Here is a 56,192-nt window from a genome sequence, read left to right as displayed (position 1 = left end):
CGCCGCCGGCGCTGTAGAGCAGGCCGCCGACGACGACGAGGACGAGGACGGCGACGCCGCCGGCCCGCATGAAGTCGGGCAGGAAGAAGACGGCGGCCCAGCCCATCGCGATGTAACAGGGTGTGTACAGCCAGCGCGGGGCGCCGACCCAGAAGACCCGGAACGCTATGCCGGCGCCGGCCGCGATCCAGACCGCCCACATGAGCGGCCGCCCGGTGGAATCGGGGAGGAGCAGCAGCGTCAGCGGGGTATAGGTGCCCGCGATGATCAGAAAGATGTTGGCGTGGTCGAGGCGCCGCAGGACGGCTTCGCCGCGGGGGCCCCAGTTCCCCCGGTGGTACAGCGCGCTGATGCCGAAGAGCAGGCAGGCGGTGAGGACGTAGATGCCACAGGCGATGCGGGCCCGGGGCGAGTCCGCGAGGGCGACGAGGATCACGCCCGCGACGATCACGGCGGGAAACATCCCGGCGTGCAGCCATCCTCTGAGCCGAGGCTTCACGAACTGCTCTATCTCGGTCACCGACGGCATGCCTGAAGTCATGCCTCGCATGCTACCTACGCCCCCGTAGGTGCCGGAGAGGAGTGGCGATGCTCACGTGGGCGGCCCTCTGGACATATGGGCACTTGCATCGGATGATCAAATGAGTGCGGTCGGCACCGGATGAGCGCGAGCGTCTCCACACGAGAAGCATCCGGGTCGCAGCCCCCAAGGGGCCTACATCTAAAAACCCCTCATCAAGGAGCAATCGTGGCGCGCGACAACGCGGCTCCCACCACCGTCCCCACCAAGCACCAGGAACTCGTCTCCTGGGTGAACGAGATCGCAGCGATCACGCAGCCGGACAGCATCGTCTGGTGCGACGGATCCGAGGCCGAGTACGAGCGTCTCTGCGAGGAGCTCGTCGCCAAGGGCACGTTCAAGAAGCTGGACGAGATCAAGCGCCCGAACTCGTACTACGCCGCCTCCGACCCCTCCGACGTCGCGCGCGTCGAGGACCGGACCTTCATCTGCTCCGAGAAGGAGGAGGACGCGGGCCCGACCAACCACTGGAAGGCCCCCGCGGAGATGAAGAAGATCTTCGCCGGTGAGGACGGCATCTTCCGCGGCTCGATGAAGGGCCGCACGATGTACGTCGTGCCCTTCTGCATGGGCCCCGTCGGCTCGCCGCTCTCCGCCATCGGCGTCGAGATCACCGACTCCGCGTACGTCGCCGTCTCCATGCGCACCATGACCCGCATGGGACAGGCCGTCCTCGACCAGCTCGGAGAGGACGGCTTCTTCGTCAAGGCCGTCCACACGCTCGGCGCGCCGCTCGCCGAGGGCGAGGCCGACGTCCCGTGGCCCTGCAACACCACCAAGTACATCTCGCACTTCCCCGAGACCCGCGAGATCTGGTCGTACGGCTCCGGCTACGGCGGCAACGCCCTGCTCGGCAAGAAGTGCTACGCCCTGCGCATCGCGTCCGTCATGGCGCGCGACGAGGGCTGGCTCGCCGAGCACATGCTGATCCTCAAGCTCACCCCGCCGCAGGGCGAGTCGAAGTACGTCGCCGCCGCGTTCCCGTCCGCCTGTGGCAAGACCAACCTCGCCATGCTGGAGCCCACGATCTCCGGCTGGACCGTCGAGACCATCGGCGACGACATCGCCTGGATGCGCTTCGGCGAGGACGGCCGCCTCTACGCGATCAACCCCGAGGCCGGCTTCTTCGGCGTCGCGCCCGGCACCGGCGAGCACACCAACGCCAACGCCATGAAGACCCTGTGGGGCAACGCCGTCTTCACCAACGTCGCGCTGACCGACGACGGCGACGTCTGGTGGGAGGGCATGACCGAGGAGGCTCCCAAGCACCTCACGGACTGGAAGGGCAACGACTGGACCCCGGACTCCGAGACTCCGGCGGCCCACCCCAACGCCCGCTTCACCGTCCCCGCCTCGCAGTGCCCCATCATCGCGCCGGAGTGGGAGGACCCGAAGGGCGTGCCGATCTCGGCGATCCTCTTCGGCGGCCGCCGCGCCTCCGCCGTGCCGCTGGTGACGGAGTCCTTCGACTGGAACCACGGCGTCTTCCTCGGCGCGAACGTCGCCTCCGAGAAGACCGCCGCCGCCGAGGGCAAGGTCGGCGAGCTGCGCCGCGACCCGTTCGCCATGCTGCCGTTCTGCGGCTACAACATGGGCGACTACATGGCGCACTGGGTCAAGGTCGGCGCCGGAGCCGACCAGGCCAAGCTGCCGAAGATCTACTACGTGAACTGGTTCCGCAAGAACGACGCGGGCAAGTTCGTCTGGCCCGGCTTCGGCGAGAACAGCCGTGTCCTGAAGTGGATCGTGGAGCGCCTGGAGGGCAAGGCGGAGGGCGTCGAGACCCCGATCGGCATCCTGCCGACCGTCGAGTCCCTCGACACCGACGGCCTGGACCTGCCGGCCGAGGACCTGGAGTTCCTGCTCAAGGTCGACCGCGACGTCTGGCGCGAGGAGGCCGCCCTGGTCCCCGAGCACCTCAACACCTTCGGTGACCACACGCCGAAGGAGCTGTGGGACCAGTACCGCGCGCTGGTCGAGCGCCTGGGCTGATCCCGCCCCCGAAGACTCGTGGCGGGTCGCCCCGAACACCGCCCTGACCAGTGGGGTCACGAACGGCCCGCCACGACGCACACCGGCCCCCGAGCCCCCTCACGGCCTCGGGGGCCGGTGCCTTTTCCGTAAGAGGTCGGCGGCGGGACAGCGGTGGGTGGCGCCCGGTCCGCGGGCCTTCGCGGCGCGCGGACCGGGGCCGTCAGGGGGTGCCGACCAGCTCGGGAGAGGCCAGGGCCGCGGCGTGCGCGTCCATGCGCTCGGCGGCGAGGATCGCGGCGGCGGTGTCGGCACGGGAGGCGGCGACGACCAGGGCGCGGCCCGCGAGGGCGTGCGCGCGGCGGTGCAGGGACGGGGCGGGCGAGCCGCTCAGTCCGGCGTGGCGGGCCGGCGGCGCGCCACGCAGCCGTGCCACCTGCTCGGCGATGAGGTCGCCGGCGGCCGCGTCGCCCAGCTCGTCCGTGACGGCGAGCAGGGCGGAGAGGTGTCCGGCGAGCTGGATGTCCAGCTCCTCCTCGCGCGAGCGGTGCGGGTACGCGTCCGGAGCGTCGTCGGCCATCCGGTGGACCGACTTGGTGCGGATCGGTTCGTACATGGGGATGGCCTCCTGCAGTAGCTCTGCGGCCATCCTAGCTTAGATTTCGTCTAAAGTTGAGTGGCGTCAACGGGCCGGGAGGCCCCGCCGTCACGGCTGGCTGTAGCCGTCCAGGAACCGCCCGATCCGGGTCACCGCGTCCGCCAGGTCCTGGGCGTTCGGCAGCGTGACGATCCGGAAGTGGTCCGGCTCGTGCCAGTTGAAGCCCGTACCGTGCACCACCATGATCTTCTCGGCCCGCAGCAGGTCGAGGACCATCTGACGATCGTCCTTGATCTTGTAGACGTTCGGGTCGAGGCGCGGGAACAGATACAGGGCGCCCTTCGGCTTCACACAGGTCACCCCGGGGATCCGCGTCAGCAGCTCGTACGCCGTGTCCCGCTGTTCGAGCAGGCGGCCACCGGGCAGGACCAGATCCTCGATCGACTGCCGCCCCTGGAGCGCGGCCGCCACCGCGTGCTGCGCCGGCATGTTGGCGCACAGACGCATGTTCGCGAGGATCGTCAGCCCCTCGATGTACGAGGTGGCGTGGGCCTTCGGGCCGCAGACGGCCAGCCAGCCGGAGCGGAAGCCGGCCACCCGGTAGTTCTTGCTCATCCCGTTGAAGGTGAGGACGAGCAGATCGGGGGCGAGGGCGGCGGTCGGCGTGTGCGTGGTGCCGTCGTAGAGGATCTTGTCGTAGATCTCGTCCGAGCAGACGACCAGGTTGTGGCGCCGGGCGATCTCGGTGAGGGACCGGAGCATCTCGTCGTCGTAGACGGCGCCCGTCGGATTGTTCGGGTTGATGATCACGATCGCCTTGGTGCGGTCGGTGATCTTCCGCTCGATGTCGGCGAGGTCCGGCATCCAGTCCGCCTGCTCGTCGCAGCGGTAGTGCACGGCCGTGCCGCCCGCCAGCGAGACCGAGGCCGTCCACAGCGGATAGTCGGGCGCCGGGACGAGCACCTCGTCGCCGTCGTCGAGCAGCGCCTGCATCGACATCTGGATCAGCTCGGAGACGCCGTTGCCGAGGTAGATGTCCTCGACGGAGAGCGGAATGCCCTTGGTCTCGTAATGGCTCATCACCGCGCGGCGGGCCGACAGCAGCCCCTTCGCGTCGCCGTAGCCGTGCGCGTCGGCGAGGTTGCGCAGCACGTCCTCGAGGATCGCCGGCGGGCACTCGAAACCGAAGGCGGCCGGGTTGCCGGTGTTCAGCTTGAGGATGCGATGACCGGCAGCCTCAAGCCGCATCGCCTCTTCGAGCACCGGGCCTCGGATTTCGTAACAGACGTTGGCGAGCTTCGTGGACTGGATCACCTGCATGACGAGAGCTTACGGCGGGCCGCGACGGGACGCCTCGTGTTTTGGGACACGTCGGGCGCTACCCGGGCGGTACGGAGAGGGGCGGGCGTATGTCGCGAATGTGACCTGGCTCGCTCCAGGGGCGCCGCGATCCCTAGAATTCGCGGCCATGAGCCACCAGGACAACGGCGCCACCGGCGTCCCCGGCAACCCCGAGCGGCGGCGTCGGCACGCGTCGGCGCGCCGTGGGCCGGGCGTGCGGTGGAGTGTCGTCGGCGGGGGCGTCCTCGGCGTCGGACTCCTCGCGGCCGTGGTCGTCGCGGTCGTCGCGGTCGCCGGCGGAACGTTTCGGTCCGGGCAGGACGGCGGGTCGCGGTCCGGTGACGACCGGCGTCCGGGGATGCCCGCCCTGATCCAGGCGGACCCCTCGGAGAGCGGGGACTCCCAGGGGGCGGGCGGAGACGGGGCCGGGGACTCGGGCGGGGACTCGGGGGAGCCGCGGCCCGGCACGGCGACGGAATCCGCGGCCTCTTCCGGGACCGCGACTCCGAGCACCTCCGTTGCTCCGTCCGGGGACCACGGTGCCGGGGCCGGCTCGGGCGCCGGGACCGCCTCGCCCACCGCCGCGGCGGACGGCTCCGGCGACCGGCCGGGCAAGTCGGGGTCGGCCCCCGGCGCCTCGAAGCGCCCGAAGTAGGGGCGGCACCTCGTCTTTCGCACCGGTCACCGGGACCGGCCGCCGTCGCGCGGGTCAGGATAGGTTGACCCGTCATGTGGATTTTGAGTGCCTCCGGATGCCGGTGGCTGGGTGCGGCCGGATCGCTCGCCGTCGCCGTCGGCGGTCTCACGGCCGGAACGCTTCCGGTACGCGAGCCGTGGGGCCTCTGGGCCCCGCGCGGCCCGGCACTCACGGTCGCCGGCGCCGTCCTCGCGTACCTCGGGCTCACGCTGCTCGTGGCGGCCTGGTGGCGGTACGGGCGACTGCTCGCGGACGGCGTACGCGACCGGGTCCTCGTGACCCTCGCGTGCTGGACCGCGCCGCTGCTGCTCGCCCCGCCGCTCTACAGCGCCGACGTCTACAGCTACATCGCCCAGGGCGCGATGGTCCTCGAAGGCCATGACGTCTACGGGGCCGGCCCCTCCGTCCTCGGCCCCGACGACCTGGGCGCCGACGCCGCCGACAGCGTCGGCGGGCACTGGACCGACACCCCCGCGCCGTACGGTCCGGTCTTCCTCCTCCTCGCCCAGGCGGTGGTGAAGGCGACCGGCGGCGAGATCGTGTCGGCCGTGCTCGGGATGCGGCTGATCGCGCTCGGCGCGCTCGCGCTGATCGTGTGGGCGGTCAGGGGGCTGGGGGGTGACGGTGACCACAGCGGGGCGCTGTGGCTGGCGGCTCTGAACCCGCTCCTGCTGATCCACGTCGTCGGCGGCATGCACAACGACGGCCTGATGATCGGGCTGATGCTGAGCGGTGTGCTGCTCGCGGTGCGGGGGCGGTGGGTGCTCGGCTGCGTTCTCGTCGGGCTCGCGATGATGATCAAGTCGCCGGCGGCGGTGGCGCTGCTGTTCATCGGGGTGATGGTGGCCCGCCGGGACGGGGATGGGGACGGGGGCGGGGGCGTACGGGGCGTGGTGAAGGGGCTCGTCCTGCCCGGGCTCGTGGCGGGGGCCGTGGCGGTCGGCGCGACGCTCGTCGCCGGTACCGGGTTCGGCTGGCTCCGTACGCAGAGCGTCGCCGGGGCCATCCACACGGCGCTGTCGGTGACGAATGATGTGGGGCTCGGGCTGGGGTTGCTGTTCGGCGACGACCCGGAGCCGGTCAAGGGCGTGGTGCAGAAGCTGGGGCTGCTGGCGGCGGCGGTGCTCATCCTGGTGCTGGCGTGGCGGGCCTGGAAGGGGCGGATCGATCCGGTCCTGGGGCTTGGGCTCTCGCTGGTGGGGTTGGTGGCGCTCTCGCCGATGGTGCAGCCGTGGTACTTGCTGTGGGGGGCGGTGGTGGTGGGAGCTGTGGCCTGGAGGAGCGGGGCGGGGCTGGTGCTCGGGGTGGTGTCGGCGGCGCTCGTGTACGAGACGGCGCCGTCGGGGCGTACGCCGTGGTACGGGTTTGTGGTGGCGGGTGTGGTCCTGGTCCTGGGGCTTGTGTGGATGCGGCGGGGGGCGGCCGCGCCTCAGACGGTCGACGGCCCCGTGGTGACCGGGCCCCTGGAACGGACGCGCCCGTAAGGGCGCCGTCCCGTGTGCCCACCCGTCCCGCCCTGCGGGACGATTGCCAACGGGGGGTGGGGTGGGCGGGGGCGTGCCCACAACGGGGGTGGGGTGCGGTCAGCGGGGGCGGCGGAGGGTGCGGCCGGGGAGGGTGGGGGTGCGGGTGCCGTCTTCGATGACGAAGGTGCCGTTGATCAGGACGTGGGGGATGCCCGTCGGGAGCGTGCGGGGGGAGGCGTACGTCGAGCCCGCCGCGACCGTCGTCGGGTCGAAGAGGACCAGGTCCGCGCGGTAGCCCTCGCGGACCAGGCCCCGGTCCGGCAGGCGCAGGCGGGCCGCCGGGCGGGAGGTCAGGTGGGCCACGCACTCCTCCAGGGAGAGCACGCCCAGCTCACGCACGTACCGCCCCAGGTAGTGGGGGAACGTGCCGTACGCGCGCGGGTGCGGCTTGAGGCCCTGCAGGATGCCGTCCGAGCCGCCCGTGTGGACCCGGTGGCGCATGATCGCCCGGACGTTCTCCTCGTGGCCGACGTGCTGGAGGATCGTCGTGCCGAGACGGTCCTCCACGAGGAGCCGGCGGGCGGTGGCCCAGCCGTCGACGCGGCGGCCCACGAACCCCGCGAGCCCCGGGTCGCCCACCCCCGAGATCTCGATGGTCTCCCACTCGACCGGGACGCCGTGGCAGCCGTCCGAGCCGGTCTCCTCCAGGTGGTGGCGGATCCGCTCGGAGACCGCCTCGTCCTGGAGCCGGGCCAGGATCGCCTCCGGGCCGCCCTCGCTCGCCCAGCTCGGCAGCAGCGCGACCAGCGTCGTACAGCCGGGGGTGTACGGGTACGTGTCGAGGCTGATGTCCGCGCCCGCGTCGAGCGCCCGGTCGAGGAGGGCCAGGAGGTCCGGCGCCCTGCCCTTGTTCACGCCGAAGTTCATCGTCGCGTGGGCGAGGTGGAGGGCGCAGCCGGCGTCCCGGGCGAGGGCGACCATCTCCTCGTACGCCTGGAGCGCGCCGGCGCCGTACGAGCGGTGGTGCGGGCAGTAGTAGCCGCCGTACCGCGCCACCACCTCGCACAGCGCGGTGAGTTCGGCATCGGGGGCGTACATGCCGGGGGTGTAGGTGAGTCCGGAGGACATGCCGACCGCGCCCTGCTCCATGCCCTCGGCGACCAGCTGCCGCATGCGGTTCAGCTCGGCCTCGGTGGCGGGCCGGTCGTCCCAGCCGACGGCCAGCATGCGGACCGTGCCCTGGGGGATCAGGTACGCCGCGTTCACGGCGATGCCCCGGCCGCCGTGGGCCCGGTCGAGTCGGTCGAGGTACTCGCCGACCGTGCGCCAGTCGAAGTCGAAGTCGATGTCGGAGCCGTCGCCGTTCCAGCCGCTGATCGCCCGGCGGACCTCCGCGAGCGTGCGGTCGTCCACCGGCGCGTACGACAGCCCGTCCTGGCCCAGGACTTCGAGGGTCACTCCCTGCGCGGCCTTGGCGCTGTGGTCGGGGTCCCGCAGGAGCGCGAGGTCGCTGTGGGCGTGCATGTCGATGAAGCCGGGGGCCAGGACGAGCCCCTCGGCGTCCAGGACGCGCCGGGCGGTGGGGCGCCGGCAGCCGGCCGCCGCGCCCTCCTTGACGATCGCGGCGATCCGGCCGCCGTCGAGGGCGACGTCGGCGCGGTAGGAGTCCCCGCCGGAGCCGTCGACGACGTCCACGTCGCGGATGACGAGGTCCATGGTGGCCGGGCTCTCCTAGAAGAACGTACGGATGTAGTCGACGACCGTGCCGTCCGCCTCGACCAGCGGAATCAGCTGCCACTTGTCGAAGGACGTGCAGGGGTGGGAGAGGCCCATGCCGAGCCAGTCGCCGACCTCGATGTCCGCCTCGGGCCCGGTGCGGAGCCAGCCGTGCTGGTCGGACAGGCCGGTCACGGTGATGCCGGTGGCCGGGCGCTGCGCGCCGTCGCGGGCGGAGCGGACCACCTGCGCCTCGGGCAGGTCGAGGTCGTAGGCCGCGTCCCGCTTCCCCGCGTTGGTGAACGCCTGCTCGGGGGTCGGGCGGGAGACGACCTGCGCCCAGAGCCGGAAGGCGGGCTGGAGTGCGCCCTCCTCGGGGACCCGGTTGAAGGGGGTGAGGCGGCGGTAGTGGCCGTCGTCGTGCGAGACGTAGGCGCCCGAGCGCAGCAACTTCAGGACGGGCAGGGAGAGTTCGGGGATCTCGGCGAAGACCTCGGCGACCGTGTCGAACCAGGCGCTGCCGCCCGCGCTGATCACGATCTCGTCGATGTCGGGCGAGAAGCGGCCGGCCTTGTCGAGGTCGGCGGCGAGCGACACGAGCCGGTTCAGCCACTCCCGTACGCGCTCGGTGGTGGCCTGCGGGACCTCGCCCTCATAGCCGGCGACGCCGACCAGACGCAGGGTGGTGGTCGCGGCGACGGCGTCGGCGACGGCGGTGCAGTCGGCTTCCGTACGGGCTCCGGTACGGGCTCCCTCGCCGGCGCCGAGCTCCACGACGACGTCCACGGGGCGGGCCGCGCCGGCCTCGGTCAGGGCCGCGTCCATGAGTTCGACCCCGCGCACGGAGTCGACGTAGCAGATGAAGCGGAAGCCGGGGTCGGCGTCGAGCTCGGCCGCGAGCCAGTGGAGGGCGGGCGCGTCGACGAGTTCGTTCGCGAGGAAGATCCGGGCGATGCCGTGGGCGCGGTAGACCCGGGCCTGGTGCGGGACGGCGGCGGTGATGCCCCACGCGCCGTGCTCCAGCTGGCGGTCGAAGAGCTGGGGTGCCATGGAGGTCTTGCCGTGCGGGGCGAAGGCGAGGCCGTGGTGCTCGGCGTAGGCCTCCAGGACGCGGAGGTTGTGCTCGACGGACTCGGCGGAGAGGGCGAGGACGGGGGTGGTGAAGCCGCCCGTGAAGAGGTTCCGGCGCTGGGCGGCCAGCTCGCCGACGGTCAGGCCCTCGGCGTCCGGGGGCAGGCCCTTGAAGCGGTGGTCGACGCGCTCGTTCGCCAGTTCTGCCGGCATGGGGCCTCCTCTGTGGTGCACGTCTGTTGCGTTGCGGTATGTGCAACAGGCGTTGCGTGTATTGCTTGAAGCTGTCTAACATCCGGGCCAACGCCGGGTCAACGGACCCGATCGATCGCCCAGGAGCCCGAGAGTGCCAGGAAACCCGACCGTGGACGAGCCGTCCGTGGACGTCGTCTGCCTCGGGGAGTCCATGGTCACCTTTCTGCCCTCCCGGCCGGGCCGCCTCGCCGACGTCCCCTCCTTCGCCCGCACCATCGGTGGCGCCGAGTCCAATGTCGCCTGCGCGCTGGCGGCGGCCGGGCACCGTGCGAAGTGGGTCAGCCGGGTGGGGGAGGACGGCTTCGGCGACCACCTGGTGGAGGCGGTCGGGGCGTACGGGGTGGACGTCTCGGCGGTCGGGCGGGACGCCCTGCGGCCGACCGGGATCTACTTCCGTACCGCCACGGACCGGGCGACCGACGGGCACGAGGTCGTCTACCACCGGGCCGGGTCGGCGGCGTCGGCGATGTCGCCGGCGACGGTGGGGTACGAGGCCGTCCGCGGTGGCCGCTTCCTGCACCTGTCCGGGATCACGGCCGCCCTCTCGGACGACTGCCTCCGCCTGATGCGGGAACTGACCGCGCCCCGCGAGGGCCGCCCGACGGTGTCGTTCGACGTGAACTTCCGGCCGGGGCTGTGGCGCGATGCCGCGCACGGCGGTGGTGTGCTGCTGGAACTGGCGCGGGGCGCGGACCTCGTCTTCGTCGGTGCGGACGAGGCGGAAGCGGCGTGGGGGGTGGCGGGTCCCGAGGCGATCCGGGCCCTGCTGCCGGAGCCCACGACGCTGGTCGTGAAGCGGGGCGGCCGGGGTGCGGTGGTGTTCGAGCGGGAAACGTCAGGGGCCGGTGCCGGTGCGGGCGCCGACGCGGACGCCGTCGTCTTCGCCGCCGCGCCCCGTGTCGACGTCGTCGCCGCCGTCGGGGCCGGGGACGCCTTCGCCGCCGGGTTTCTCTCCGGGACGCTGCGCGGCCTGCCCGTACGGGAGCGGATCCGGCACGGGCACCTCATGGCCGCCGCCGCCCTCACCGTCGCCGGTGACCTGGGTGACCTGGGTGACCTGGGTGACCTGGGTGGCCTGGGCGACCTGGGCGACCTCGGGCACGGAGCCGCTTCGCGCGGCTCCTCATGGATCGCGCGCGCCGACCGGCTCGTCGCCCTCGACGACGAGGCCTGGGGGAGACTTCACCTCGGCCCCGGCTGGACGCGTACCGGGGCGGACCAGGAAGGACGTACGCCATGAGCCAGACCGTCGACCGCGCGCTGAGCATCCTGCCGCTGCTCGCGCAGGGCCCCGCCGACCTCGGGCAGGTCGCCGACCGGCTCGGGGTGCACAAGTCCACCGCCCTGCGCCTGCTGCGCACCCTGCACGAGCACGGCCTCGTCTACCGCCAGCAGGACCAGCGCTACCGCCTCGGCGCCCGCCTCTTCGCCCTCGCCCAGGAGGCCGTCGAGAGCCTCGACATCCGCGAGATCGCCCACCCCCACCTCGCCGCGCTCAACGAGCAGACCGGGCACACCGTGCACCTCGCGGTGTACGAGGAGGGCGAGGTCCTCTACATCGACAAGGTCGAGAGCCGCTACCCGGTCCGGATGTACTCGCGCATCGGCAGGCCCGTCGCGATCACCGTCGCCGCCGTCGCCAAGCTGCTCCTCGCCGACCTTCCCGAGCCCGAGCGGCGCGCCGTCGCCGCCAAGCTCGACTACCCCATGTACACGCCCCGTTCGACCCCGAACGCCGCCGCCTTCCTCGCGGAGCTGGCGACGGTACGCGAACAGGGCTGGGCCACCGACCTCGGTGGCCACGAGGAGTCCATCAACTGCGTCGGCGCCCCCGTCCGAGGCGCCGACGGCCGGGTCGTCGCCGCCATGTCGGTCTCGGCGCCCAACGTGGTCGTCACGGCCGAAGAACTCCTCACCCTGCTCCCGCTGGTGCGCCGTACCGCCGACGCCATCAGCCGTGACTACTCAGGCAAGGACCACCACGCATGACCGAGAAGATCGCCCTCACGCCCGCCACCCACACCGCGCCGCCCGCGAAGTTCTCGCACGGTGTCAGGAAGGGCAACATCCTCCAGGTCGCCGGCCAGGTCGGCTTCCTGCCCGCCGTGGCGGGCCAGGACCCCACCCCGGCCGGTCCGACCCTGCGCGAGCAGACCCTCCAGACCTTCGCCAACGTCAAGGCGATCCTGGAGGAGGGCGGCGCGAGCTGGGACGACGTGATGATGATGCGCGTGTACCTCACGGACGTCGACCACTTCGCCGAGATGAACGAGATCTACAACGCGTACTTCGAGGAGCAGGGCCTCAAGGCCCCGGCCGCGGCCCGTACGACGGTCTACGTCGGCCTCCCCAAGGGTCTCCTCATCGAGATCGACGCCCTCGCGGTCCTCGACTGAGCGTGCGCTTGAGCCTGGGCCCGAGCCTGGGCCTGAGCCCGAACCCGAGGGCTCACCCGCCGCAGCCGCCGCATCCTCCGCCGCCGCAGCCGCCCCCGGACGACGGCCGCTCGTGGGCCTTCCGGATCGCGCGGCGCAGGCCCTTGTCCCGTATCCCGTGTGTGCCGAACAGGGCCACGCCGACCGCCTCCGGATCGGCGTGGCCCTGTTCGTGCCCGCAGGCCGGGGCGTTCGCCCAGGAGGAGCCGTCCAGGTGGCGGTGGGTCTCCCGCAGCCGCGCCAGGGCCGCCGCGCCGGCCGGGGTGAGCCGGCCCTGCGGCGAGAACCGGTCGAAGGGCGCGAGGAAGAGGCCGGCCACCAGCAGCGCCAACGCGAGCAGCGAGGTGGCATTGAGCCAGGCCGCACCGCTCTCGCCGACGGCGGCGAACAGCCCGAGGGCGAGGGAGAACAGACAGACCGCGAGGTGCCACCGCCAGGCTCGGCGCCACGCCCGCAGCGGGGCGAGCGGCCGCGACAGACCCGCGTCCACCAGCTCCTGGTCCAGCACCTTCATACGACCGGACGTCACCAGCGCCTCGTGCAGCCGGTGCGTCTTCACCGCTCCCTGGGCCGTCTTCTCCCGTACGAGGAGGCGCAGGCGCTCGGAGCCGTAGGCCTCGCTCCCGCCCGCGCGGGCCTTCTTCCCGTCGAGGACGAGGAGACCGGCCTGGTGCATACCGACGAGCACCGTGTCCGCGACCCGTTCGGGGCCGCCGGCGAGCAGCGCCATGGCCAGGGGATCGGCCGGGCCGGGCGGGTCGGCCGTGTCCGCCGGTTCCGCCGGGTCCGCGGGGCCGACCGGCGCACGGCCCGCGGCACGCCTTCCCACCAGCCGGAACAGTGTCGCCCCGCCCGCCAGGAGCGGTACGAGCAAGGTCAGACCGCCGTCGTACACAGCACGTTCCTTCCCCCGTCGACCTCGTAGGTCCAGTAGATGTTCCGGTCGTCGCGGCTCTGCGAGCAGTAGCCGGCCGGATAGGACTTCTGGGCCTTGTAGTAACCGGTGATCTGGAGCACGGTGTTGAAGCCCTTGGGGACCTTGGTCGCGTCGCAGTTCCAGAGGTTCAGGGTCCGGGACGCGGTGATCGTGTCGCCGCTGCGTTTGGCCACGAAGCACTGGCCCTTGCGGAACTGCCGCTCCACGCAGAGCGTGGTGGCGAAGGTGTAGCGCGAGCCGGAGTGGTACCAGTAGCCGCGGCCGTTGCCGGAGGCGCAGTCCGCGAAGTCGACGCCCGCGGTCGCCGAGGTCACGCGCAGGTAGGCGTTGGCGGCGGAGCAGCTCACCGTCTGCGGGGTCCTCGTCGACCAGGATTCGTAGCCGTCGTCGAAGGCGGTGAGACAGTCGCCGCTCTCGACGGAGCGGAAGGCCAGGTCCACGGCGTCCGGCGTCGGAGTCGGCGCGGGGGTGTACCCGGTGTACCCGGAGGACCCGGAGTCGTACGACGAGGAGGAACCCCTGCCCGTCGAGCCGGAGTCCTCGGTGTTCGCCTGGTAGATGAAGAAGGCCACGACGGCGACCAGGATGATCCCGAACCATCCGCCGCCGCTCTTCCCCGACGGGGCCGGGGAGGGCGGCGCGGGTGTACGGGCTGGGGGCGTCGGAGGCGTACGGGAGGCGCGGGCGCGCCTGAGCCGCTCCTCGTGGGCGGCGAGCGCCGCGGCCATGGCGGCCTGCGCCTCCCGCGCCTGCCCGGCGCGGCGCGCCCGCTCCTCCGGGAGCACCCTCGTCGGTCCCGGTGGCGGGACCGCGCCCGTCCGCTGGTCGACGGTCGGCGCCTGGGAATCCCCCGCCCCGGCCCCCGTCCCCGCTCCTGTCTCCTGGAAGCGGCGCCCCTGACTCTCGTACGCCCCGATGAGCTCCGTCCAGCGCGGTGGCAGCCAGCGGTTGCCGCTGGGGGAGTTCGGCAGGCCGGCGAGCGAGGCGGTGAACTGCGCCAGGACATCGGCCGGTTTCGGCCGGCCGTCCGGCTCCGCCGCCAGGCACGGACGGATCAGCGGGATGAGTTCCTTCGGGAGCCCGTCGAGGTCCAGGTCGCCGCGCTGGACGCGGGAGAGCAGCCGCAGCGTGTCCCCGTCCACCCGATAGGGCGGCCGGCCCACGGCGAGGTGGAAGAGGGTCGCGCCGAGCGAGTAGACGTCGGCCGCGGTCGTCGACTCCTCGCCCCGCGCCTGCTCCGGCGAGGTGAACGCTATGGTCCCGAGGGTGAGCTGCGTCCGGGTGAAGTCGCTGGCGTGGGAGATGCCGAAGTCGATCAGGCGTGGCCCGTCCAGGGGCAGCAGGATGTTCTGCGGCTTCACGTCCCGGTGGACGATGCCCATCCGGTGCAGGGTGACCAGCGCCTCCGCCGTCCCGGCCGCCACCCACCGTACGGCCGAGGCCTGCAGCACGCCCTTCTCGCGGACCAGCTCCGCCAGCGAGGGCGCGGCGATGTACTCGATCGCCATCCACGGCCGGTCGGCGGTGGCGTCCGCGTCGAGCACCCGCGCCGTGTAGCCGCTGGTGACCCGCTGGGCGAGCGCGACCTCGCGCGCGAAGCGCCGGCGGTCCGTCTCCTCGACGACCCCCTCGGCGAGCAGAGTCTTCACGGCGACGAGCCGTCCGCCGCGCGTGCGGCCGAGATAGACCCGGCCCATGCCGCCCGAGCCGAGCCGGCCGAGCAGCCGGTAGCGACCCAGCTGTCGTGGATCGTCCCCGCGCAGTTCCTCTACGCGCGCCCCTGCCCCCGTCATGCCGTACCTCCCCCGTGGTACCGGTCCCCGTCCACAGTGACACGAGGGGGACGGCACGGCCACGGTTCTCCCTGTCCCGGACACGGCCGGGACAGGGAGTTCACGCGATCGATATCAACTCGTGCAGTACTGCGAGGCCTTGCCGATCGAGCGGTACATGCAGTCCGCGTTCTCCAGGAGCTGCAGGACGGCGTCCTTGTTGCGGCTCGTCTCGCGCTCGATCACCTCGTCGGGCGGGTAGAAGCCGCCGCCGGAGGACGAGGCCGGGTACATCTCGAAGGTGTAGCCGAAGATCTTCTGCGCGCCCCACAGATAGTCGTCGATCGACCCGTCCGTGATGTAGAGGTCGCTGGACTGCTCGGCGGTGTAGCCGTTGCTCGCGGCCATCTTCTGTCCGACGGCCGCGAAGGCGTCGCGGTCGTCCTGGGTCATGCCGGGCGCGGTGTTCGCGGTGGTGTAGCCGTACGGCCAGAGCACCAGCTCGCTGTACGTGTGGAAGTCGATGCCGGCCTTGATCTGCTGCTTGCCGCCCACCACGCGGGAGCGGACGAAGTCGGCGACGACCTTCACCTCGGGGGCGGACTCGGGGGCGGTGCCCCGGTAGGTCTCGGAGCTGGTGGAGCCGGAGGAGCCGCCGCAGCAGCCCCACTTGTAGTTCCAGTTGCGGTTCATGTCGGTGCCGACGTAGCTGGAGCCGGAGTTGGGCTGCCGGTTCTTGCGCCAGCTGCGGTAGGAGCCGGAGGCGATGTCGTACTCGCCGCCGTCGGGGTTGAGGTCCGGCACGATCCAGATCTCGCGGCTGTTCACCACGTTCGTGATCCGGGAGTCCGTCCCGTAGCCCGCGCCCAGCTCGCGGAGCAGGTAAAGCGCCATCTCGACGGTGAGGTGCTCGCGTGCGTGCTGGTGGTGGGTGAAGAGGACCTCGGGCTCGTTCTCGTCCGTGGCCACGTTGTCGCTGATCTTGATGGCGACGATGTCGCGGCCCTGGTACGTCTTGCCGATGACCCGCTTGTTCATGATGCCCGGGTACTGGGTGAGCCGCTGGTTGATCTCCGCGTTCATCTCGGCGTAGTTGTGGTAGCGCGAGTCGGCGGAGGGGAAGTCGAGCGGGGTGACGTCGAGGCCCTCGACGGTGCGGTCCGGGGGCCCGGGCAGAGCGGTGACCTTGTAGCCGAGGGCCTTGACCTTCCGCAGCTGGTCCGCGTTGGCGCTGATCACGACCGAGCGGGCGTCGACCTCGTCGATCGAGACCCCGGTGGCGGCGAGGGCGGTGCGGGCGGCCACCGTGGAGGGTCCGGCGACTTCGTACTGCCGGATCACCTCTTCGGCGGAGGCGGAGGTCGAGGTGGCGGGGGCGGTGGCGGCGGTCGGCGTCGGGTCGGCCCCGGCCGGGGTGGCGCTTGCGGCGAGTGGCGTCGCCACGGCGAGCGCGAGAAGGGCCGCGAGGGTGGCGGACCTTCTTCCGCGAATGCGAAGTCGCATGCTGTCTCCTGGGTGGGGAGTGTGGGGGTGTGCGACAGGACAGGTGCGGGTGTCCGGCCACATCGTCCGGCTATGGCATGCACCGGTCAAGGAGTCGTCTTCGGCCATACTGTGCGCGTGGGGACGCTGATCGGTAGGTACGAGGTCGAGCACAAGCTAGGCGAAGGCGGCATGGGCACCGTGTATTTGGCGCGCTCGCGCGGCGGGCGCGCGGTCGCGGTGAAGGTGGCACGGCCGGAACTCGCCTCGGATCCGGCCTTCCGCGCCCGTTTCAGGGCGGAGGTGGAGGCGGCCCGGAGGGTCGGCGGCTTCCACACCGCCCAGGTCGTGGACGCGGACCCGGAGGCCGAGGCGCCCTGGCTGGCGACCGCGTACATCCCCGGCCCCACCCTCGCCGGCCTGGTCGCGGCCGAAGGACCCCTGTCCGAACCGCGGCTGCGGGCACTCGGGGCCGCGCTCGCCGAGGCGCTGGAGGCCATCCACGCCTGCGGGCTCGTCCACCGCGACCTCAAGCCGGGCAACATCGTCATGGCGGCCGACGGCCCCCGGGTCCTCGACTTCGGGATCGCCCGCGCCCTGGAGTCGACCCGCCTGACGGCCACCGGGGCGGCCTTCGGCACCCCCGGCTACCTCGCCCCGGAGCAGGCCCTCGGCGAGGAGGTGACCGGCGCGGCCGACGTCTTCGCGCTCGGCGCCGTCCTCGTCGCGGCGGCCGGCGGGCGGCCCTTCGGAGACGGCACCCCAATGGGCCTGATGTACCGCACGGTCCACGAGACCCCGGACCTGGCCTCCGTACCGGCAGGGCTGCGCGGCCTGGTGGGGGCGTGCCTGGCGAAGGCCCCGGGGGAGCGCCCGACCCCTGGCGAGATCCTGGACACCCTGGCGGGCGCGCCGCCGCTGCGGGAGGGGGCGACGCCCACGCTCGTCGTACGGGACGCGGCGCCGGTGCCTGTGGGGGATGCCGGGCCGGCACCCGTACGGGACCAGGCACCGCCACCCGTACGGGACCAGGCACCGCCACCCGTACGAGACCAGGCGCCGCCACCCGTACGAGAGGTGCCGCCGGTGCCCGCCCTGCCCACCATGCCGGCGGAGCCGCCCCCGCCCGCGCCCGCGCTCGTCGCCGCCGACGGGGACTGCGGGGTGGTCGCCGACGCCGACGGGATCCGCTTCGAAGTCTTCGACGAGGAGGCCGAGTTCGCCTGGGCGGAGATCGGGTCCGTCGAGTACGAGTCCGCCCGCAGGGGCCGGCAGCTCCGTGTCGTCGTCACGCTGTACGACGGCTCGGCCTACGACTGCGAGGTCAACGGCCGCTCCGCCCTGGTGAAGGAGTGGATCGCCCAGCTCGAGCTCGTCCTCCGCCACTGCATGCCGCGCCAGCCACGCTAGCCGCGCCGGCCGCGCACGCGGGCGGCGCCGCCGGGGGGAAGACCGGCGGCGCCACCGTCTCCGTACCGTCTCCATACCGTCGCGTCGTTACGGCAGGTTGTGGACGTGCGGGCCGACGGCGTTGGACCAGGCGTTCCCGGCCGTCGCGTCCCAGTTGGTCGACCAGGTCATCGCGCCGCGCAGGTCCGGCCAGGTCCGGGCGGGCTTGAAGGTGCCGCAGCCGGTGCCACGGGTCAGGCAATCCAGCGCGTTCTTCACGATCGACGGGTCGACGTAGCCGCTGCCCGCGCCCCGGGTGGAGGCGGGCACGCCCAGACCGACCTGGGAGGCGTCGAGGCCGCCCTGGAGCTGGATGCAGGCGAGCGCGGTGAGGAAGTCCACCGAGCCCTGGCTGTAGACCTTGCCGTCACAGCCCAGCATCGAACCGCTGTTGTAGTACTGCATGTTGACCACCGTGAGGATGTCCTTCACGGCGAGCGCGGTCTTGAAGTACTCGGTGCCGGTGTTCTGCATGTCGATGGTCTGCGGGGCCATCGTCAACACCATCGAAGAGCCCGCCTTGGCGGAGAGCTGGCGCAGCGCCTTCGTCAGGTACGTCGAGTTGATGCCGTGCTCCAGGTCGATGTCGACCCCGTTGAAGCCGTACTCCTGCATCAGGGCGTACGCGCTGTTCGCGAAGGCGGTCGCGGAGGCGTCACTGTTGATGGTGACGTTCCCCTTCTCGCCGCCGACCGAGATGACGACCGACTTGCCTGCGGCCTTCTTGGCGGCGATGTCCGCCTTGAAGTCGGCGACGGAGGCGTAGCCGACGGCGGGGTCGAGGTTGAAGACGATCTGGCCGGGCGTGGCGGTGGAGTCGGCGAAGGAGACGGCGATGATGTCGTACTGCGCCTGTACGTCCCGCAGCTTCTGGACGGTCGCTCCGTTGTCGAAGTTCTGCCAGTAGCCGGTCAGCGCGTGCTTGGGCACGGCCGGCCCGGGCCCGGGGTTCGTCACCGTGCCGGTCCGCGCCGAGACGGTGGCGGACTTGGCCGACTCGCCCGCCGCGTTCGTCGCGGTGACCTGGAACTGGTACGTGGTGTCGGCGGCCAGGCCGGTCACGGTGGCGGAGGGGCCGCTCACCGAGAGGACCTTGGTGCCGCCCCGGTAGACGTTGTAGCCCGTGGCGCCCGAGACCGCGTTCCAGCTCAGGGCGACGGAGGACGAGGTGACGGTACCGGCGGCGAGACCGGCGGGGGCCGCCGGGACGACCGGGTCGGGGTCGGTGCCGCCGCCCCCGTCGGGGCCGAAGACGGAGACGTCGTCGACGTGGTAGGCGGCCTGTCCGTACCAGCCGTGGGTGTAGACGGTCACGGAGGTGGTGTTCGCGCCCGTGGTGAAGGTCGTCGTCAGCTGCTTCCACGAGGAGCTGTCCGGGGTCCAGGTGGAGACGTCCGTGGTCCCCGTGCCGCTCGCGCCGAGGTAGGCGTACCCGCCCTGGACCCAGGCGCTCAGCCTGTACGTCGAGTTCGGCTTCACGGTCACGAGCTGGGTGCACTTGGCGTGGTCCTGGCCGCCGGGGGTGGCCTTGAGGGCTCCGGCTCCGGTCCGTACCGGCGAGGAGACGGCCGTGCCGCTGCCGGCGGAACAGGTCCAGTGGGCGGTCCCGGACTCGAAGCCCGCGTTCTTGGCGACGTTGACGTCCGCGGCCTGCGCGGTGCCCGCGCCGCCGACGAGGACGAGTCCGGAGCCGACGGCGAGCGCGAGGGCGCCGCCGATCCATCTGCGGGAGCGTGTGGTGGTGCGGTCCACTTGCTGCCTCCGGTGGGGGAGTTGAGGGGGGTGTCGATCTGGTGGGGAGGAAGTCGGAACGGTGGCCACCGTTGGGGGAACAAGCTGGTCCAGACCAATCGGGTTGTCAAGTCCTCTGGCGGCAAAGGGGGTTGACGCATGGGTCCAGGGACCCATCACCGGACCTATCGCCGGACCCGGCACCGGGCCCAACATCAGGCCCATCGCGGACCCAAGGGGGCCCAAGGTGGACCCAAAGAAACCCCCTCCGCTTAACGGATTGTGTGTTCACCACCCCGTACCTCGTGGATAAAGTGCACTCACGCAGACGCAGTGACGCGGTGAACGCGGTGAGTGACGTGGACGGGGAGCCTGACGTGCCGACAGCGATCGCGGTCACCAGTGCTGACCTGGTGCTGCCGCCGACCGACCAACAGACGCCGAACGCCGTCGTCCTGCCCCCGCCCGGCACCCAGCCGCTCGCCTCCGCCGTCGCCGACCTCCAGCTCCTCCTCGACCGGTACGGCCACGTCATCGTGGTCTGCCCCACCTCCGTACCGACCGCGACCGAGCAGCGCCTGCACGCCGTACGGTCCCTCCTGGAGAGCGACCGGATCGCGCTGGTGAAGTCCGATCTGCCGCCCCTCGGCACCGCCGTGCTCGCCCGGCAGCTCCGCCAGCTGTCCATCTGCGACTTCAGCCCCGGAGTCGTCGCCTCCGCCGCCCGGCTGCTCGCCCACTACATCTACGCCGGGGCCGTCCTCGGCTCCGTGGCCAGGCTCGACCGCGTACCGGTCAGTCTGAAGTCACACCTCAAGGGCTGGATGCCGGGCGCCCAGTTCGCGGTGCTCGCCGGGCCCGTGCCGCAGCTCGTCAAGCTCGGACCGGGAGCCGAGCCGCCGGCCGGACCCGAGTTCGCCACCCAGCTCCTCCTCGCCAGGGGCCAGCTCCAGACCGACTGGCCGATCTCCACCCTCGCCCCCCGATGGCAGGTCCAGGGGGTGCAGGAGGCACCGCTGCCCGCCGACTCGCCGGGGTGGTGGGGCACCGGCCGCCTGGTGGAGTTCGCCGCCCACCTGCCCGACCTCGCGGTCCTGCACCACCTGGTCTCCTCCGTACGGCGCGAGACCTGCCACTGGTGCCGGATGGAACTCATCGGCGACCGCTGCGGCTTCTGCTCCGCCCCGCTCCCCACGTCCCCGCCCGGTCCCCGTCCGCCGAGTCACACGTATCCGATAGAGGTCGTACGGCAATGAACTCCCGCCAGCGTCGTGGCGTCATCCTCCTCCTGCTCTCCGTGCTGTGCGCGCTCGCCGCCTTCGCCGGCGTCCTCTCGGTGATCGGCGACGTGAACTCCAAGGTCGGGCCCGAGGTGACCGCGTACCGGGTGAAGAGCGACGTGAAGCCATACGAGCCGCTGAGCGACGGGCAGTTCGAGAAGGTGTCGATGCCCGAGCGCTGGCTCCCGGACACCGCCGTCACCGATCTCGCCCAGATCGAGGGGAAGATCGCCGTCACCCGCCTCCGCGCCGGATCCCTCCTCCAGGCCGACATGATCGTGAAACGGCCCGCGCTCCAGCCGGGACAGCAGGAGATCGCCATCATGATCGACGCCGCGACCGGAGTCGCCGGCAAGATCACCCCCGGCGCGACGGTCAACATCTACGCCACCTTCGCCGGCGAGAAGGGGGGCCCGCCCGCCCAGTCCAAGGTCATCGTCAGCAACGCCCGCGTCATCGACGTCGGCGAGCTGACCCCGATCAGCGCCGCCCGCTCCGCCGACCGGAACAGCCGCGCCACCGAGGCCGTCCCGATCACCTTCGCCCTCTCCACCCTCGACACCCAGCGCGTCGCCTACGCCGAGTCCTTCGCCGAGCACGTACGACTCGCCCTGGTCGCCCCCGGCGGCGAGCCCACGATCGCCCCCGGCGACCGCACCTACACGCTCGACAAGGACAAGTGAGGCCCGGTATGACCACCAGGATCCTGCCGGCCGTCGCGGACGCCGACGCGGCCCGGGCCGTCACCACGCTGCTCAGTCAGCTCCCCGACACCGAGCCCGCCACCCCCGTCCCCGACTCCACCCAGCTCGTCGACACCCTCGCCCGGCTCGCCGCGGACTCCCTCGACGAACTGCCCGAAGTCGTCCTGGTCCACGAACGGATCGGCCCCGTCCCCGCCCTCGAACTCATCCGCGAGGTCGCGCTCCGCTTCCCCGCCGTCGGGGTCGTCCTCATCACCGCCGACGCCAGCCCCGTCCTCTTCTCCGCCGCCATGGACTCCGGCGCGCGGGGTCTTGTCACCCTTCCCCTGGGGTACGAGGAACTGGCCAGCCGCGTTCAGGCCGCGGCGCAGTGGTCCGTGGGCGTCCGGCGCCACCTCGGCGCGGGCGCCGACGTCCTCACCGGCCCCGGCGGCACCGTCGTCACCGTCAGCGGCGCCAAGGGAGGCGTCGGCACCACGGTCACCGCCGTCCAGCTCGCCCTCGCCGCCCGCGCCTCGGGCCGTACCGTCGCCCTCGTCGACCTGGACCTCCAGGGCGGCGACATCGCCTCCTACCTCGACGTACAGTTCCGGCGCTCCGTCGCCGACCTCGCGGCCGTCGACGACATCTCGCCCCGCGTCCTCCAGGACGCCGTCTACACCCACGAGACGGGCATCGCCCTCCTCCTCGCGCCCGGCGAGGGCGAACGCGGCGAAGAGGTCGCCGACCGCTCCGCCCGCCAGATCGTCAGCGCGCTCCGCTCCCGCCACGACGTCGTGGTCGTCGACTGTGGCACGTACCTCCACGGCGCCAACGCGGCGGCCGTGGAGATGGCCGACGCGGCCGTCCTCGTCGTCACCCCCGACGTCGTCGCCGTGCGGGCCGCGAAGCGGGTCGTACGGATGTGGGACCGCCTCCAGGTCCGCAAGGCGGAGGAGACGATCTGCCTGGTCAATCGCTACACCCGCGCCACCGAGATCCAGCCCCCGCTCATCCAGAAGATCACCGGCACCCGGATGGCGGGCGTCGTCGTGCCCGCCCACTTCAAGGAGCTCCAGGGTGTGGTGGACGCGGGCCGCATGCACGAACTGGACGCCCGGTCGACGGTGAAGCAGGCGCTGTGGTCGTTCGCGGGGGAGCTGGGCCTGGTGGCGGCACCCGATGGGGGTTCCGCGCAGCCCGGCAAGCACCCCGGCAGGCAGCCCGGCAAGCAGTTGGCGCGGGTGGCGCGCGCCAACGACCGGGGCTCGCTGGGGCTGCGGCGCGGACGCGGGAAAGGACGCTGACCATGCGGGCGGCGGCGCCGGCGTCGTACCGGGACGACAGGGGTCAGGTCGCCATCGAGTTCCTCGGCATGGTGCCGCTCATCCTGCTCACGCTGGTGCTGCTGTGGCAGTGCGTCCTGGTCGGCTACACGTACACGCTCGCCGGGAACGCTGCGGACGAGGCGGCACGGGCGGGGGCGGTGGGCGACGACTGCCAGGAGGCGGGGATGCGGCACCTGGACGGGGCGTGGGCGGCGGGCGCGCAGGTGTCTTGCCCACCGTCCGGAGACATGGTCCAGGCGAAGGTGCGGCTGCAGGTGCCCGTGCTCTTCCCAGGGGCGATCAGCTTCCCCTTCACGGTGACCGGTGAGGCCGGCGCCGTACAGGAAGAGGGGGCGGGGCCGTGAACGTACGTCGCCGTGACGGAGGCCGGGACCGGGGACAGGTCGCCGTCGAGTACCTCGGGTTCCTGCCCATCCTGCTGCTCGTCGCGCTCGCGGGCATCCAGCTCGGACTCGCCGCGTACGCCGCCCAGCAGGCGGGGACGGGGGCGCGGGCGGCGGCCCGCGCCGCGACCCACGACACGGTCGAGATCGGCCCGGAAGCGGCGGGACGGTCGGCCATGAGCGGCTGGATCGCCGAGCGGAGCGAGGTCTCCGTCTCCGGCGGAGCGGCGGACGAGGCCACCGCCACCGTGGAAGTCACCATCCCGTCGGTCGTCCCCTTCTGGGACTTCGGCTCCGTGACGAAGACCGCGACGCTCCCCATGTCCGAGTCCGAGGAGGACGAATGAGCCTGCGGGCCCGTATCAGCGCCCCCGAGGAGAACGGCGGGGGAGGCAGGGAGGACGGCCATCTCGTCGCCTCCTTCCGCGCCAAGCTCCTGGAGGAGATCGACCTCACCGAGATGTCGGCCCTCGCCGCCGCCGAGCGGCGGGCCCGCCTCGAACGCGTCCTCGGGCACATCATCAGCCGCGAAGGCCCGGTCCTCTCCACCGTCGAACGCGCCCAGCTGATCCGCCGGGTCGTCGACGAGGCGCTCGGCCTCGGCGTCCTGGAACCCCTCCTCGAAGACGCCTCCATCACCGAGATCATGGTCAACGGACCGGACCAGATCTTCATCGAACGCGCCGGCCGCGTCGAACTGCTGCCGCTGCGCTTCGCCTCCCACGACCAGCTGATGCAGACCATCGAGCGGATCGTCTCCACCGTCAACCGGCGGGTCGACGAGTCCAATCCGATGGTCGACGCCCGCCTGCCCTCCGGCGAACGCGTCAACGTGATCATCCCGCCGCTCTCCCTGACCGGCGCGACCCTGACCATCCGCCGCTTCCCCCGCGCCTACACCCTCCAGGAGATGATCGGCCTCGGCTCGCTCGACGAGCAGATGCTGTTCCTGCTCGCCGGCCTCGTCCAGGCCAAGTTCAACGTGATCGTCTCCGGCGCGACCGGCACCGGCAAGACCACGCTCCTCAACGCCCTGTCCGGACTGATCCCCGAGGGCGAACGGGTCATCACCATCGAGGACTCGGCCGAACTCCAGCTCCAGCAGTCCCACGTCATCCGCCTGGAGAGCCGCCCCCCGAACATCGAGGGCCGCGGCCAGGTCACCATCCGCGACCTCGTCCGCAACTCCCTGCGCATGCGCCCCGACCGCATCATCGTCGGCGAGGTTCGGGGCGGCGAGACCCTCGACATGCTCCAGGCGATGTCCACCGGACACGACGGCTCGCTCGCCACCGTCCACGCCAACTCGGCCGAGGACGCGCTGATGCGGCTCCAGACCCTGGCGTCGATGTCCGAGGTGAAGGTCCCCTTCGAGGCGCTCAGGGACCAGATCAACAGCGCCGTCGACGTCCTCGTCCAGCTCACCCGGCACGCCGACGGCACCCGCAGGATCACCGAGATCGCCATCCTCGCGTCCAACGGCCGCGAACGCTTCACCCTCGCCACCGTCTGCCGCTTCCGCGCCCAGCCGCTCGCGGCCGACGGACGGGTGTACGGCGTGTACGAGTACCACCCGCTGCCGCGACGGGTCGCCGACCGGCTCTACATGGCGGGACAGCCGATCCCCCAGGCCTTCGGGGTGGCCGCGACCGACGAGCAGCTCGCCACCCGAGAAGCGAAGTAGGGGGACCCCCACATGAACGACCTCACCTGGCCGGTGGTCGGCGTCGCGCTGTTCGCCTGCGTCCTCGGCGTGGCCGGCGTCCACACGTACGCGAGCGGAGCCGCCCAGCGCGCCGCCCTGGTCGCCCGCCTCACCCAGACCGGCGAACCAGAGGCAACGGGCGGTCGCCGCAGACGCCGCTTCCGAGCCCTGGACCGCCGCCTCCGCCGTACCCGCTTCGGCAGAAAACTGGAGCTACGGATCTCCGCCACCGGCCTCGACCTGACCCCCGGCGAGTTCGTCGCCGCCATGGCCGTGACGGTGGCCGTCCTGTGGATCGCCGGCCAGGCCGCGCTCTCCCCGTTCTTCGGCCCGATCTGCGGCTTCCTCGGCGTGTGGGCGGCCCTCGGATTCCTCAGCTGGCAGCGACAGAAGCGCATCGAGAAGTTCATCAACCAGCTCCCCGAACTCTCCCGCATCCTCGCCAACGCCACCCAGGCCGGACTCGCCCTGCGGATGGCGCTCAGCATGGCCGCCGACGAACTCGAAGCGCCCGCGGGCGACGAACTCGAACGCGTCGCCCAGCAACTCGCCGTCGGCACCTCCATCGACGACGCCCTCGGCGAACTCGCCGAACGCCTCCCCTCCCGCGAACTCGTCGTCCTCGTCACCACCCTCGTCCTCGCCAACAAGGCGGGCGGCACGGTCGTCGCCTCGCTGCGCAACCTCACCGAGACCCTGGAGGAGCGCAAAGAGACCCGGCGGGAGGTCCGTACGCAGCTGTCGCAGGTCAGCATGACGGCGTACGCGGTCCCGGTCATCGGTATCGGGTCCCTCCTGCTCATCGACAACATGCAGCCGGGCGCGCTGGACCGGATGACCGGCTCGGGCCTCGGACAGTTCGCCGTCGTCGCCGCCTTCGCGCTGTACGTGGTCGGCTTCGTCGTCATCCGCCGCTTCTCGAAGATCGACGTCTGAGGAGCTGAAGTCGTCATGGAACTGCTGCTCGCACTCGCCGCCGCCCTCTCCGTCGCCGGCGTCTTCCACGGCATCCGCCTCTACCGCGCGGACGCCAAACTCCCCAGCGACCTCCAGCTCGCCCTGGAGGTCGGCTCCTCACGCACCGGAGCCGTCGACTCCGTCGTGGACCGGCTCGGCATGCGCTACTCGGCCGCCGTGCTGCGCGCCATGGGCCCCAAGCGGGTCAACGCCGTACGCCGCAGGATCGACCTCGCCGGCAACCCCGGCGGCCTGACCATCGACCGGTACGGAGCCCGGCGCGCGGTCTACGGCTTCCTGGGCGGCCTCGGCGGCCTGGTCATGCTCTCGAACGGAGACATCGTCGTCGCGTTGCTTCTCTTCGCCTTCGGCGCCTTCTGGACCGAGGTCGGCATCTGGTCGGCCATCCGCATCCGCAAGGACCAGATCGAACGCACCCTCCCGGACTTCCTCGACGTCCTCGCGGTCGTCGTCAGCGCGGGTCTGAGCTTCCGGCAGGCGCTCGACCGGGTCGCCGACAAGTACGAAGGCCCGTGGGCGGACGAGCTCAGGATCACCCTGCGGCAGATGGACATGGGCGTGAGCAGGAGGCAGGCCTTCGACGAACTGCGCAGGCGCAACGACTCCGAACAGGTGGCCCAGTTCGTCACGGCACTGCAGCAGGGCGAGGAACTCGGCGCCCCGATCGTCGACACCCTGATCCAGATCGCCAACGACATGCGCAGGACCGACGCCCAGAACGCCCGGCGGAAGGCGGCCAAGGCGGTCCCCAAGGCGACGATGGTGATCACGACGCTGATGGTCCCGGCGACGATGATCCTGCTGGGGGCGGGGCTGTTCCTGGGCACGGGGACGAACTTCGGCTCCATCACGGGAGAGTGAGGGCGATGGGGTGGGGCACCTCGGGTGGGGCTGTCGGCGTGGCCGACGGGGTTGTGGGCGCGGCCGGCAGGGCTGACATCACCACGGGTGGACTGAACTCGCCCGGGATCCAGGTCAACGCCCTCCAGGCGATGTGCCGCCAGGTCTTCGGCTTCCGCCTGGCCATGATCGCCCTGGCGAGCCCGGCGGCCCTGCTCGGCGCGGCCGACGGCCTCGCGACCTGGCTCGTCGGCGCGGCGGTGCTGGTCACGTTCATGGGCTCGTACGTCCTGTTCAGGGACTGGGAGCGGTTCGGCCCCCTGCTCCTCAGACACCCGGCGCTGCTGGCCGCCGACACCCTCTTCGGCTCGCTGCTGCTCGTCACGGCGGGCCCCCAGAGCACTCTCGGTTACGTGAGCGTCTGCACGCCGCTGCTCGCGGGCCTGGTCTACAGCTGGCGCGGGGCCGCCTTCTTCGCCTGCCTCCAGTCACTGATCCTGCTCGCCCTCCACGCCTCCGACCCGCACCACCTCGACCCGACCCTCGGCGAGGCGACGCTGCTCCCCGGCCTGTGCGTGATCACGGGCGCGCTCGGCGTGACGATCCGTAACCTGCTCCTCCGCTTCGGCGCCGCCACGCAGGCGCTCACCGACGCCCGCGCCCGCCTCGCCGCCGCCCAGGCGGTGGAGGAGGAACGTGCACGTCTCGCCCGCGACATGCACGACTCGGTGGCCAAGACCCTGCACGGCCTCGCCCTCGCGGCGGACGGCCTGGCGGCGACATCGGATCCGGCGGCCGTACGGGAGCGGGCCGACCTCGTCGCCCGCTCGGCCCGCCGGGCCGCCGCCGAGTCACGCGAACTGCTCGCGGACCTGCGTCGGCAGTCGTACGGAGGCGGCGGTACGAACGTGGACATCGCCTCGGAACTGACGGAGCGAGTCCGGGACTTCGGCCGCCGCTCGGGCATCGAGGCGGCCTACCGGCGCGTCGGGGAGACGGCGGTGCCGCCCGTCCCGTACGCCGTGGCACGGCAACTGCTCACCATCGCCTCCGAGGCGATGGAGAACGCGGGCCGGCACGCCCGCCCCACCCGGATCGACGTCTCGGCCGGCGTCGTCGCGGGCCTGCTCCGCATCAGCGTCCGCGACGACGGTCGGGGCCTGCCCCCGGGAACGACCCTGGACGGCCTGCGCCGGGCGGGCCACTTCGGCCTGGTCGGCATGGTCGAGCGGGCGGCGGGCGTGGGGGCGCGGCTCAGAATCGGAAGGGGCGGGGCGGTGACGGGTACGGAAGTACGCCTGGAACTCCCGGTCGGGAAGGCGCTCGGGAAGGCGGTCGGAGCATGACACTCACGGTGGTCGTCGCCGACGACAACCCGGTCGTACGGGCCGGACTGACGTCCCTCCTGGAGGGCCGCCCCGACATCAGCGTGGTCGCGGAGGCCCCGGACGGCGGCACGGCACTGGAGGCGACGCAACGCACCCGCCCGGACGTGGTCCTCCTCGACGTCCGCATGCCGATCTTCGACGGCCTCACGGCCCTTCCCCACCTGGCCCGCCTGGCCCCGGTGCTGATGCTGACGTACAGCGGCGAGAGCGAAGTGGTGCAGGAGGCGCTGCGGCTGGGGGCGGGCGGTTACCTGGTGCATGGTGAGTTCACGGCGGAGGAACTGGTGACGGCGGTCCACGACGTGAGAGCGGGCCGGGCCCGCTTCACGCCGACGGCGGCGAACGCGTTGGTGGGCGTGGTGCGTGCGACTGCACATGATGGTGGGGTCGTAAGAGCCGGTGAGTGGCAGCAATTTGGTCGAATGACTTCGCAGCTGCAACGAAATGTGGGACAGTTCGGTCTGAGTGGGAGGGAGGCGGAGGTGATGGACCTGATCGCGTCGGGCCTGAACAACCGACAGATCGCAGACACGTGCTTCATCAGCGAGAAGACGGTCAAGAACCACATCAACCGCATCTTCGCGAAACTCCACAGCACGACGAGAAGCGAGGCGATAGCAGCCTGGCTCGGCACCAGGACCCTGACATGACCGCCCATTGGGCCCCCGGACCCTGTTCGCCCCCCGGACGGGAGGCGTACCGTGCCGCGAGAGGGCAGGAACACGAAGGGGGTCAGGATGAGCGACACGCTGCTGAAGGCCGCGACCAAGGCCAAGGTGCACCTGGCGAACTGGACGCGGGAGCGCGAGCAGTCGAAGGACCGGGGGCAGACGGCGGTCGAGTACCTGGGGATCATCGTGGTGGTGGTGGCCATCGTGATCGCGATCACCGGCACGGACATCGGCCAGTCGATCAAGAATGCGATCTCCCAGAAGATCACCGAACTCACCGGAGGCGGCGGCGAGTAGCGCTGTGCGGTAGGCGGGCGGATCGGGGGCAGGCGTTTCCCATCTACATCACCGTCGTGGCAGGACTGCTCTTCCTCGCCTTCGTGTACTTCGCGGTCGGGCAGGCTGCGGCGACGCGAAACGGGGCCCAGACAGCAGCCGACGCGGCCGCGCTCGCAGCGGCACAGGACGCGAGGGATCAGCTGCGCGACGGCTGGCTCGACGTGATCACGGATCCCACGCAGTGGGGCGAGTTCATCAACGGCGAGCGCTACCTCGTGGACAGCGCGTGTCGGCGAGCCGCCTCGTTCGCGGCCAAGAACGACGCGACACTCTCGGGCCGTGGCTGTACACGTGTGCCACTTGGCGAAGAGGGCTTCCATGTGGAAGTCCGGACACTCCAGCCGGTGGGCACGTCTCTCGTCCCCGTCACGGAGCGGCAGCATGCTCGTGCCACCGCCACGGCGGTGATAGAGCCACGCTGCACCTTCGAGGCTCCGGAGCCCACACCAGAGCCGCCGCCGGAGCCGCCGCCGGGCCCAGAGCCCACACCGGATCCCACACCGACCGATCCGGGGCCGATCCTCGGCCTGCGGTGTGCCGGTGAGTCCTGGGAGATCGACCCGGAGCGACCGCGACTGCCCAGTGCCGTAGACCTCTTCACTGTCCGACTTGCCGACTGACATCGCATGACGAGTAAAGGAAGCACGTTTCATGAGCGTTCGGTACGCAGGGAAGGCCCGTAGGGGGGCAGCCGCTGTCCTCCTTGCGGTCGGACTGACGCTCGTCGCGACCGGGTGCGGCGGCGAGGGCGACCAGAAGAACGACCGGCCCGCCTCAAGCCCCACGACCCCCAAGGCCAGCGACAGCAACAAGGAGACGCAGACGCAAGAGCCGGCGGAAGTGCTCGCCTCTCTCAAAGGCCAGAAGGGGTTGGAGCTCTCCATCAACGTGGCGGAGCGTGACGCCGGCGGATTTCTGACGATCAAAGGCAGGCTGACGAACACCGCGGGTTCCGCCACCATCATCCCCGCCCAGACGGCCGGCGACGAGACGGAGGTCGTGAAGCACGGCAACTCTCTGGGGGGTGCGACGCTCGTCGACTCCGTCGGGAAGAAGCGCTACTACGTGCTGCGGGACACCGATGGTCGGCCGCTGACCACCACAGGGATGCCCAGCCTAGGGGCCGGGAAGTCGATCGCCGTGTTCATGCAGTTCCCGGCCCCGCCCGTAAGCACGACTGAGGTCTCGTTCCAGCTGCCCACCTTCGAACCCGGCACCATCAAACTTTCCTGAGGTGCTGCCGCCATGACCACTCCCCCCCGCCTCCTCGTCCTCGCCACCACCACCCTCCTCCTTCTCTCCCTCCCCACCCTCCCCGCCCTCGCCGACGATCCCCCCGGCTCCACCTCCAGCGCCTCCCCACCCCCCGAGATCGACGCGAACTCCCCCGAACTCATGCTTCCCGACGGAGCCACCCTCGCGCCGGCCAAGGTCCTCGACATCAAGCAGGTCGTCGAGGAGCAAGGCGGCGAGCAGCGGCGGGAGGACACCAACGTCGACGTCACCTTCGCCCTGCAGGCCGAGGTCCTCTTCCCCAAGGACAGCGCCAAGCTCAGCAGCGCCGCCACCGCCCGTATCGCCGCCATCGCCGCCGAGATCAACAAGCAGAACTCCAGCAAAGTCCGCGTCTTCGGCTTCACCGACAACCTCGGTACCTACGAACACGGCCTGAAGCTCTCCAAGCAGCGCGCCGACGCCGTCCAACTGGAGCTGGCCAAGAACCTGAACCCCGGCACGAGCTTCGACATCCGCGGGTACAGCGAGGACTACCCCATCGCGGACAACCGCACCGAGGAAGGCCGTACGAAGAACCGCCGCGTCGAGATCTCCTTCCCCCGCACCACAGGCGGCTGACCCCGCACCCCGCCACCCCGCACCCCCGCCACCCCGCCACCCCGCACACCTCACCCCAAGTGCCCCAGCGCCCCCCGGATCGTCGCGATCATCCGCTCCGGCCGCTGGAAGACGTCCCGGGCCGTGAAGCGCAGCACCCGGTGGACGGCCGGGCAGTCCGTCAGCTCGTTGTAGCGGCGGACGTCCCGGTCATGGGCCTGGCGCGTGCCGTGGAAGGCGAAGCCCTCGACCTCGACCGCAAGGCCCGCCGCACGGAAGAGGAAGTCCGGGCGCAGGGCGCGGCCCGAGCGGGTGTGGAGGAGGGGCTGCGACTCCGGGTACAGGTCCGCGTCGTGCATGCGCAGCCGGGCCACCGTCTCGGCGGGCGAGCCCGAGGCGGCGTCGGCCAGGCGCAGCCACGCACGGGCGCGCGTGGCGCCCCGGCGAGGTGCGGCCAGTTCGGCCACCAGGTCCGCGTGGAGGACCAGAGCCTCTCGCCGTACGCCCCGGACGGTGCGGCGGGACAGGGCCGAGTCCGCCACCACGACGGCCTCCTCGCGGGTGCCGCAGTTCCGTATCAGGTCGCCGACAGTCCTGGCGGGCCCGGTCACCCGCAAGCCCCTGCGCATGACGCGGTCCCGATCGGCGAGGAAGGCTGTCGAGTGGACGCGCAGGCCGTCCCCGCGGCGGGAGGACGCGGGGTGCTCGGCCGTGAAGTCGAGGACCTCCAGCTCCCCGCCCCCGCCCCCCTCCCCACCCCACCCCCCGCCCCACCCTCCACCCCGACCCCCGCCCCCGCCCCAGCTCTCACCCCAGCCCTCGCCCATGCGCTCGATGCGGAGGACTGCTGCGGCTGTGGCGTGGCTGCAGATGAGTTCCGGGCGCAGGAGTTGGATCGCTGTCGCTCTGACCTTCCAGTCCACCTCCTTTCCCGGGGCCGCCCATGCGCCCCGGCAGATCGGCTGCCATCCCTCGGCGGGCAGCCGCCTGCGCAAGCGGCCGCGCGGCCAGCCCGCCGCGTACGCCCATCCCGTCAGAAGCACCCCGCCCCGGGCGATCCGCACCAAGTCCTCCATGCCCCAACGATCCACGGGTGCCGGACCGTTCGCACCCCCTGTGGACAACCCGGCGGACCTGCCTGTGGACAACCGCGTCCGGGGCGGCCGTGCCCCGCCGGGCGTGGTGATCGGCACACCATCGCCCCGGACATAATCGAGCACATGTTCCACGACCGGCCCCGTCCCTCACCGGCCCTCGCTCTCGCGCTCGGCGGCTACGCCGCCACCCGCGTCCTCGGTCTGGCGGTGCTCGCCCTCGTCGCCGCACTGACCGGCAAGGACGGGCTGCACCGGCTCTCCGGCCGCTGGGACTCCGTCTGGTACGTACGCGTCGCCGAGCACGGTTACGGCTACCAGGTCACGCTCCCCAACGGCAGCGTCCACTCCGACCTCGCCTTCTTCCCCCTCCTCCCCGCCCTCGAACGGGCCCTCTCCACCCTCCTGCCCGTCGACGCCGCGACGGCCGGGCTGCTCGTCTCCTGGACCGCCTCGCTCGCCGCCGCCTGTGGCATCTACGCATGCGGCGCCCATGTCTCCGGCCGCGCGGCCGGAGTCGCCCTCGCCGTCCTCTGGGGTGCGTACCCCACCGCGTTCGTGCAGTCGATGGCGTACACTGAGACGCTCTTCACCGCCCTCGCCGCCTGGTCGGTCCTGGCCGTGCTGCGCGAGCGCTGGATCCTGGCCGGGGCGCTCTGCGCGTGCGCCGGACTCACCCGGCCGACCGCCGCCGCGCTCATCGCCGCGATCGGGATCACGGCGCTTGTCACGGTCGTCCGCGACCGCCGTCTGCCCGCCCGCATGGCGGCCGGCGTGCTCCTCGCGCCGCTGGGCTGGCTCGCGTACGTCCTCTACGTCGGCGTCCGCCGGGGCAGCGCCACCGCCTACTTCGAGGTCCAGGCCGCCTGGGGCAACTCCATCGACGGCGGGGTCGCGCTCGCCCGCTTCATCTGGGGTCTGCCGCCGCTCGCCGCCCTCGGCCTGTGCGCGGTGCTCGGCCTGCTCGCCTGGCTGGTGGTGCTCTGCGTACGGCAGAAGCAGCCGGTGCCCCTCCTCGTGTACACGATCGCCGTCGTCGTCATCTCCCTCATCGGCGCCGCCTACTTCGGCTCCCGCCCGCGCCTGATGATGCCCGCCTTCGGACTGCTGCTCCCGGCGGCCGTGGCGCTGGTACGCCTCCGAATACGCGACCGCGTCCTGGTCCTGGCCGGACTCGCGCTCGCCTCCGCCGGCTACGGGGCGTTCACGCTGCTCGGCTCGGGACCGCCGTGACCCGTACCCCCGGCCGCAGTCCCCAGCCCGCCATCGCACCGCCCGCCGCCTCCAGCACGTGCCGGCCGCGCGGCCGGATCATGCCGAGCCGGCCGGGCTTCATGGTCACCACGTCGAGGACCGTGAAGTCGCGGTCCAGATAGGCCACATCGATGGTGAAGCGCATGCCGAAGGTGTGCACGCTGTTGGTCGGCGTGATCAGGAGCGCGCCCGTGATCCCGTCCCGGCCGAGCAGACCGCGCCGCCGCGCACGGTAGGAGGCCGCGATCTCCAGCTCGACCGCCCCCTCGGGGACGGCCAGCGTGCCGCTCCCGTCCCGCCATCTCCCCGCACCGCCCGCACTGCCCGCACTGCCCGCACTGCCCCTGCTCCGCATGGGGGAGACCGTAGCGGCAGGGGTGGGTAGGGTGCCGCGCGTGTACGCCACGCTGATCGCCGTCGCCGCCCTGTGGGGCGCCGCCACCGGCCTGCTCGTGCCGCGCGCCGCGTACCGGCTCTCCGTCGAGCCGGGCCGGCGGTGGCGGGACACCTGCCCGGCGGGGCACGCCCTCGCGGGACCCGCCGGCGGCTGGCTCGGCACCCCGGCCTGCCGCGCCTGCGCCACCGAAGCCACACCCCCCTCCGCCCCGCGCCCGATCACCGCCCCTCTCCGCATCACCGCCCCCCGCCGCATCACCGCCCCCCTCCTCACCCCTCTCCTCACCGCCCTCGTCTGCGCCGCCCTCGCCCTGGCCACCGGGCCCCGCCCCGAGCTGGTCGTCTGGCTGCTGTACGCGCCCTTCGGCGTGCTCCTGGCGACCGTCGACATCCGCGTGCACCGGCTGCCCGACCGGCTCACCCTCCCGCTCGCCGCCGCCACCCCGCTGCTCCTGGCCGGCGCCGAACTCCTGCCGTACGACGGCGGATCCTGGCTCCACGCGCTGCTCGGCGGACTCGCCCTCGGCGGCGGCTACTTCGCCCTGTTCCTGATCCACCCGAACGGCATGGGCTTCGGCGACGTGAAGCTCGCCCTCTCCCTCGGCGCCGCTCTCGGCTGGTACGGCTGGGGCGTCCTCTTCGCCGGTACGTTCGCGGGCTTTCTCCTCGGCGCGCTCTACGGGTTCGGCCTGGTCCTCGCCCGGCGCGGAAGCCGCACCTCCGCGATCCCGTTCGGCCCCTTCATGCTCGGCGGCGCCCTGCTCGGCCTGCTCCTCGGCGCGCTCTCCGCCACCCCCTGAGGTTCCCGCCCTAGCATCCCGTCACATGCGGACAATTGCTGACAGAACCATTCAGGTCGTTCCGGCGGTCCTCCGGCTGCCCCGGCGGGCGTCCGCCCTGCTGCCCTGGGCGTGGGCCGCCGCCCTGTGCCTCCTCTACGCGACCGTCGCCGTGCGCCGGCACGTCCTCCTCCGCACCACCGGATACGACCTGGGCATCTTCGAGCAGGCCGTCCGCGCCTACGCCGAACTGGGCGCCCCCGTCGTGCCCTTGCGCGGCCCCGACTTCAACCTTCTCGGCGACCACTTCCACCCCCTCCTCGCCGCCCTCGCACCCCTCTACCGGATCTGGCCCTCCCCCCTCTGCCTGCTGATCGCCCAGTCCGCGCTGCTCGCCCTCGCCGTCGTCCCCCTCGCCCGTTGGGCGCTGCGGGTGCTGGGCCGCCGGGCCGCCCATGTGGTCGCGGCCGGATACGGCCTGAGCTGGGGCATCGCCTCGGCCGCCGCCTTCGACTTCCACGAGGTGGCCCTCGCCGTACCGCTCCTCGCCCACTCCCTCGAAGCGCTCGGCCGCCGGCGCTGGGGCCACGCCGTCGCCTGGGCCGCCCCGCTGCTCCTGATCAAGGAGGACCTGGGGCTCACCCTCGCCGCCGTCGGGGTGTACATCGCGATCAAGGGCCCGCGCCGGCTCGGCATCACCACCGCCGCCGCCGGACTGACCGGCTCGCTGATCGAGATCAAGCTCCTGCTGCCCGCCTTCAACCCCGGCGGCGACTACGCCCACGGCGGCAACCTCTCCGACGGCTACGGCTCGCTGCTCTCCACCCTCGCCCACGCCCCGCTCGACGCCCTGCGCCCCGACATCAAGGCGATGACCCTGGTCCTGGTCTTCGCCCCGTCCGCGCTGCTCGCCCTGCGCTCCCCGCTCTCGCTGATCGCCGTCCCGACCCTCGCCTGGCGGATGCTCTCCGAGAACGGCTTCCACTGGGGCACGGCCTTCCACTACAGCGCCATCCTCATGCCGGTCGTCTTCGCCGGACTGATCGACGCCCTCGCCGTCTGGCGCCGCGCCGGCCACCCGCTCGCCGCCCGCCATGTCCGCGCCTCGCTGGCCACCGTGCTCGCGGTGACCGCGGTGATGATCCCGTCCTTCCCGCTGGCCCAGCTCGCCCAGCGGGCCACCTGGCGGACCACCCCGCACATCGAGGCGGCCCGCGAGCTGCTCGCGAAGATCCCGGACGGCACCACCGTCGCCGCCTCCAACCGGCTGGCCCCGCAGCTCACTTCGCGGTGCACGGTCGTCCTCTTCCCGACCTTCCCGGTCGACAGCGAGCTCTACCGGTACGACCGCACGGCCTTCCCGCCGCCCACCACGGAGTGGATCCTCCACGACGCCCGGGCGCCGGAGGCCTGGCCGTACAAGACCGGCCACTGGCCCTATCCGATCGAGCAGCAGGAGGCCGAGCTGAAGGCGGCGCGCGAGCGGCACGGCTACGCGCTCGTCGCCCACCGCGACGGCCTGACGCTCCTCCACCGACCGGCCCGGCCGACCCGGCCGGCCCGACCGGCCGTCATGGCCCCGGCGCGGGAATAGGCCGGAGGCCGTCCTCCTTGACCGAACAGTCGCGACGAATCGAGGAGTTGGCGATGGCCAAGGGGAAGACGGGGTACGACTGTGGGCTCGACGCGGCCGTCGACGTCGTCGGCGGCAAGTGGAAGCCGCTCATCCTGTGGGCGCTGCACGCCCACGGCACGACCCGCTTCGGGGAGCTCAGGCGGCAGATCACCGGCGTGAGCGAGAAGATGCTGATCCAGCAGCTGCGCGAGCTGGAGGCGGACGGCATCGTGCACCGCGAGGTCTACCGGGAGGTCCCGCCCCGGGTGGAGTACTCCCTGACCGGCCTCGGCCAGGAGCTGAACACGGCGCTGCTGCCGCTGGGGGAGTGGGGCGACCGCTTCATGGCGGAGACCCTCGCCCGCAAGGCCGAACGGGCGGCCTGACCTGGCGGCCCGACCGGACGGCTCGACCGGGCGGGCGGGGCGTCAACCGGGGGCCCGTCACCGAGGGTCCCCCTTGGGAGGTACGAAACCCGCCGCCACGCCGGGGCGCAAACCCGCCACAGGCCCCACGGCCCTTGTCGCAGCAGGGTTCCGGCGGTTTCCGGGCGATCCGCCGACGCAGGGTGGCACCCAACACGACTTACGAAGGGTTATGGTGGAAACCCCCCCTCGGGCCGGTCCGTATCCCCCCCACGGACCGGCCCGTTTTTCGTCTCCGCCTTCGTCTCTCCGGTGCGGCCGCTCGGCATTCGCCCGCCCCCGCCCGCCCTCGGCCGTGCGGGCCTCAGCCCCGGCCGGCCCAGATGTTGGTGCCCTCGGTGTCCACCGCGAAGGTGTCGATCTCCTTCAGCTCCTCCGCCGTCAGCGGCGGACCCGACAGCGCGGCCACGTTCTCCTCCAGCTGCCCGACGCTGGACGCGCCGATCAGCGCGGAGGTCATCCGCTCGTCGCGCAGCACCCACGACAGCGCCAGCTGGGCCAGCGACTGCCCGCGCCGCTCGGCGATGTCCGCGAGGCCGCGCAGTCGCCGCAGCACCTCCTCGGAGAGCAGCTTCGGGTCGAGGGACTTGCCCTGCGTGGCCCGCGACCCCTCCGGGATGCCCTTCAGATACTTGTTGGTGAGCAGTCCCTGGGCCAGCGGCACGAAGGAGATGCAGCCCATGCCGGCCGTCTCCAGCGTGTCGAGGAGGGCGTCGTCCTCGGTCCAGCGGTTGATCATCGAGTACGACGGCTGGTGGATGAGGGCGGGGACGCCCATGTCCTTGAGGATCCCGGCGGCCTCGGCGGTCTGCTCGCTGGTGTAGGACGACACACCGACGTACAGCGCCTTGCCCTGCTGGACGGCGGAGGCCAGGGCCCCCATCGTCTCCTCCAGCGGCGTGTGGGGGTCGAAGCGGTGCGAGTAGAAGATGTCGACGTAGTCGAGACCCATCCGCTTCAAAGAGGCGTCGAGCGACGACATCAGATACTTGCGGGAGCCCCACTCGCCGTACGGGCCGGGATGCATCAGATAGCCGGCCTTCGTCGAGATGATCAGCTCGTCCCGGTACGGCGCGAAGTCCTGGGCGAAGAGCTTGCCGAAGTTCAGCTCGGCCGATCCGGGCGGCGGCCCGTAGTTGTTCGCCAGGTCGAAGTGGGTCACGCCGAGGTCGAAGGCGCGGCGCAGGATCGCGCGCTGCGCGTCGAGCGCGCGGTCGTCGCCGAAGTTGTGCCACAGGCCGAGCGAGACGGCGGGGAGCTTGAGCCCGCTGCGGCCGGTGCGGCGGTACTCCATGTGGTCGTAGCGGTCCGCGGAGGCGCGGTACGGAGAGGCGTCAGTCACGTATCTCTGCTTATCACGGACCTGTGACGGTCCCGGGCTGGGAGGCGTCGGCCGGTGCGCAGTAATGTGGCCGCTTCGGGGATCGCCGCGGCATGGAGGGGTTAAGAACAGTGAACCTGCGCGACCTGGTGTACGGGCTCTACGCACGCCGGGTGGAAGGCCGCCTCGACCACGACCAGGTGCCCAAGCACATCGGTGTGATCCTCGACGGCAACCGGCGCTGGGCCAAGGCCTCCGGAGGCACCCCCGAGCAGGGGCACAAGGCCGGCGCGGACAAGATCCAGGAGCTGCTCGGCTGGTGTGCCGAGACCGACGTCGAGGTCGTCACGCTCTGGATGCTCTCCACCGACAACCTGAACCGGCCCGAGGAGCAGCTCGTGCCGCTGCTCGGCATCATCGAGAACGCCGTGCGCTCCCTGGCGGCCGACGGGCGCTGGCGGGTGCACCACGTGGGCACCCTGGACCTGCTGCCCGCGAGGACGCAGTCCGTCCTGAAGGAGGCCGAGCAGGGCACCCACGACAACACGGGCATACTCGTGAACGTCGCCGTCGGCTACGGCGGCCGTCAGGAGATCGCGGACGCGGTCCGCTCGCTGCTCCTGGAGCACGCGGACAAGGGGACGAGCTTCGAGGAGCTCGCGGAGCTCGTCGACGTCGAACACATCTCCGAGCACCTGTACACGCGTGGCCAGCCCGACCCCGATCTGGTGATCCGTACCAGCGGCGAACAGCGTCTGTCCGGGTTCATGCTGTGGCAGAGCGCCCACTCGGAGTACTACTTCTGCGAGGTCCACTGGCCGGCCTTCCGGAAGGTCGACTTCCTGCGGGCGCTGCGCGACTACGCGGCCCGGCACCGGCGTTACGGCACCTGACCTCCGCGACCCCCGGGACCTCGCGCCCCGCCACGGTGGCGGCCACCTGCCGTTCATGAACGCGTCGTCATATGCCCGCGCATGGTAACGGGTGTTCGAGGGCATATCCCTTCCAGAGTGAGCGGCACGGAGACCGCCACCCGGGAGGCCCGTTGCACCAGGACGACCGTGCAGGACATGTACGGACGAAGCGGAGGGCCGGCGCTCGGCCCGTGTTTCGCGGCCAGAGCCCGGTCCCATCCCGCAGCGACACCGATTCCGTCGCACCCCGACCTCACAGGGGTCTTCAGAGGGGGTCTGTCCTTCCGTGGTGACCAGCATGAAGCGCCGCTTGTCCGACAGGCGCACCTACGTTCTCGACACCAGCGTCCTGCTGGCCGACCCCAACGCCGTGTCCCGCTTCGACGAGCACGAGGTCGTGCTCCCGATCGTCGTGGTCACCGAGTTGGAGGCCAAGCGGCACCACCCCGAGCTCGGCTACTTCGCCCGGGCGGCCCTGCGCCTCCTGGACGACTTCCGGGTCCGGTACGGACGCCTGGACGCCCCGCTCCCCATCGGGGACCTGGGCGGGACGCTGCGTGTCGAACTCAACCATTCCGACCCCGGCGTGCTCCCGGCCGGCTACCGGTTGGGGGACAACGACTCACGGATCCTGGCTGTCGCTCGCAATCTCCAGGCCGAGGGGTACGACGTCACCGTCGTCTCCAAGGACCTGCCGCTGCGTATCAAGGCCTCCTCGGTCGGTCTCCTCGCCGAGGAGTACCGCGCCGAACTGGCCATCACGGACTCCGGCTGGACCGGAATGTCCGAACTGGCCCTCGGCGCGGATCAGGTGGACATCCTCTTCGACCAGGAGTCCCTGTACGTGCCGGAGGTCGCCGAGCTGCCCGTCCACACCGGCCTGGTCCTGCAGTCCGAGCGGGGCAAGGCGCTCGGCCGGATCACGGCGGAGGGGAACGTCCGGCTGGTGCGGGGCGACCGGGAGGCGTTCGGCATCCGCGGCCGCAGCGCCGAGCAGCGGATCGCCCTCGATCTGCTCCTCGACCCGGACGTCGGCATCATCTCGATGGGTGGCCGGGCCGGCACCGGCAAGTCGGCGCTGGCGCTCTGCGCGGGCCTGGAGGCGGTCCTGGAGCGCCGGCAGCACCAGAAGGTGATGGTGTTCCGTCCGCTGTACGCGGTCGGCGGCCAGGAGCTCGGCTATCTGCCGGGCAGCGAGGCCGAGAAGATGAGCCCCTGGGCGCAGGCGGTCTTCGACACGCTGTCGGCCGTGGCGAGCCGGGAGGTCATCGAGGAGGTGCTGGGCCGCGGCATGCTGGAGGTCCTGCCGCTCACCCACATCCGGGGCCGCTCCCTCCACGACGCGTTCGTCATCGTGGACGAGGCCCAGTCCCTGGAGCGGAACGTCCTGCTGACCGTTCTGTCCCGGATCGGCGCGAACTCCCGTGTCGTGCTGACCCATGACGTCGCCCAGCGCGACAACCTCCGGGTCGGCCGGTACGACGGCGTCGTCGCCGTGGTCGAGAAGCTGAAGGGCCATCCGCTCTTCGCCCATGTCACGCTCACCCGCTCCGAGCGCTCCCAGATCGCCGCGCTCGTGACCGAAATGCTGGAGGACGGCCAGATCTGACCCGTTACGGCAGTTGGCGCCGCCCGGCAAAGCGCAGGAGCTTAGCCGGGCGGCGTCGTGCTGTCCGCAGATTCGGCCAAAACCGCTGGGGCGGAAGGGGTGTGAGCTTTCACACGCAACGCGGAATTGCCTTGCGGCGTCGGCGTCCGGCAGAGTCTTGCTTCCGTCAGGCCCCGCATACGGCACACGTGCACCCTCAGGGGTGCGGCACCACACAACTCAACAACCGTTCGCCGTATGCCGCCCACAGCACCACGGGCCCGTGTCTTCAGTGACCCAGTACGTCGAAGACCAGCGCCAGGGGCACGATTTCGCCCGCTTGGTCACCTGCGTGGGCGATGCTGGAAGGAAACCGTGTGAGCCGGATCTCGGTCCGGGGATTCGCGGTGGCTTCGGCCACTGCGGTCACCACCGTCGGCGCCGTCGTGGGCGTCGCCTCGGGCAGCACCCAGCCCTCGGACGACAACTTCGAGGCCACCGCGGCCGACACCACGCTGCTCGCGGACATTCCCGCGGGCGAGCAGGCCCAGGTACAGGTCTCCTCGCTCTCGGAGCAGGCCGCCGTCCAGGCCGCCGCGGCCGACTCGGCCGCGAAGAAGTCCGCGGAGGAGGCGGCCCGCATCCAGGCCGCCAAGGACGCCGAGGCGAAGAAGAAGGCCGCCGACAAGGCGGAGCAGGAGCGCAAGGAGGCCGCCGAGCGCGCCAACCGCTCCTCGCTGCGCGACGCGTCGACCTTCTCCGCCCAGGGCTCGTACTCCATCGCCGAGGTCAAGGCCATCGCCCGCCAGATGATCCCCGCCTCGCAGTTCCAGTGCTTCAGCAACATCGTGGATCACGAGTCCGGCTGGAACTACCGCGCGACCAACCCCTCCTCGGGTGCCTACGGTCTCGTCCAGGCCCTCCCGGGCTCCAAGATGTCGTCGGCCGGCGCCGACTGGCAGACGAACCCGGCCACCCAGATCAAGTGGGGCCTGAACTACATGAACAGCCGGTACGACAGCCCCTGCGGCGCCTGGTCGTTCTGGCAGGCCAACCGCTGGTACTAGACCGGCAGCTCAACCTCGTGGAGCCCCTCACCGTCCTACGGTGAGGGGCTTCGTGCGTGTAGGTTCGGAAGGTCCACGGGCTCCCCCGGGGAGTGAGCGGGGGAAGAGGGAAGAACATGTCGAGACTGCCTGGATGGCTGAGCCGCCTCGGCGCCGGCGTGAGCCGCATGGGCGAACGCCTGGCCGAGCGCCGCGCGGAGGCGGAACGGGACGAGGACGAGCCGAACGGCGGGCCTCACGGCCCCGAGAGCGGCCCGGCCGGACGACCGGAGGCCGGGGAGCCCGGCCGCGCCCCCTCCGGAGACGACACGACGGGTGGGGACACCACCGGCGAGGACGCCGGCCGGTCCGGCCCCGACGCCGCAGGCCCGGCGCCGGGTTCGGCGGAAGGCCCGGCGGGAGGCACCGCCAAGGCGGGGGCCGGGGCCGGGGCCGGCGCCGGGCGGTGGCCGGGACGGCGCGCACCCGCCGCGCCCTCGCCCTCCGTTCCCGCGCCGCCCGACTACGCACCGGCCGTCCCGGCCCGGCCCGACCCCGCCGCCGCGATCCCCTGGGGCATGCGGGTCGCCGCCGAGGCCGGCTGGCGGCTGCTCGTGCTCGCCGGCACGGTCTGGGTCCTGATGAAGGTGATCAGCTCCGTGCAGCTGGTCGTCCTCGCCTTCGTCGCCGCGCTGCTCATCACCGCGGTGCTGCAGCCCACCGTGAAGCGGCTGCGCAGGATGGGACTGCCGCGCGGCGTCGCCACCGCCCTCACCGCCGTCACCGGCTTCGTGATCATGGGCCTGGTCGGCTGGTTCGTGGTCTGGCAGGTCATGGACAACATCGACAACCTCTCCGACCAGGTGCGCGACGGCATCGAGGAGCTCAAGCGCTGGCTGCTCGACTCCCCGTTCCACGTCACCGAGCAGCAGATCAACGACATCGCGAAGAACCTCAGCGACACCATCGGCTCCAACACCGAGCAGATCACCACGGCCGGCCTCCAGGGCGTGACCGTCGTCGTCGAGGCGCTCACCGGCATACTGCTCGCGATGTTCTCGACGCTCTTCCTGCTGTACGACGGGAAGAAGGTCTGGAACTGGACACTGAACCTGGTGCCCGCCCAGGCACGGCCCGGCGTCGCGGGCGCCGGCCCCCGGGCCTGGCGGACGCTGACCGCCTATGTGCGCGGAACGGTGATCGTCGCCCTGATCGACGCGGTCTTCATCGGCCTCGGGCTGTACTTCCTCGACGTCCCGATGGCCGTGCCGCTCGCCGTCTTCATCTTCCTCTTCGCCTTCATCCCGCTCGTCGGCGCCGTCATCTCCGGCGCCCTCGCGGTCGTGGTCGCGCTGGTCACCAACGGGGTGTTCACCGCCCTGATGGTGCTCGTCGTGGTCCTCGCCGTGCAGCAGCTCGAGGGCCATGTGCTGCAGCCGTTCATCCTGGGCCGCGCGGTACGAGTCCACCCGCTCGCCGTGGTCCTCGCGGTCGCCGCCGGCGGACTGACCGCGGGCATCGGCGGCGCGGTGGTGGCGGTTCCGCTGGTCGCGGTCATCAACACGGTGGTCGGCTACCTCCGCGCGTACAGCACCGAACAGGCCCTGCTCAGTACGCCGGAGCCACGCGGCGCGACCGCCTTCCGGGTGGCGCCGACCCCCGCACCCGGCTCGACCACACGGCAGGACGACGACGCGTGATATCCGAACCGGAGCTGGTGGGCGGGACGGTCTTCCCCGCGGGCGAGACCGTACGGATCGAGCCACCGCCGCCGCGCCCGCCTCGGCCGCGACGCCCGTGGCGGTGGGCGCTCGGCGGCGCGTTGGTGGCGTCGGCCGTGTGGGCCGGCGGACTCCAGGCGTACGAACGGTCCCAGGACGGCGGCCCGGACCTCGGCGGCTACCGCACGGTCGACAGCCTGTGCGACAAGGCCGAGTTGAAGGGCCTCACCACGGCGCTCGGGGAGAAGTCGACCGACGCCGACACCGCGACGGAGAAGCATCCCGCGCTGGACAAGGCGCGCTGCACGGCCACACTCGGGCCGCCCGAGATGACGTACAGCGCCATGATCATGTACGACCTGCACAAGGTGACCGACCCGGGGCCGGAGTTCGAGCCGGGCCTCGGGGACATGATGGAGGGCGCCGAGCCGGTCGAGGGGCTCGGGGAGCGGGCGTACGTCCACCGTGACGCCGACGACTCCAATGCCTGGATCACCGTCCTCGACGGCCAGGCCGAGCTGACCCTCTGGATCAGTCCGGAAATGGACTGGGACGCGGAGGAGAACGAGGCGGTCGAGGCCGACAAGAAGGCCGATCTGACCGGCATCGACACCGTGCTGGTCCAAGACATGAAAGCGCTGATGGCCGCGCTCAAGAAGTGAGAGAAGGGCCCCGGGGTTCACGACCCCGGGGCCCTTCTCGTCGTACGCGCGGTGCGTGCCGTTACTCGGCCAGCAGCGCTTCCGCGTCCAGCGTCACGCCGACCGCCTGGATCACCGAGGCGATCTTGACGGCCTCCTGGATCGTCTCGCGGTCCACACCGGCCTTACGGAGCACCTGCTCGTGCGAGTCCAGGCACTGGCCGCAGCCGTTGATCGCGGAGACGGCCAGCGACCACAGCTCGAAGTCGACCTTCTCGACCCCGGGGTTGCCGATGACGTTCATCCGCAGACCGGCGCGCATCGTGCCGTACTCCGGGTCCGACAGCAGGTGCCGGGTCCGGTAGAAGACGTTGTTCATCGCCATGATCGCGGCGGCGGACTTGGCCGCCGTGTACGCCTCGGGCTTGAGGTTGGCCTTGGCCTCCGGCTCCAGCTCGGCGAGGACCTTCGGCGAGCGCGAGGCGATCGCGCAGGCGAGGACCGTGCCCCAGAGCTGCTGCTGCGGCAGCTCGCTGTTGCCGATCACCGAACCGAGGTTCAGCTTCAGGTCCTTGGCGAAGTCCGGTATGGCGGACTTGAGTTCGTCGAGAGCCATCTGAGGTTCCCTGTCCTTACTCGCCCGAGAGGAGCGCGACCGGGTCGAGAGTGTTCTCGCCCTTGTTCCAGTTGCACGGGCACAGCTCGTCGGTCTGCAGGGCGTCCAGGACCCGCAGGACCTCCTTGGGGTTACGGCCGACGGAGCCGGCGGTCACCATGGTGAACTGGATCTCGTTGTTCGGGTCCACGATGAAGACGGCACGCTGGGCGAAACCGTCCTCGCCCTCGACGCCGCAGTCACGCATCAGCTCGTGCTTGGAGTCCGCGAGCATCGGGAAGGGCAGGTCACGCAGGTCGGCGTGGTCCTTGCGCCAGGCGTGGTGCACGAACTCCGAGTCGCCGGAGACGCCGAGGAGCTGGGCGTCGCGGTCCGCGAACTCGTCGTTCAGCTTGCCGAAGGCGGCGATCTCGGTGGGGCAGACGAAGGTGAAGTCCTTCGGCCAGAAGAACACCACACGCCACTTGCCCTCGTAGGACTTGTGGTCGATCTGCTCGAACTCCTTGCCGCTCTCCAGCGACACGCAGGCGGTCAGGTCGTAGGTGGGGAACTGGTCACCGACAGTGAGCACGCGCTCTCCTTGCACAGTGGAAGGGTCCCTTTTGGGGTCTTCCGTGAGGGGTTGGACGGCTCACAGCATGGCACGGGGTGCATTGATCAGTGAAATAGCTACACTCGGTCGGGTTGATCGAAGGTGGTTATCAGTGATTCCCGTACGGCGCGAGAAGCAGCCCAGTCTTTCCCAGCTCAGAGCCTTCGCGGCGGTCGCGGAGCACCTCCACTTCCGGGACGCGGCGGCGTCCATCGGGATGAGTCAGCCGGCGCTCTCGGGCGCGGTTTCGGCTCTCGAAGAGGCACTCGGTGTCCAGCTCCTCGAGCGTACGACGCGCAAGGTGCTGCTCTCGCCCGCCGGGGAGCGGCTCGCGGTAAGGACGAGGGCCGTCCTGGACGCCGTCGCGGAGCTGATGGAGGAGGCCGAGGCGGCGCAGGCGCCGTTCACCGGGGTGCTGCGGCTCGGCGTGATCCCGACCGTCGCCCCGTACCTGCTGCCCACCGTGCTGCGCCTGGTGCACCAGCGCTATCCGGAACTCGACCTCCAGGTCCACGAGGAGCAGACCTCCTCGCTCCTGGAGGGGCTCGCGGCCGGGCGGCTGGACCTGCTGCTGCTCGCCGTGCCGCTCGGCGTGCCGGGGGTCACCGAACTCCCCCTCTTCGACGAGGACTTCGTGCTCGTCACCCCGGAGGGCCATCCGCTGGCCGGTCGCGACGACATACCCCGCGAGGCGCTGAAGGAGCTCAAGCTGCTGCTCCTGGACGAGGGGCACTGCCTGCGTGACCAGGCCCTCGACATCTGCCGCGAGGCCGGCCGCACCGAGGGGGCGCCGGTCACCACCACCGCGGCGGGCCTCTCCACGCTGGTCCAGCTGGTGGCCGGCGGCCTCGGCGTGACCCTGCTCCCGCGCACCGCGGTCAAGGTCGAGACCGCCCGCGACACCGCCCTGTTCACGGGGCGTTTCACCGCGCCCGCGCCCTCCCGGCGGGTCGCCCTCGCCATGCGGACGGGCGCGGCCCGGCAGGCGGAGTTCGAGGAACTGGCGCAGGCCCTGCGCGGCGCGATGAAGCGCCTTCCGGTACGGATCGTGGGCCCCGCCTCCCCGAAATAAGGGGCGCCTACTCCGTCCTGAGCCCGTCCGCGCGCATCAGCCGCCACAGCAGCGGCAGGCTCACCAGCGTCACCCCCGCGATCAGGGCCGCGCCGACTCCGGTCACCGGCAGGAAGACCCACCAGTCCTCGACCTGTTTGCCGATCATCCTCAGGAGCACTACTCCCAGGCCGAGACCGCCGGCCACCGCGAGGGCCAGACCGAGGACGATCGGCACCGCCGTCTGCCACAGCACCGACCAGCCCAGAGTGGCGCGCCGGGTGCCGAAGGCGACCAGCGAGGACAACAGCCGCCTGCGCTCCCGCAGCTGCTCCAGGGTGGCGACCAGGAGCGATGACGCCACCAGGGCCATCGTCAGGGTGGCGCCGACCAGGATTCCGGTGCGGACGCTGCTGAACTGGGCGTCACGCTCGACGTTCTGCAGGGTGTCGACGCGGGTCAGCGGGTCGAGGGCCGCCACCGCGTTCCGTACGTGCTCGGCGGCGTCGGGCACCGTGGGGTCGAGCCGGATCATCGCCCCCGCCTCCGGGGAGTCGAGCCGGGAGGCGTCGATCGCCGACGGCGTGGCGAGCACCCCGAACGGGACCCGGCCCATGGGGTCGAGGCGCGCGTCCACCGTGCGCGCGGACGGCGGGATGCGCCAGGTCGGCGGGGGACCGGACGGGTGGGTGTCCGGATCGCGCAGGGCGACCGCCACGCCCGGCTTCGCGGTCTCGGCGACCCAGGCGTCGTCGGGCCCGCCGAGGCCGTGCGCGAGGGCGATGAAGACGTCCCCGTCCGCGCAGGACGGCAGGGCGGCGAACTCCTTCAGGGAGGCGCAGTCGCCGACGGCGATCGAGGTGCTGGGAGGGAAGTCCTCGCCCTTCCGCAGGGGGCCAAGGCGCCAGACGCTTGACTCGACCGTGCCGACCACCCCGGTGACCCCCGCCGTCTTCGAGAGCTTCTCGATCGTCCGCAGGGCCTCATCGCCGTTCGGGGCGTCGACCTTCGTCTCCAGCTGGGCCCGGGCGGTGTCCATGTTGGTGACCCGCATGAAGTCGTTCTGCATCGCCTGGAACAGCATCTGGAGCGCGATGGCCCCGGTCGCCGCCACCACGATGCCGCTGACCGTCCGGGCGGCCGTGCCGCTGCTCAACTGGAGCCTGCGGACGGCCAGCTGCCAGGACACCGGTCCGCCGCGCAGCCGCTTCACGAAGGCCTCCACGAGCCAGGGAAGCAGCGCGGTGAGCCCGGTCAGGACGAGGGCGGTGCCGCCGGCGACGGCGACGGTGTCGATCGCCGTCTCCTCGATCCGCACGTCGCCGACGGACGGTACGAGAAGCGCCGCACCGGCCAGGAGCAGGAGCAGCCGCCAGACCGGGCGGCGTGGCTTGGGCGTGGCGGACCTGACCACCCCGAGCGGTTCGATCGCCACCCCCCGCAGGGCGATGAGGCTCACCACGACAGCGGCGACGGGCACCGCCGCGACGATGAGCGCGGCGAGCCAGGGCAGCGGTGAGACGTCGGACGGGAAGGCGTTGACGTCCCAGATCATGACGGTGCCGGCGAACTGCCGGGCGAAGGCGAAGACACCCGCGCCGACGGCGAGCCCGAGGAGCGCGCCCGCGAGGGATTCCCCGGCCGAGATCCGCCGGGCCATGGCGATGTCGGCGCCGACGAGTCGGAGCGCCGCGAGCCGCCGGTCGCGCTGCTCGCCGCCGAAGCGGACGGCGGTGGCGATGAAGACGAGCACCGGCAGCAGCAGCACCACGCAGGCGATGACGACGAGGAGAAGCAGGAAAGCGTTCTTCTGCTCCGCCGGAACGGACCAGCCGTACGTCTTGCCCCGGCCGTCGTAGTTGTCGGTGGTGAGGGTGTCGCTGCCGGCGAGGTAGCGCAGTTCGGCCGGGCCGATCAGTCCGGCGTCGCCGATGGTGCCGACGACCTTGTACGGCAGCCGCTCGCGCAGCAGCGCCCCTTCGGGGGAGTCGAGCAGCGCGCCCAGCGCGGGGGAGGCCAGCATCTCGCCCGGACCCGGCAGCTTCGCGGCGCCCGGGGGCAGCGGGGCGCGCGGGCCCTCGGGCCGCAGCAGCATGCCCCTGACGGGGTCGCCGCGGTAGAGCGTCTCGGCGCGCACGTACAGAAAGGTGTCGGGGCCGGGTGTGACCGTCTCGTAGCTCGCGTCGGGCTCCCTCGCCGACTCGCGCACCTCGCGGACGAACAGCATGTTCGGCAGGGAGGCGGCGGCGAGCAGCAGGGCGACGCCGAGGCCGACGCCGACGGCGGTCAGTGTGGTGCGCAGGAGGCCCTGCCGTCCGCCGGTGACCGCGAACCGGGCGCCGAGCGCCAGGTCGCGCGCCCAGGTACGGATCCTCATGCCGCCCACTCCGTGCTCCGGACCGAACCGTCCCGTACGACGACCTCGCGGTCGGAGTACGCGGCGACCCGGGCCTCGTGGGTGACGAGGACGACGGCGGCGCCGGTGTCCCGGGAGGCGTCGGTGAGCAGCTGCATCACGCGCTCGCCGTTGAGCGAGTCGAGGGCGCCGGTCGGCTCGTCGGCGAAGATCACCCGCGGGGCGGTGACGAGCGCGCGGGCGACCGCCACCCTCTGCCCCTGGCCGCCGGAGATCTCGCCGGGACGCTTGCCGCCGACGCCCTCGACCTCCAGGCGCGCCAGCCACTGACTCGCCCTGAGCTCGGCGTTCTTGCGCCGCTCGCCGTTCAGACGCAGCGGCAGGGCGACGTTCTCGACGCAGGTCAGCTCGGGGACGAGCTGTCCGAACTGGAAGACGAAGCCGAAGTCGCTGCGACGCAGGGCGCTGCGCGCCCCGTCGGAGAGGGCGGTCAGCTCGCGGCCGTCGTAGGTGATGGTGCCGGCGTCCGGCCGGACTATCCCGGCGAGACAGTGCAGCAGCGTGGACTTCCCCGAGCCCGAGGGGCCCATCACGGCGACGACCTCGCCGGCCCGGAGGGCGAAGTCGGCGCCCGCGAGCGCGGGGGTCGGTCCGTAGGCCTTGTCGACGCCGCTCGCCAGCAGCAGGGGGGTGGTGGTCATCGGCGGATCTCCTCGGCGAGCCGGTCGAGCCGGGCGGCGGCCAGTTCCAGCCAGCGCAGGTCCGCCTCCAGGTGGAAGAGCGCGTGGTCGCAGATCAGCTGGTCGGCGAGGTCGCCGTCCTTCTTGCGCCGGGTCAGCTCCCGCATCAGCCGCAGGTGCTCCGCCCGCTGCACGTCGAGGAGTTCGGCCGCCCCGCGTCCGGTCAGCAGGGCCAGGACGACCTTGGTGTAGAGGGTGGACTGGAGGTACGGCTCCGGCTTCTCGGGCTGCGACAGCCAGCGCTCGACGTCGGTGATGCCGGCCTCGGTGATGGCGTACCGCTTCCGCTCCGGGCCGCCGCCGGCCTCCACGCCGTCGACCTCGACGAGGCCGTTCCGCAGGAGCCGCGACATGGTCGAGTAGACCTGCCCGTAGTGCAGCGGCCGGTCGTGGCCGAATCTCTCGTCGAAGGCGCGCTTGAGGTCGTAGCCATGGCGCGGACCGGACTCCAGGAGCCCGAGAAGGGTGTGACCGATTGACATGCGCGTCACTCTACACCCGGTGTATACGCACGATGTATAGCTGTCCGGTTCGCGGTTCACTCCTCGTACGGACGGACTGTGACCGGTCTCGCACAACCATCACGCCCTGTGGAGCGTCGGTTCCATAGGAGCGGGTGCTGATTCTCACGTCCGGAAAAGCCGGATCGATCGCCCTTTGTCTACAAGGGCGGTGTTAGCTTGCTGAGCTGATTCGACGACGAGTGGAGCGACGGAAGACATGGGCCGAACGGAACGACGGGAGAAGAAGGGCGGGCGGATACGCCGACTCTTCACCTGGAAGAAACTCCTGGGCACGTTCTTCGTCGGCTGCCTGCTCGTCATGGGAGCCTTCTACGCGATCTACCTGATGGTCCCGGTGCCCACGGCCAACGCTCAGGCGACCATGCAGAGCAACGTCTACAAGTACGCGAACGGCAAGATCCTCGCCCGTACCGGCGAGATCAACCGGGAGATCGTCGGCCTGGAGAAGATCCCCAGGGACGTCCAGGACGCCTTCGTCGCCGCCGAGAACAAGACCTTCTACAAGGACAACGGCGTCGACATCAAGGGCACCGCCCGCGGCGCGCTGAACACCATCACCGGCAAGGGCAAGCAGGGTGGTTCGACCATCACCCAGCAGTACGTCAAGAACTACTACCTGGACCAGGACCAGACGGTCACCCGCAAGCTCAAGGAAATGGTGATCGCGCTCAAGGTCGACCAGCGTTCGTCGAAGAGCGAGATCCTCGCCGGCTACATCAACACCAGCTACTACGGCCGCAGCGCCTACGGCATACAGGCCGCCGCGCAGTCGTACTACGGCATCGACGCCTCCAAGCTGAACGTCGCCCAGGGCGCCTACCTCGCCTCCCTGCTCCAGGCCCCCAACCAGTACGACTGGGCCGTCGCCTCCCCGACCGGGCGCAAGCTCGTCGAGGAGCGCTGGAACTACACCCTCGACAACATGGTCGAGGAGGGCTGGCTCGACCCGGCCGAGCGCGCCGGGCTCACCTTCCCCGTCCCGCAGAAGCCCAAGGCCGCCCCCGGCATGGAAGGCCAGCGGGGCTACCTCGTCGAGGCCGCCAACCAGGAGCTGATGCGCCAGGGCCTGCGCGAGGAGGACATCAAGGCCGGCGGCTGGACGATCACCCTCAACATCGACGAGAAGAAGCAGAACGCCCTCGTCAAGGCCGTCGACCGGCAGCTGGAGGCCAAGCTCGACCGCAAGGGCGACAAGAAGGACGCGACCGTGCAGGCCGGCGCCACCTCGGTCGACCCCAGGACCGGCAAGGTCCTCGCGCTGTACGGCGGCATAGGCGCCACCGAACACTGGACGTCCAACGCCACCCGTCGCGACTACCAGCCCGCCTCGACCTTCAAGCCGATCGTCCTCGCCTCCGCCCTGGAGAACGGCGCGAAGACCCAGGACGGCCGCAGGATCGGCCTCGGCACGATCTACGACGGCACCAGCAAGCGACCCGTCGAGGGCAGCGACGTTCCGTTCAACCCGGAGAACGAGGACAACCGGAGCTACGGCCCCGTCACCGTCCAGAAGGCCACCAACAGCTCGATCAACTCCGTCTACGCGCAGATGATCGTGGACGTCGGCCCGGGCAACGTGAAGAAGACCGCCCTCGACCTCGGCATGAAGGACGGCGAGGACTTCGGCGAGACCCCCTCGATGTCGCTCGGTGTCATGGGCGCCTCCACCTGGGACATGGCCGGCGTCTACGCCACGCTCGACAACCACGGTGTGAAGGTCACCCCGACCATCGTGAAGTCCGCCGAGCACAAGGACCGCAAGGTCGAGCCGGTGAAGTCGATCGGCGAGCAGGTGATCAGCCGCGAGGCCGCCGACACCACCACCAAGGCCATGCAGGGCGTCGTCCGCAGCGGCTCCGGCTTCAGGGCCGCGGGCGACTACGACGCGGCCGGCAAGACCGGCACCTCGGAGAACAACCGGTCCGCCTGGTTCGTCGGTTACACGCCCGAGCTGGTCACCGCCGTCGGCCTGTTCGGCGAGGAGGTCAAGGGCGGCCAGACCACCCTCACCGACACCATCAACCCGGGGCGCGCCAACGGCGGCCGCACCCCGGCGCAGATCTGGGGCGCCTACACCACCAGCGCGCTCGGCGGCGGCTCGGACGCGCGGTTCGACCTGGAGACCGACGGCTCGGCCGTCACCGATCCGGACGCCCCGACCCCGACCGGGACGACGACCGAGTCCCCGGACCCGACACCGCCCGCCACCCCCACCGGGTCGTCGCCCGACCCGACGCCCCCGCCGACGCCGACGACCACCACGCCGCCGCAGCCGACGGGCACGATCACCATCCCGCCGCAGCCGACGGAGACCACCGATCCGACGGAGCCGACAGGCCCGCCGGTCGAACCGCCGGTCGTCGGCGAGGGCGAGCGGGACGAACAGTGACGACGGCGAAGGCCGGGCCCGGAAGGGCCCGGCCTTCGCCGTACCTGGCAGTCCTGGCCTTCCGGTCCGCCTCAGGTCCGTGTCGGCAGCTCGAACCAGACCACCTTGCCGCCGGAGAGCCGCGTCGCCCCCCACCGCCTGGCCAGCCGGTTCACCAGGAAGAGCCCCCGGCCGCCCTCGTCCGTGTCCCGCGCCCGCCGCTGCCGGGGCAGCTGCGGGGAGTCGTCGCCGACCTCGCAGCGCAGCACATCGGTCCGCAGCAGCCGCAGCGTCACCGGCCGCTCCGCGTACCGCACCGCGTTCGTGACGACCTCGCTGATCAACAGCTCGACCGAGTCCGACAGCTCCTCCAGGTCCCAGCGGGCCAGCGCCCGCCGGGCGAGGCGTCGCGCCCGGCCCGGGGCCGCGTCCTCCGGCTCCAGGAACCAGTACGCCACGTCGCTCGGCGCGATCCCGTCGAACCGGGCCGCGAGCAGCGCGATGTCGTCGTCCCGGTCGCCCGGCCCGAGCATGTCCAGGACGTCGTCGCAGAGCGCCTCCAGGGGAGGGGAGTGGTCCGGGCCGGTCAGCTGGGCCGTCGCCGCCAGGCGCTCCCGCAGCTGCTCGATCCCGGTCCACACGTCCCGCAGCCGGGACTCGACCAGACCGTCGGTGTAGAGCAGCAGCGTGGCCCCGGCCGGGGCGTCCAGCTCGACCGCCTCGAAGTCGACCCCGCCCACGCCGATCGGCGCCCCCGGTGGGACCCGAAGCACCTCCGCCCGGCCGCCGAGGTGGAGCAGTATCGGCGGCGGATGGCCGGCGTTGGCGATGGTGATCCGGTGCGAGACCGGGTCGTACACCGCGTACAGGCAGGTCGCCATCCGGTCCTGGCCGAGCCGCTGGGCCTGCTCGTCCAGGTGGTGCAGCACCTCCTGCGGCGGCAGGTCGAGACCGGCCAGGGTCTGCGCCGTGGTGCGCAGCTGGCCCATGATCGCGGCCGAGGTCATGGAGTGCCCCATCACGTCGCCGACGACCAGCGCGACCCGGCTGCCGGGCAGCGGGATCGCGTCGTACCAGTCGCCGCCGACCCGGGCCGTCTCGGCGGCCGGCAGATAACGGGACGCCAGACGGACGCCGGTCGGCTGCGGCAGCGAGTCCGGCAGCATCGTGCGCTGCAACTCGTCGGCGATGTACGCCTCCCGTCCGTACAGCACGGCCTTGTCGATGCCGAGCGCGGTGTGCGTCGCCAGCTGGGCGGCGACGAGCAGGTCGTTGGGCTCGAAGCCGGGCCGCTCCGGGCGGCGCAGGAAGACGGCGGCGCCGATCACCCGGCGCCGGCCGCGCAGCGGGGCGAGGATCGCCCGATGGCCGCCGGGGACCGGATGGTCCCCGCCGAGCAGCTCGGGCAGCGCGGCCCGGGCGGCGGCGGAGTCGCCGAAGACCGGCCGCACCCCGCGCAGCACCTCGGCGAGCGCTCCGCCGGAGCGGACCTCGCACAGCTCGGCCGCCGGGGTCGGGTCCGGGTCGGGGACGAGCACCAGCTCCTCGCCCTCCAGGTCCGTTAAACGCAGCCGGTCGGTGCGGCGCAGCCGCAGCACGAACGGCGCGACCGGCCGCTCGTCGCCCACCGGAAGCGGGTCGCGCAGATAGACCAGGATCGCGTCGGAGAAGGTCGGCACCGTGGCCCGGCACAGGCCGAGCACGATCTCGTCCAGGTCTATCCCGCGCGCGATCCGCCGGGTCGCCGCCCCCACGAACCGGAGCCGGTCCCCCTCGTGCCGCGCGGCGAGCCCGTCCGGCGCGGCGGCCTGTGCCGCCGCCCCACCGCCTGCCTGCGCCACGGCCACCGCCGCGACCGGCGGCCCACCCTGCGCCGGCAGCACGGCCCACTCGCGGCCGGAATCACCACCGGGCGTGGCGGCGGCGCGGCGCGTCTCGGCTCCCGCCTCGGGGGCGGCCGAGTGGGGAGCGTCGGCCCCCGCCCCTGCGGCGGCGTGTCCCTCGCGGCCCGCATCGTCACCGACGCCGGCCGACTGCCGGGCCTCGGCACCCGGGGCGACGGCGGCCGAGTGGCCGGGATCGGCACCGGGCGCGGCCGAGTCGCGGGCGTCGGCTCCCGCCCCTGCGGCGGCACGGGACCCGTCGGAGGTGGGTCTGGCCGGGGAGTCGTGGCCGTGGTCGGGGGTCGGGCCGCCGTGTGCGAGCGCGCGGGAGCGGCCGGCGGACGGGCCGGGCTGACCCGGCACCGGCACCGGCGCGCCCGCGCCGGCCGCCTCCTGGCGGGGCCGGGCGCGCTCCTGCGGCCGGGCAGCAGGAGGCTGGCGGCCTTCGTGGGAGGTGGGATGCTCCGTCACGCGTGGGATTCCGTCCGTCCGGGCCGGTGGTGCGATGCACTCGCTCTTCTCGCCGATGCCGCGCCTTCACCGGGGATAAACCCCGGGCGAGCGGTGGATCCGAATGCCTCGCGAGCAGCGGCTACGACAGGGGTCGGCACACCCGGGCACACGTCCGGCACTGCTCTCCCCCTCATGAATGACTTGCGGTCAGGTCCTGTGCTGCGCTCAGTGGTTGACGGCTCACTCAGTGGATCATCGTCTTGCGGAGGACGATCCTACGTTTGCACCCCGGGGGCGCATCAAGGGTCTCACGGTGCCGTGTGCGCCGGGGTGCGATCCCAGTCGGTCGGCAGCTCCGGCACGCTCCACCCCGGATCGGGCCGCCAGTCCTCCCACCCGTCCGAGAACGGCGCGCCCCACGCCCGGATCACCTCGACCGCCGCGCTCCCCGCGGCCCGTACCCGCGCGGCCTGCGCCGCGTCCATCAGCCCGGCCCGCTGCGCCTGCGCGAACTCGTCCTCGTCCCGCCACAGCCAGCTGCGGTCGGGATAGACGGAGATGTCGAGGAAGTGGTCCTCCGAGTCGATCCCGCCGGCCCACCGGGTCCGCGGCTCCTCGAGGTTCACGTACCAGCTGCGGAAGCGCCAGCCACGCTCCCAGAACAGCCAGACCGACCAGGGCTCCCCCGGCCGGGCCAGCTTCAGCACGCCCGTGCCGAACCAGCGCGAACGCGCCGTCGTGCGCGGGGCGGTGTAACGGGTGGCGAGCGGCTCCTCGTGCACGGGAGTCCCGTCGGCGAGCACCGGGCGGACGCACTCGGTGCCCGGCGCCATCCAGACGGCCAGCAGCTCGTCCGTGTCCTGGACGACGGTCACCGGCCGGCAGATGTGCACGTCGCCGGAGCCGTTGCCGCGGTAGCGCCAGAGGATGTGCTCCCCTGGCGCCCAGTGCTGAGGGCCGCCCGATCCTGTCATGCGCAGATCTTAGGGGCGCACCCCCGCGAACGCTGCGGCACAGGTCACGGATGAGTCATACGCAGCACGTCGAGGGCCTCGTCGAGCTGCTCCACCGTCAGGTCGCCGCGCTCGACGTAGCCGGACTCCAGTACCACCTCGCGGATCGTCTTCCGCTCGGCCAGGGACTTCTTGGCGACCTTGGCCGCCTCCTCGTAGCCGATGTACTTGTTCAGCGGTGTGACGACGGACGGTGAGGACTCGGCGTACTCCCTGGCCCGTTCGACGTTGGCGGTGATCCCGTCGACCGTGCGGTCCGCGAGGAGCCGGGAGGCGTTGGACAGCAGCCGTACGGACTCCAGCAGGTTCTTGGCGATCACCGGCAGCATCACGTTGAGCTCGAAGTTCCCCGCCGCGCCCGCCACCGCCACCGTGGTGTCGTTCCCGGTCACCTGCGCCGCCACCATCAGGACCGCCTCCGGGATGACCGGATTGACCTTCCCCGGCATGATCGAGGAGCCGGGCTGGAGGTCGGGGAGATTGATTTCGGCCAGACCGGTGCGCGGGCCGCTCGCCATCCAGCGCAGATCGTTGGAGATCTTCGTCAGCGAGACGGCGATGGTCCTGAGCTGGCCGGACGCCTCCACCAGGCCGTCACGCGCGCCCTGCGCCTCGAAGTGGTCGCGTGCCTCGGTGAGCGGCAGGCCGGTCGCTTCGGCGATCTCGTCGATGACCGCGGCGGAGAAGCCGGGCGGGGTGTTGATCCCGGTGCCCACCGCCGTACCGCCCAGGGGGAGTTCGGCGAGTCGGGGCAGCGAGGCGCGCAGCCGCTCGATGCCGTACCGGACCTGGGCCGCGTAGCCCCCGAACTCCTGACCCAGGGTCACGGGCGTGGCGTCCATCAGATGCGTA

The 56,192-nt window shown here is 71.8% G+C and carries 52 protein-coding genes (2 of these 52 cut by a window edge); 32 read left to right on the top strand and 20 right to left on the bottom strand.

Annotated features, from left to right (window positions below; all coding sequences use genetic code 11):
• Positions 1–541, bottom strand: the 5' portion of a protein-coding gene (locus ACF06X_RS15515; RefSeq protein ID WP_392287805.1) for a hemolysin III family protein. The gene continues 131 nt to the left of window position 1, outside the view; the window shows 541 of its 672 coding nt (coding positions 1–541); its start codon is at positions 539–541; its stop codon lies off the left edge, out of view.
• Between the two features lie 207 nt (positions 542–748).
• Here ACF06X_RS15515 and ACF06X_RS15510 point away from each other — a divergent pair, with 207 nt between their 5' ends.
• Positions 749–2,572: a phosphoenolpyruvate carboxykinase (GTP) gene (locus ACF06X_RS15510; RefSeq protein WP_392287804.1), complete on the top strand. Its 1,824-nt coding sequence runs from the start codon at positions 749–751 to the stop codon at positions 2,570–2,572.
• 202 nt (positions 2,573–2,774) lie between these two features.
• Here ACF06X_RS15510 and ACF06X_RS15505 read toward each other — a convergent pair whose 3' ends face one another.
• Positions 2,775–3,167: a hypothetical protein gene (locus ACF06X_RS15505; protein WP_392287803.1), complete on the bottom strand. Its 393-nt coding sequence runs from the start codon at positions 3,165–3,167 to the stop codon at positions 2,775–2,777.
• Between the two features lie 90 nt (positions 3,168–3,257).
• A complete protein-coding gene (locus ACF06X_RS15500) occupies positions 3,258–4,469 on the bottom strand; it encodes a pyridoxal phosphate-dependent aminotransferase (protein WP_392287802.1) in 1,212 nt (403 codons plus the stop codon).
• Between the two features lie 148 nt (positions 4,470–4,617).
• On the opposite strand from ACF06X_RS15500, the gene ACF06X_RS15495 reads away from it, so the two are divergent.
• Both ACF06X_RS15495 and mptB read left to right on the top strand, forming a co-directional pair.
• A complete protein-coding gene (locus tag ACF06X_RS15495) occupies positions 4,618–5,145 on the top strand; it encodes a hypothetical protein (RefSeq protein ID WP_392287801.1) in 528 nt (175 codons plus the stop codon).
• A gap of 74 nt (positions 5,146–5,219) precedes the next feature.
• Positions 5,220–6,671 carry a polyprenol phosphomannose-dependent alpha 1,6 mannosyltransferase MptB gene (gene mptB / locus ACF06X_RS15490; RefSeq protein WP_392287800.1) on the top strand — a complete coding sequence of 484 codons (1,452 nt, stop codon included), beginning with the start codon at positions 5,220–5,222 and terminating at the stop codon, positions 6,669–6,671.
• Positions 6,672–6,770: 99 nt separating this feature from the next.
• Here the strand turns inward: mptB and ACF06X_RS15485 are convergent, their stop codons facing one another.
• A complete protein-coding gene (locus ACF06X_RS15485) occupies positions 6,771–8,369 on the bottom strand; it encodes an amidohydrolase family protein (protein WP_392287799.1) in 1,599 nt (532 codons plus the stop codon).
• A gap of 15 nt (positions 8,370–8,384) precedes the next feature.
• Complete coding sequence (locus ACF06X_RS15480; protein WP_392287798.1) at positions 8,385–9,653, bottom strand: amino acid deaminase; 1,269 nt, start codon at positions 9,651–9,653, stop codon at positions 8,385–8,387.
• 193 nt (positions 9,654–9,846) lie between these two features.
• Between ACF06X_RS15480 and ACF06X_RS15475 the strand changes: the two genes are divergently transcribed.
• From ACF06X_RS15475 to ACF06X_RS15465, 3 genes are read left to right on the top strand one after another with little or no spacing between them, the layout of a single operon-like run.
• Entirely contained in the window at positions 9,847–10,935 is a 1,089-nt protein-coding gene (locus tag ACF06X_RS15475; protein ID WP_392288413.1) for a sugar kinase, read from the top strand.
• Positions 10,932–11,684 (top strand): IclR family transcriptional regulator, encoded by a 753-nt coding sequence (locus tag ACF06X_RS15470; RefSeq protein WP_392287797.1) that lies wholly within the window; start codon positions 10,932–10,934, stop codon positions 11,682–11,684. Before ACF06X_RS15475 ends, ACF06X_RS15470 begins: the two co-directional genes overlap by 4 nt.
• Positions 11,681–12,091, top strand: a complete 411-nt coding sequence (locus ACF06X_RS15465) for a RidA family protein (RefSeq protein ID WP_392287796.1) — start codon at positions 11,681–11,683, stop codon at positions 12,089–12,091. Before ACF06X_RS15470 ends, ACF06X_RS15465 begins: the two co-directional genes overlap by 4 nt.
• Positions 12,092–12,143: 52 nt before the next feature.
• Here the strand turns inward: ACF06X_RS15465 and ACF06X_RS15460 are convergent, their stop codons facing one another.
• The 3 genes from ACF06X_RS15460 to ACF06X_RS15450 all read right to left on the bottom strand — a co-directional run bounded on the left by ACF06X_RS15460 (position 12,144) and on the right by ACF06X_RS15450 (position 16,342).
• Positions 12,144–13,025, bottom strand: a complete 882-nt coding sequence (locus ACF06X_RS15460) for a TIGR04222 domain-containing membrane protein (protein WP_392287795.1) — start codon at positions 13,023–13,025, stop codon at positions 12,144–12,146.
• Positions 13,007–14,860: a serine/threonine-protein kinase gene (locus ACF06X_RS15455; RefSeq protein WP_392287794.1), complete on the bottom strand. Its 1,854-nt coding sequence runs from the start codon at positions 14,858–14,860 to the stop codon at positions 13,007–13,009. The genes ACF06X_RS15460 and ACF06X_RS15455 overlap by 19 nt, the downstream gene beginning before the upstream one ends.
• A 114-nt stretch (positions 14,861–14,974) precedes the next feature.
• Positions 14,975–16,342, bottom strand: a complete 1,368-nt coding sequence (locus ACF06X_RS15450; protein WP_392287793.1) for a M14 family metallopeptidase — start codon at positions 16,340–16,342, stop codon at positions 14,975–14,977.
• Positions 16,343–16,414: 72 nt separating this feature from the next.
• On the opposite strand from ACF06X_RS15450, the gene ACF06X_RS15445 reads away from it, so the two are divergent.
• Positions 16,415–17,731, top strand: coding sequence for a serine/threonine-protein kinase (locus ACF06X_RS15445; protein ID WP_392287792.1), 1,317 nt, complete (start codon positions 16,415–16,417; stop codon positions 17,729–17,731).
• An 87-nt stretch (positions 17,732–17,818) separates the two neighbouring features.
• Here the strand turns inward: ACF06X_RS15445 and ACF06X_RS15440 are convergent, their stop codons facing one another.
• A complete protein-coding gene (locus tag ACF06X_RS15440) occupies positions 17,819–19,522 on the bottom strand; it encodes a chitinase (protein ID WP_392287791.1) in 1,704 nt (567 codons plus the stop codon).
• Positions 19,523–19,878: 356 nt separating this feature from the next.
• Between ACF06X_RS15440 and ACF06X_RS15435 the strand changes: the two genes are divergently transcribed.
• From ACF06X_RS15435 to ACF06X_RS15370, 14 genes are all read left to right on the top strand, one after another.
• A complete protein-coding gene (locus ACF06X_RS15435) occupies positions 19,879–20,757 on the top strand; it encodes a hypothetical protein (RefSeq protein WP_392287790.1) in 879 nt (292 codons plus the stop codon).
• Positions 20,754–21,464, top strand: coding sequence for a Flp pilus assembly protein CpaB (cpaB, locus tag ACF06X_RS15430; protein ID WP_392287789.1), 711 nt, complete (start codon positions 20,754–20,756; stop codon positions 21,462–21,464). The genes ACF06X_RS15435 and cpaB overlap by 4 nt, the downstream gene beginning before the upstream one ends.
• 8 nt (positions 21,465–21,472) lie before the next feature.
• A complete protein-coding gene (locus ACF06X_RS15425) occupies positions 21,473–22,771 on the top strand; it encodes a CpaE family protein (protein ID WP_392287788.1) in 1,299 nt (432 codons plus the stop codon).
• Between the two features lie 2 nt (positions 22,772–22,773).
• Complete coding sequence (locus ACF06X_RS15420; RefSeq protein ID WP_392287787.1) at positions 22,774–23,157, top strand: TadE/TadG family type IV pilus assembly protein; 384 nt, start codon at positions 22,774–22,776, stop codon at positions 23,155–23,157.
• Positions 23,154–23,543 (top strand): TadE/TadG family type IV pilus assembly protein, encoded by a 390-nt coding sequence (locus tag ACF06X_RS15415; RefSeq protein WP_392287786.1) that lies wholly within the window; start codon positions 23,154–23,156, stop codon positions 23,541–23,543. Before ACF06X_RS15420 ends, ACF06X_RS15415 begins: the two co-directional genes overlap by 4 nt.
• Entirely contained in the window at positions 23,540–24,880 is a 1,341-nt protein-coding gene (locus ACF06X_RS15410) for a CpaF family protein (RefSeq protein WP_392287785.1), read from the top strand. Before ACF06X_RS15415 ends, ACF06X_RS15410 begins: the two co-directional genes overlap by 4 nt.
• Positions 24,881–24,892: 12 nt before the next feature.
• Entirely contained in the window at positions 24,893–25,837 is a 945-nt protein-coding gene (locus ACF06X_RS15405; protein WP_392287784.1) for a type II secretion system F family protein, read from the top strand.
• 15 nt (positions 25,838–25,852) lie between these two features.
• Positions 25,853–26,740: a DUF5936 domain-containing protein gene (locus ACF06X_RS15400; protein WP_392287783.1), complete on the top strand. Its 888-nt coding sequence runs from the start codon at positions 25,853–25,855 to the stop codon at positions 26,738–26,740.
• A gap of 5 nt (positions 26,741–26,745) precedes the next feature.
• Positions 26,746–28,065 carry a sensor histidine kinase gene (locus tag ACF06X_RS15395; RefSeq protein ID WP_392287782.1) on the top strand — a complete coding sequence of 440 codons (1,320 nt, stop codon included), beginning with the start codon at positions 26,746–26,748 and terminating at the stop codon, positions 28,063–28,065.
• The gene (locus ACF06X_RS15390) at positions 28,062–28,757 is read left to right on the top strand and encodes a response regulator (protein WP_392287781.1); all 696 of its coding nucleotides are present in this window, start codon (positions 28,062–28,064) and stop codon (positions 28,755–28,757) included. The genes ACF06X_RS15395 and ACF06X_RS15390 overlap by 4 nt, the downstream gene beginning before the upstream one ends.
• 87 nt (positions 28,758–28,844) lie before the next feature.
• Positions 28,845–29,075, top strand: coding sequence for a Flp family type IVb pilin (locus tag ACF06X_RS15385; protein ID WP_392287780.1), 231 nt, complete (start codon positions 28,845–28,847; stop codon positions 29,073–29,075).
• A gap of 2 nt (positions 29,076–29,077) precedes the next feature.
• Positions 29,078–29,737 (top strand): pilus assembly protein TadG-related protein, encoded by a 660-nt coding sequence (locus ACF06X_RS15380; RefSeq protein WP_392288412.1) that lies wholly within the window; start codon positions 29,078–29,080, stop codon positions 29,735–29,737.
• Positions 29,738–29,768: 31 nt separating this feature from the next.
• Entirely contained in the window at positions 29,769–30,350 is a 582-nt protein-coding gene (locus ACF06X_RS15375) for a hypothetical protein (protein ID WP_392287779.1), read from the top strand.
• A 12-nt stretch (positions 30,351–30,362) separates the two neighbouring features.
• Entirely contained in the window at positions 30,363–30,971 is a 609-nt protein-coding gene (locus ACF06X_RS15370; protein ID WP_392287778.1) for an OmpA family protein, read from the top strand.
• A gap of 50 nt (positions 30,972–31,021) precedes the next feature.
• Here the strand turns inward: ACF06X_RS15370 and ACF06X_RS15365 are convergent, their stop codons facing one another.
• Complete coding sequence (locus tag ACF06X_RS15365; RefSeq protein ID WP_392287777.1) at positions 31,022–32,026, bottom strand: hypothetical protein; 1,005 nt, start codon at positions 32,024–32,026, stop codon at positions 31,022–31,024.
• A 144-nt stretch (positions 32,027–32,170) separates the two neighbouring features.
• Between ACF06X_RS15365 and ACF06X_RS15360 the strand changes: the two genes are divergently transcribed.
• Positions 32,171–33,277, top strand: a complete 1,107-nt coding sequence (locus tag ACF06X_RS15360) for a hypothetical protein (protein WP_392287776.1) — start codon at positions 32,171–32,173, stop codon at positions 33,275–33,277.
• On the opposite strand, the gene ACF06X_RS15355 is transcribed toward ACF06X_RS15360, so the two are convergent.
• Complete coding sequence (locus ACF06X_RS15355) at positions 33,249–33,653, bottom strand: DUF192 domain-containing protein (RefSeq protein WP_392287775.1); 405 nt, start codon at positions 33,651–33,653, stop codon at positions 33,249–33,251. The genes ACF06X_RS15360 and ACF06X_RS15355 overlap by 29 nt on opposite strands.
• Positions 33,654–33,693: 40 nt before the next feature.
• Between ACF06X_RS15355 and ACF06X_RS15350 the strand changes: the two genes are divergently transcribed.
• The 3 genes from ACF06X_RS15350 to ACF06X_RS15340 are packed head-to-tail and all read left to right on the top strand — an operon-like array spanning position 33,694 to position 36,474.
• Positions 33,694–34,494 carry a prepilin peptidase gene (locus ACF06X_RS15350; protein ID WP_392287774.1) on the top strand — a complete coding sequence of 267 codons (801 nt, stop codon included), beginning with the start codon at positions 33,694–33,696 and terminating at the stop codon, positions 34,492–34,494.
• A gap of 25 nt (positions 34,495–34,519) precedes the next feature.
• Complete coding sequence (locus ACF06X_RS15345; RefSeq protein WP_392287773.1) at positions 34,520–36,067, top strand: DUF2079 domain-containing protein; 1,548 nt, start codon at positions 34,520–34,522, stop codon at positions 36,065–36,067.
• Positions 36,068–36,120: 53 nt separating this feature from the next.
• Entirely contained in the window at positions 36,121–36,474 is a 354-nt protein-coding gene (locus ACF06X_RS15340) for a winged helix-turn-helix transcriptional regulator (protein ID WP_392287772.1), read from the top strand.
• 343 nt (positions 36,475–36,817) lie between these two features.
• On the opposite strand, the gene mgrA is transcribed toward ACF06X_RS15340, so the two are convergent.
• A complete protein-coding gene (mgrA, locus tag ACF06X_RS15335; RefSeq protein ID WP_392287771.1) occupies positions 36,818–37,855 on the bottom strand; it encodes an L-glyceraldehyde 3-phosphate reductase in 1,038 nt (345 codons plus the stop codon).
• Between the two features lie 110 nt (positions 37,856–37,965).
• Here mgrA and ACF06X_RS15330 point away from each other — a divergent pair, with 110 nt between their 5' ends.
• The 5 genes from ACF06X_RS15330 to ACF06X_RS15310 all read left to right on the top strand — a co-directional run bounded on the left by ACF06X_RS15330 (position 37,966) and on the right by ACF06X_RS15310 (position 43,765).
• Entirely contained in the window at positions 37,966–38,727 is a 762-nt protein-coding gene (locus tag ACF06X_RS15330) for an isoprenyl transferase (RefSeq protein WP_392287770.1), read from the top strand.
• A 307-nt stretch (positions 38,728–39,034) separates the two neighbouring features.
• Entirely contained in the window at positions 39,035–40,357 is a 1,323-nt protein-coding gene (locus ACF06X_RS15325; protein WP_392287769.1) for a PhoH family protein, read from the top strand.
• A 356-nt stretch (positions 40,358–40,713) separates the two neighbouring features.
• Positions 40,714–41,403 (top strand): transglycosylase SLT domain-containing protein, encoded by a 690-nt coding sequence (locus ACF06X_RS15320; protein ID WP_392287768.1) that lies wholly within the window; start codon positions 40,714–40,716, stop codon positions 41,401–41,403.
• Positions 41,404–41,519: 116 nt separating this feature from the next.
• Positions 41,520–43,082 (top strand): AI-2E family transporter, encoded by a 1,563-nt coding sequence (locus tag ACF06X_RS15315; protein ID WP_392287767.1) that lies wholly within the window; start codon positions 41,520–41,522, stop codon positions 43,080–43,082.
• Positions 43,079–43,765 carry a hypothetical protein gene (locus ACF06X_RS15310; RefSeq protein ID WP_392287766.1) on the top strand — a complete coding sequence of 229 codons (687 nt, stop codon included), beginning with the start codon at positions 43,079–43,081 and terminating at the stop codon, positions 43,763–43,765. Before ACF06X_RS15315 ends, ACF06X_RS15310 begins: the two co-directional genes overlap by 4 nt.
• Before the next feature lie 61 nt (positions 43,766–43,826).
• Here ACF06X_RS15310 and ACF06X_RS15305 read toward each other — a convergent pair whose 3' ends face one another.
• Entirely contained in the window at positions 43,827–44,360 is a 534-nt protein-coding gene (locus ACF06X_RS15305; protein WP_147980985.1) for an alkyl hydroperoxide reductase, read from the bottom strand.
• 16 nt (positions 44,361–44,376) lie between these two features.
• Positions 44,377–44,931 carry a peroxiredoxin gene (locus ACF06X_RS15300; protein WP_392287765.1) on the bottom strand — a complete coding sequence of 185 codons (555 nt, stop codon included), beginning with the start codon at positions 44,929–44,931 and terminating at the stop codon, positions 44,377–44,379.
• Positions 44,932–45,064: 133 nt separating this feature from the next.
• Between ACF06X_RS15300 and ACF06X_RS15295 the strand changes: the two genes are divergently transcribed.
• Positions 45,065–46,024: a hydrogen peroxide-inducible genes activator gene (locus ACF06X_RS15295; protein WP_392287764.1), complete on the top strand. Its 960-nt coding sequence runs from the start codon at positions 45,065–45,067 to the stop codon at positions 46,022–46,024.
• Between the two features lie 7 nt (positions 46,025–46,031).
• On the opposite strand, the gene ACF06X_RS15290 is transcribed toward ACF06X_RS15295, so the two are convergent.
• The 3 genes from ACF06X_RS15290 to ACF06X_RS15280 are packed head-to-tail and all read right to left on the bottom strand — an operon-like array spanning position 46,032 to position 49,581.
• Positions 46,032–48,380, bottom strand: a complete 2,349-nt coding sequence (locus ACF06X_RS15290; RefSeq protein ID WP_392287763.1) for an FtsX-like permease family protein — start codon at positions 48,378–48,380, stop codon at positions 46,032–46,034.
• Positions 48,377–49,060, bottom strand: coding sequence for an ABC transporter ATP-binding protein (locus ACF06X_RS15285; RefSeq protein WP_392287762.1), 684 nt, complete (start codon positions 49,058–49,060; stop codon positions 48,377–48,379). The genes ACF06X_RS15290 and ACF06X_RS15285 overlap by 4 nt, the downstream gene beginning before the upstream one ends.
• Positions 49,057–49,581 (bottom strand): PadR family transcriptional regulator, encoded by a 525-nt coding sequence (locus ACF06X_RS15280; RefSeq protein ID WP_392287761.1) that lies wholly within the window; start codon positions 49,579–49,581, stop codon positions 49,057–49,059. Before ACF06X_RS15280 ends, ACF06X_RS15285 begins: the two co-directional genes overlap by 4 nt.
• A gap of 238 nt (positions 49,582–49,819) precedes the next feature.
• Between ACF06X_RS15280 and ACF06X_RS15275 the strand changes: the two genes are divergently transcribed.
• The gene (locus tag ACF06X_RS15275) at positions 49,820–52,012 is read left to right on the top strand and encodes a transglycosylase domain-containing protein (protein WP_392287760.1); all 2,193 of its coding nucleotides are present in this window, start codon (positions 49,820–49,822) and stop codon (positions 52,010–52,012) included.
• 71 nt (positions 52,013–52,083) lie between these two features.
• Here the strand turns inward: ACF06X_RS15275 and ACF06X_RS15270 are convergent, their stop codons facing one another.
• The 3 genes from ACF06X_RS15270 to ACF06X_RS15260 form a co-directional block, all read right to left on the bottom strand.
• Positions 52,084–54,345, bottom strand: coding sequence for a SpoIIE family protein phosphatase (locus ACF06X_RS15270; protein WP_392287759.1), 2,262 nt, complete (start codon positions 54,343–54,345; stop codon positions 52,084–52,086).
• A 290-nt stretch (positions 54,346–54,635) separates the two neighbouring features.
• Positions 54,636–55,301 (bottom strand): DUF402 domain-containing protein, encoded by a 666-nt coding sequence (locus ACF06X_RS15265; protein ID WP_392287758.1) that lies wholly within the window; start codon positions 55,299–55,301, stop codon positions 54,636–54,638.
• A 44-nt stretch (positions 55,302–55,345) separates the two neighbouring features.
• Positions 55,346–56,192, bottom strand: the 3' portion of a protein-coding gene (locus ACF06X_RS15260; protein WP_392288411.1) for a class II fumarate hydratase. 581 nt of this gene lie beyond the right edge of the window; the window shows 847 of its 1,428 coding nt (coding positions 582–1,428); its start codon lies beyond the right edge, outside the window; the stop codon is at positions 55,346–55,348.

This window comes from Streptomyces sp. NPDC015346 (assembly GCF_043078785.1).
Classification (GTDB): Bacteria; Actinomycetota; Actinomycetes; order Streptomycetales; family Streptomycetaceae; genus Streptomyces.
This window is presented reverse-complemented; position numbering and strand designations above follow the sequence as displayed.

Excerpts from the sequence above, each read along its gene's own strand:
- ACF06X_RS15425 (WP_392287788.1), top strand. The coding sequence starts at position 21,473 with ATGACCACCAGGATCCTGCCGGCCGTCGCGGACGCCGACGCGGCCCGG.
- ACF06X_RS15455 (WP_392287794.1), bottom strand. The coding sequence starts at position 14,860 with ATGACGGGGGCAGGGGCGCGCGTAGAGGAACTGCGCGGGGACGATCCA.
- ACF06X_RS15345 (WP_392287773.1), top strand. The coding sequence starts at position 34,520 with ATGCGGACAATTGCTGACAGAACCATTCAGGTCGTTCCGGCGGTCCTC.
- ACF06X_RS15370 (WP_392287778.1), top strand. The coding sequence starts at position 30,363 with ATGACCACTCCCCCCCGCCTCCTCGTCCTCGCCACCACCACCCTCCTC.
- ACF06X_RS15390 (WP_392287781.1), top strand. The coding sequence starts at position 28,062 with ATGACACTCACGGTGGTCGTCGCCGACGACAACCCGGTCGTACGGGCC.
- ACF06X_RS15280 (WP_392287761.1), bottom strand. The coding sequence starts at position 49,581 with ATGTCAATCGGTCACACCCTTCTCGGGCTCCTGGAGTCCGGTCCGCGC.
- ACF06X_RS15480 (WP_392287798.1), bottom strand. The coding sequence starts at position 9,653 with ATGCCGGCAGAACTGGCGAACGAGCGCGTCGACCACCGCTTCAAGGGC.
- ACF06X_RS15290 (WP_392287763.1), bottom strand. The coding sequence starts at position 48,380 with ATGAGGATCCGTACCTGGGCGCGCGACCTGGCGCTCGGCGCCCGGTTC.
- ACF06X_RS15465 (WP_392287796.1), top strand. The coding sequence starts at position 11,681 with ATGACCGAGAAGATCGCCCTCACGCCCGCCACCCACACCGCGCCGCCC.
- ACF06X_RS15305 (WP_147980985.1), bottom strand. The coding sequence starts at position 44,360 with ATGGCTCTCGACGAACTCAAGTCCGCCATACCGGACTTCGCCAAGGAC.
- ACF06X_RS15445 (WP_392287792.1), top strand. The coding sequence starts at position 16,415 with ATGGCATGCACCGGTCAAGGAGTCGTCTTCGGCCATACTGTGCGCGTG.
- ACF06X_RS15505 (WP_392287803.1), bottom strand. The coding sequence starts at position 3,167 with ATGTACGAACCGATCCGCACCAAGTCGGTCCACCGGATGGCCGACGAC.
- ACF06X_RS15395 (WP_392287782.1), top strand. The coding sequence starts at position 26,746 with ATGGGGTGGGGCACCTCGGGTGGGGCTGTCGGCGTGGCCGACGGGGTT.
- ACF06X_RS15275 (WP_392287760.1), top strand. The coding sequence starts at position 49,820 with ATGGGCCGAACGGAACGACGGGAGAAGAAGGGCGGGCGGATACGCCGA.
- ACF06X_RS15265 (WP_392287758.1), bottom strand. The coding sequence starts at position 55,301 with ATGACAGGATCGGGCGGCCCTCAGCACTGGGCGCCAGGGGAGCACATC.
- ACF06X_RS15340 (WP_392287772.1), top strand. The coding sequence starts at position 36,121 with ATGGCCAAGGGGAAGACGGGGTACGACTGTGGGCTCGACGCGGCCGTC.
- ACF06X_RS15500 (WP_392287802.1), bottom strand. The coding sequence starts at position 4,469 with ATGCAGGTGATCCAGTCCACGAAGCTCGCCAACGTCTGTTACGAAATC.
- ACF06X_RS15495 (WP_392287801.1), top strand. The coding sequence starts at position 4,618 with ATGAGCCACCAGGACAACGGCGCCACCGGCGTCCCCGGCAACCCCGAG.
- ACF06X_RS15365 (WP_392287777.1), bottom strand. The coding sequence starts at position 32,026 with ATGGAGGACTTGGTGCGGATCGCCCGGGGCGGGGTGCTTCTGACGGGA.
- ACF06X_RS15385 (WP_392287780.1), top strand. The coding sequence starts at position 28,845 with ATGAGCGACACGCTGCTGAAGGCCGCGACCAAGGCCAAGGTGCACCTG.
- cpaB (WP_392287789.1), top strand. The coding sequence starts at position 20,754 with ATGAACTCCCGCCAGCGTCGTGGCGTCATCCTCCTCCTGCTCTCCGTG.
- ACF06X_RS15355 (WP_392287775.1), bottom strand. The coding sequence starts at position 33,653 with ATGCGGAGCAGGGGCAGTGCGGGCAGTGCGGGCAGTGCGGGCGGTGCG.
- ACF06X_RS15470 (WP_392287797.1), top strand. The coding sequence starts at position 10,932 with ATGAGCCAGACCGTCGACCGCGCGCTGAGCATCCTGCCGCTGCTCGCG.
- ACF06X_RS15450 (WP_392287793.1), bottom strand. The coding sequence starts at position 16,342 with ATGCGACTTCGCATTCGCGGAAGAAGGTCCGCCACCCTCGCGGCCCTT.
- ACF06X_RS15400 (WP_392287783.1), top strand. The coding sequence starts at position 25,853 with ATGGAACTGCTGCTCGCACTCGCCGCCGCCCTCTCCGTCGCCGGCGTC.
- ACF06X_RS15410 (WP_392287785.1), top strand. The coding sequence starts at position 23,540 with ATGAGCCTGCGGGCCCGTATCAGCGCCCCCGAGGAGAACGGCGGGGGA.
- ACF06X_RS15375 (WP_392287779.1), top strand. The coding sequence starts at position 29,769 with ATGAGCGTTCGGTACGCAGGGAAGGCCCGTAGGGGGGCAGCCGCTGTC.
- mptB (WP_392287800.1), top strand. The coding sequence starts at position 5,220 with ATGTGGATTTTGAGTGCCTCCGGATGCCGGTGGCTGGGTGCGGCCGGA.
- ACF06X_RS15360 (WP_392287776.1), top strand. The coding sequence starts at position 32,171 with ATGTTCCACGACCGGCCCCGTCCCTCACCGGCCCTCGCTCTCGCGCTC.
- ACF06X_RS15420 (WP_392287787.1), top strand. The coding sequence starts at position 22,774 with ATGCGGGCGGCGGCGCCGGCGTCGTACCGGGACGACAGGGGTCAGGTC.
- ACF06X_RS15485 (WP_392287799.1), bottom strand. The coding sequence starts at position 8,369 with ATGGACCTCGTCATCCGCGACGTGGACGTCGTCGACGGCTCCGGCGGG.
- ACF06X_RS15315 (WP_392287767.1), top strand. The coding sequence starts at position 41,520 with ATGTCGAGACTGCCTGGATGGCTGAGCCGCCTCGGCGCCGGCGTGAGC.
- ACF06X_RS15475 (WP_392288413.1), top strand. The coding sequence starts at position 9,847 with ATGGTCACCTTTCTGCCCTCCCGGCCGGGCCGCCTCGCCGACGTCCCC.
- ACF06X_RS15285 (WP_392287762.1), bottom strand. The coding sequence starts at position 49,060 with ATGACCACCACCCCCCTGCTGCTGGCGAGCGGCGTCGACAAGGCCTAC.
- ACF06X_RS15405 (WP_392287784.1), top strand. The coding sequence starts at position 24,893 with ATGAACGACCTCACCTGGCCGGTGGTCGGCGTCGCGCTGTTCGCCTGC.